Origin of the sequence: Mycobacterium attenuatum (genome assembly GCF_900566085.1) — a bacterium.
Taxonomy (GTDB): domain Bacteria; phylum Actinomycetota; class Actinomycetes; order Mycobacteriales; family Mycobacteriaceae; genus Mycobacterium; species Mycobacterium attenuatum.
Genome location: NZ_UPHT01000086.1, coordinates 1 through 57671, shown reverse-complemented (window position 1 = coordinate 57671; position 57671 = coordinate 1). Strand labels below are relative to the sequence as shown.

Annotated in this window: 46 protein-coding genes, 1 pseudogene and 3 riboswitches (1 of these 50 running past the window's edge); of the genes and pseudogenes, 19 read left to right on the top strand and 28 right to left on the bottom strand. The window is 65.8% G+C overall.

The genetic code is table 11. The features are described from left to right. The 5 genes from EET13_RS32315 to modA all read right to left on the bottom strand — a co-directional run. Positions 1-1693 carry the 5' portion of a serine/threonine-protein kinase gene (locus tag EET13_RS32315; protein ID WP_122442946.1) on the bottom strand. 212 nt of this gene lie to the left of the window's left edge, so only the first 1693 of its 1905 coding nucleotides appear in the window; it begins with the start codon at positions 1691-1693; its stop codon lies beyond the left edge, outside the window. Between the two features lie 50 nt (positions 1694-1743). Then, complete coding sequence (locus EET13_RS32310) at positions 1744-3564, bottom strand: serine/threonine protein kinase (protein ID WP_122442945.1); 1821 nt, start codon at positions 3562-3564, stop codon at positions 1744-1746. Positions 3565-3673: 109 nt separating this feature from the next. Further along, on the bottom strand, positions 3674-5593 hold the full coding sequence (locus EET13_RS14490) for a serine/threonine-protein kinase (protein WP_122442954.1): 1920 nt from the start codon (positions 5591-5593) through the stop codon (positions 3674-3676). An 88-nt stretch (positions 5594-5681) separates the two neighbouring features. Further along, positions 5682-6482 (bottom strand): ABC transporter permease, encoded by an 801-nt coding sequence (locus EET13_RS14485; protein WP_122442944.1) that lies wholly within the window; start codon positions 6480-6482, stop codon positions 5682-5684. Positions 6483-6491: 9 nt separating this feature from the next. Further along, entirely contained in the window at positions 6492-7268 is a 777-nt protein-coding gene (gene modA / locus EET13_RS14480) for a molybdate ABC transporter substrate-binding protein (protein ID WP_122442943.1), read from the bottom strand. A gap of 233 nt (positions 7269-7501) precedes the next feature. Between modA and EET13_RS14475 the strand changes: the two genes are divergently transcribed. From EET13_RS14475 to EET13_RS14465, 3 genes are all read left to right on the top strand, one after another. Further along, entirely contained in the window at positions 7502-8179 is a 678-nt protein-coding gene (locus tag EET13_RS14475) for an SDR family oxidoreductase (protein ID WP_122442942.1), read from the top strand. A gap of 40 nt (positions 8180-8219) precedes the next feature. Further along, positions 8220-9143, top strand: coding sequence for an LLM class F420-dependent oxidoreductase (locus tag EET13_RS14470; protein ID WP_122442941.1), 924 nt, complete (start codon positions 8220-8222; stop codon positions 9141-9143). 112 nt (positions 9144-9255) lie between these two features. Beyond that, on the top strand, positions 9256-10641 hold the full coding sequence (locus EET13_RS14465) for an NAD(P)/FAD-dependent oxidoreductase (RefSeq protein WP_122442940.1): 1386 nt from the start codon (positions 9256-9258) through the stop codon (positions 10639-10641). On the opposite strand, the gene EET13_RS14460 is transcribed toward EET13_RS14465, so the two are convergent. Genes EET13_RS14460 through EET13_RS14435 form a run of 6 tightly spaced genes read right to left on the bottom strand, consistent with a single transcriptional unit; the run spans position 10547 to position 14962 of the window. After that, positions 10547-11281 (bottom strand): urease accessory protein UreD, encoded by a 735-nt coding sequence (locus tag EET13_RS14460; RefSeq protein WP_122442939.1) that lies wholly within the window; start codon positions 11279-11281, stop codon positions 10547-10549. The two genes, EET13_RS14465 and EET13_RS14460, sit on opposite strands and share 95 nt — an antisense overlap. Next, positions 11271-11942, bottom strand: coding sequence for an urease accessory protein UreG (gene ureG, locus EET13_RS14455; RefSeq protein ID WP_122442938.1), 672 nt, complete (start codon positions 11940-11942; stop codon positions 11271-11273). Before ureG ends, EET13_RS14460 begins: the two co-directional genes overlap by 11 nt. Positions 11943-11952: 10 nt before the next feature. Then, entirely contained in the window at positions 11953-12588 is a 636-nt protein-coding gene (locus EET13_RS14450) for an urease accessory protein UreF (RefSeq protein ID WP_122442937.1), read from the bottom strand. A 42-nt stretch (positions 12589-12630) separates the two neighbouring features. Further along, positions 12631-14352, bottom strand: coding sequence for an urease subunit alpha (locus EET13_RS14445; RefSeq protein WP_122442936.1), 1722 nt, complete (start codon positions 14350-14352; stop codon positions 12631-12633). Then, the gene (locus EET13_RS14440) at positions 14352-14663 is read right to left on the bottom strand and encodes an urease subunit beta (protein WP_122442935.1); all 312 of its coding nucleotides are present in this window, start codon (positions 14661-14663) and stop codon (positions 14352-14354) included. The genes EET13_RS14445 and EET13_RS14440 overlap by 1 nt, the downstream gene beginning before the upstream one ends. Then, positions 14660-14962, bottom strand: coding sequence for an urease subunit gamma (locus tag EET13_RS14435; RefSeq protein WP_122442953.1), 303 nt, complete (start codon positions 14960-14962; stop codon positions 14660-14662). Before EET13_RS14435 ends, EET13_RS14440 begins: the two co-directional genes overlap by 4 nt. 113 nt (positions 14963-15075) lie before the next feature. Then, positions 15076-15138, top strand: a riboswitch (guanidine-III (ykkC-III) riboswitch). A gap of 117 nt (positions 15139-15255) precedes the next feature. Between EET13_RS14435 and EET13_RS14430 the strand changes: the two genes are divergently transcribed. From EET13_RS14430 to EET13_RS14415, 4 genes are all read left to right on the top strand, one after another. Beyond that, positions 15256-16419, top strand: a complete 1164-nt coding sequence (locus tag EET13_RS14430) for an agmatinase family protein (RefSeq protein WP_122442934.1) — start codon at positions 15256-15258, stop codon at positions 16417-16419. 776 nt (positions 16420-17195) lie between these two features. After that, positions 17196-18581, top strand: coding sequence for a PPE family protein (locus EET13_RS32305; RefSeq protein ID WP_122442952.1), 1386 nt, complete (start codon positions 17196-17198; stop codon positions 18579-18581). Positions 18582-18589: 8 nt separating this feature from the next. Continuing rightward, positions 18590-19981: a PPE family protein gene (locus EET13_RS14420; RefSeq protein WP_122442951.1), complete on the top strand. Its 1392-nt coding sequence runs from the start codon at positions 18590-18592 to the stop codon at positions 19979-19981. 85 nt (positions 19982-20066) lie between these two features. Next, the gene (locus tag EET13_RS14415; protein ID WP_244603906.1) at positions 20067-21725 is read left to right on the top strand and encodes an APC family permease; all 1659 of its coding nucleotides are present in this window, start codon (positions 20067-20069) and stop codon (positions 21723-21725) included. 40 nt (positions 21726-21765) lie between these two features. Here the strand turns inward: EET13_RS14415 and EET13_RS14410 are convergent, their stop codons facing one another. Then, the gene (locus tag EET13_RS14410) at positions 21766-22209 is read right to left on the bottom strand and encodes a PaaI family thioesterase (protein WP_122442933.1); all 444 of its coding nucleotides are present in this window, start codon (positions 22207-22209) and stop codon (positions 21766-21768) included. Positions 22210-22540: 331 nt separating this feature from the next. Between EET13_RS14410 and EET13_RS14405 the strand changes: the two genes are divergently transcribed. From EET13_RS14405 to EET13_RS14370, 8 genes and pseudogenes are all read left to right on the top strand, one after another. Then, the gene (locus EET13_RS14405; protein WP_122442932.1) at positions 22541-22906 is read left to right on the top strand and encodes a BlaI/MecI/CopY family transcriptional regulator; all 366 of its coding nucleotides are present in this window, start codon (positions 22541-22543) and stop codon (positions 22904-22906) included. A gap of 65 nt (positions 22907-22971) precedes the next feature. Next, positions 22972-23922, top strand: coding sequence for a M56 family metallopeptidase (locus EET13_RS14400; RefSeq protein WP_122442931.1), 951 nt, complete (start codon positions 22972-22974; stop codon positions 23920-23922). Between the two features lie 159 nt (positions 23923-24081). Beyond that, complete coding sequence (gene gndA / locus EET13_RS14395; RefSeq protein ID WP_122442930.1) at positions 24082-25533, top strand: NADP-dependent phosphogluconate dehydrogenase; 1452 nt, start codon at positions 24082-24084, stop codon at positions 25531-25533. A 33-nt stretch (positions 25534-25566) separates the two neighbouring features. Next, complete coding sequence (locus EET13_RS14390) at positions 25567-27003, top strand: GuaB1 family IMP dehydrogenase-related protein (RefSeq protein ID WP_122442929.1); 1437 nt, start codon at positions 25567-25569, stop codon at positions 27001-27003. Between the two features lie 199 nt (positions 27004-27202). Further along, a complete protein-coding gene (locus tag EET13_RS14385; protein ID WP_122442949.1) occupies positions 27203-28585 on the top strand; it encodes a hemolysin family protein in 1383 nt (460 codons plus the stop codon). Then, the gene (locus tag EET13_RS14380; RefSeq protein ID WP_122442928.1) at positions 28582-29631 is read left to right on the top strand and encodes a hemolysin family protein; all 1050 of its coding nucleotides are present in this window, start codon (positions 28582-28584) and stop codon (positions 29629-29631) included. The genes EET13_RS14385 and EET13_RS14380 overlap by 4 nt, the downstream gene beginning before the upstream one ends. A gap of 282 nt (positions 29632-29913) precedes the next feature. Further along, a pseudogene (locus tag EET13_RS14375) lies at positions 29914-32137 on the top strand (malate synthase G); the annotation flags it as partial. A 65-nt stretch (positions 32138-32202) separates the two neighbouring features. Next, a complete protein-coding gene (locus EET13_RS14370) occupies positions 32203-34341 on the top strand; it encodes a substrate-binding domain-containing protein (RefSeq protein WP_122442926.1) in 2139 nt (712 codons plus the stop codon). Here EET13_RS14370 and EET13_RS14365 read toward each other — a convergent pair. Next, positions 34333-35205, bottom strand: coding sequence for an alpha/beta fold hydrolase (locus EET13_RS14365; RefSeq protein WP_122442925.1), 873 nt, complete (start codon positions 35203-35205; stop codon positions 34333-34335). The genes EET13_RS14370 and EET13_RS14365 overlap by 9 nt on opposite strands. 38 nt (positions 35206-35243) lie before the next feature. Between EET13_RS14365 and EET13_RS14360 the strand changes: the two genes are divergently transcribed. Next, entirely contained in the window at positions 35244-36104 is an 861-nt protein-coding gene (locus EET13_RS14360) for a haloalkane dehalogenase (protein WP_122442924.1), read from the top strand. Positions 36105-36108: 4 nt separating this feature from the next. Here the strand turns inward: EET13_RS14360 and gcvP are convergent, their stop codons facing one another. From gcvP to EET13_RS14300, 12 genes are all read right to left on the bottom strand, one after another. Then, positions 36109-38970 carry an aminomethyl-transferring glycine dehydrogenase gene (gcvP, locus tag EET13_RS14355; protein ID WP_122442923.1) on the bottom strand — a complete coding sequence of 954 codons (2862 nt, stop codon included), beginning with the start codon at positions 38968-38970 and terminating at the stop codon, positions 36109-36111. Positions 38971-39000: 30 nt separating this feature from the next. Beyond that, positions 39001-39122, bottom strand: a riboswitch (glycine riboswitch). Further along, positions 39123-39220: riboswitch (glycine riboswitch) on the bottom strand. A 75-nt stretch (positions 39221-39295) separates the two neighbouring features. Beyond that, positions 39296-39922 carry a MerR family transcriptional regulator gene (locus tag EET13_RS14350; RefSeq protein ID WP_211186432.1) on the bottom strand — a complete coding sequence of 209 codons (627 nt, stop codon included), beginning with the start codon at positions 39920-39922 and terminating at the stop codon, positions 39296-39298. Positions 39923-40278: 356 nt separating this feature from the next. Then, a complete protein-coding gene (locus EET13_RS14345; protein ID WP_122442921.1) occupies positions 40279-40773 on the bottom strand; it encodes a bifunctional nuclease family protein in 495 nt (164 codons plus the stop codon). A 72-nt stretch (positions 40774-40845) separates the two neighbouring features. Beyond that, on the bottom strand, positions 40846-41601 hold the full coding sequence (gene ftsR / locus EET13_RS14340) for a transcriptional regulator FtsR (protein WP_122442920.1): 756 nt from the start codon (positions 41599-41601) through the stop codon (positions 40846-40848). Continuing rightward, positions 41598-42077 carry a glycogen accumulation regulator GarA gene (garA, locus tag EET13_RS14335; protein WP_371687230.1) on the bottom strand — a complete coding sequence of 160 codons (480 nt, stop codon included), beginning with the start codon at positions 42075-42077 and terminating at the stop codon, positions 41598-41600. The genes ftsR and garA overlap by 4 nt, the downstream gene beginning before the upstream one ends. A 372-nt stretch (positions 42078-42449) precedes the next feature. Beyond that, positions 42450-42848, bottom strand: coding sequence for a glycine cleavage system protein GcvH (gene gcvH, locus EET13_RS14330; RefSeq protein WP_122442919.1), 399 nt, complete (start codon positions 42846-42848; stop codon positions 42450-42452). Positions 42849-42871: 23 nt separating this feature from the next. Then, positions 42872-43753, bottom strand: coding sequence for a DUF881 domain-containing protein (locus EET13_RS14325; protein ID WP_122442918.1), 882 nt, complete (start codon positions 43751-43753; stop codon positions 42872-42874). Between the two features lie 28 nt (positions 43754-43781). Continuing rightward, on the bottom strand, positions 43782-44114 hold the full coding sequence (locus tag EET13_RS14320) for a small basic family protein (protein ID WP_122442948.1): 333 nt from the start codon (positions 44112-44114) through the stop codon (positions 43782-43784). 61 nt (positions 44115-44175) lie between these two features. After that, complete coding sequence (locus EET13_RS14315) at positions 44176-45099, bottom strand: DUF881 domain-containing protein (RefSeq protein ID WP_122442917.1); 924 nt, start codon at positions 45097-45099, stop codon at positions 44176-44178. Further along, positions 45092-45721 carry a CDP-alcohol phosphatidyltransferase family protein gene (locus EET13_RS14310; RefSeq protein ID WP_122442916.1) on the bottom strand — a complete coding sequence of 210 codons (630 nt, stop codon included), beginning with the start codon at positions 45719-45721 and terminating at the stop codon, positions 45092-45094. Before EET13_RS14310 ends, EET13_RS14315 begins: the two co-directional genes overlap by 8 nt. 139 nt (positions 45722-45860) lie before the next feature. After that, positions 45861-48185 carry an accessory Sec system translocase SecA2 gene (gene secA2 / locus EET13_RS14305; RefSeq protein ID WP_122442915.1) on the bottom strand — a complete coding sequence of 775 codons (2325 nt, stop codon included), beginning with the start codon at positions 48183-48185 and terminating at the stop codon, positions 45861-45863. An 88-nt stretch (positions 48186-48273) separates the two neighbouring features. Next, complete coding sequence (locus EET13_RS14300; RefSeq protein ID WP_122442914.1) at positions 48274-49917, bottom strand: acetolactate synthase; 1644 nt, start codon at positions 49915-49917, stop codon at positions 48274-48276. A 103-nt stretch (positions 49918-50020) separates the two neighbouring features. Between EET13_RS14300 and bacA the strand changes: the two genes are divergently transcribed. Further along, positions 50021-51940, top strand: coding sequence for a vitamin B12 ABC transporter pemease/ATP-binding protein BacA (gene bacA / locus EET13_RS14295; protein WP_122442913.1), 1920 nt, complete (start codon positions 50021-50023; stop codon positions 51938-51940). A gap of 544 nt (positions 51941-52484) precedes the next feature. Beyond that, positions 52485-53048, top strand: coding sequence for a PE family protein (locus EET13_RS32300; RefSeq protein WP_122442912.1), 564 nt, complete (start codon positions 52485-52487; stop codon positions 53046-53048). Between the two features lie 94 nt (positions 53049-53142). Here the strand turns inward: EET13_RS32300 and EET13_RS14285 are convergent, their stop codons facing one another. From EET13_RS14285 to EET13_RS14275, 3 genes are all read right to left on the bottom strand, one after another. After that, positions 53143-54606, bottom strand: coding sequence for an FAD-binding protein (locus tag EET13_RS14285; RefSeq protein WP_122442911.1), 1464 nt, complete (start codon positions 54604-54606; stop codon positions 53143-53145). Next, positions 54603-55103 (bottom strand): VOC family protein, encoded by a 501-nt coding sequence (locus EET13_RS14280; protein ID WP_122442947.1) that lies wholly within the window; start codon positions 55101-55103, stop codon positions 54603-54605. Before EET13_RS14280 ends, EET13_RS14285 begins: the two co-directional genes overlap by 4 nt. Before the next feature lie 125 nt (positions 55104-55228). Then, on the bottom strand, positions 55229-55915 hold the full coding sequence (locus tag EET13_RS14275) for a TetR/AcrR family transcriptional regulator (protein ID WP_122442910.1): 687 nt from the start codon (positions 55913-55915) through the stop codon (positions 55229-55231). Positions 55916-56178: 263 nt separating this feature from the next. Between EET13_RS14275 and EET13_RS14270 the strand changes: the two genes are divergently transcribed. Next, positions 56179-57540, top strand: coding sequence for a Mu transposase domain-containing protein (locus EET13_RS14270; RefSeq protein ID WP_036398549.1), 1362 nt, complete (start codon positions 56179-56181; stop codon positions 57538-57540). The last annotated feature ends 131 nt before the right edge of the window (positions 57541-57671 follow it).

The window sequence follows — 57671 nt, the reverse complement described above, 5'->3', positions numbered from 1 at the left end:
ATACCAGCGGTGTGTCGCTGGTTGGTGAGTAGAAGTAGCTCATGCATTGATCGCCGCTGCGCAGGCAGCTGGTGGTGACGTCTTCGTCTGCCTGCTGTTGCGGGAGGGTGCTGCTGAAGTCTCGCGTGATGTGGTAGCGGCCGTGCAGCGCTTCGGCGGGAGATGGCACTCGCGCCGGCAGCGCGGCCGGGTCGGGAAGGCTGTCGACGTCGACGTCGCCGGTGCGGGTGAACGTCACGGTTCGCTTCTCAGCGCAGGAATTGCTTGCAGCACCGCGATATTCGCCGGTGAAGGTGCCGCCGGGACCGGGCTGCAGCGTGAACACTTCCCACATTCGTGAGGCCGAATCTCGGCACTTTACTGATCCGATCGCAACGGCCACCCAGCGGCCGTCGATTTCGTCGAACACCATGGTCGACGCGAGCTTGATCTCGCCGTTGAGGCGGGATGCGGTGGCGACGCAACCGGCGGACCCGCATACCGAGCGCGCGGCATAGGTGGCCGTCGTCTGCTTCGCGCCGTCGGCGGGGGCCTCGGCGAGTTTGGTGGCCGGACCGAACTGGACCTTGTATACACCGGTGAAGGGCCCGGTGTTGGGCGCTGGAGGTGTCGCTTTGCCCGGCGCAGCGGCGCTGGGGGGCACACCGGTACTTTCTCGGTGCCCAGTGCGCTGGACGGCCACGAAAACGCCACCGGCGATCAGCATTGCTACGCCCGCCAGGGCACCGATCAGGACGTCGCGGCGCCGCGGTGCCCGCTGCCCGCCTGGTTTAGCGGTCGAAGCCGGATCCGGCACAGTTGCACCGATCGCAGGTTGGGTGTCCGGGAAATCCACAGGGGCGTCAGAAAAGTCCGCACTCAGCTGCCGGCCCAGGTGCGCAGCGAATTCTGCACAGCTGTCGAATCGGTCGGCGGGCTTTTTGGCCATGGCCCTGGCGAAAACTGAATCGAGGCCGGCCAACCCCGGGCGCAAGCCAGCGATTGACGGCGGTGGCGCGCTGATGTGTTTGGTGATCACCACCGCAGCGTTGGAGTTCCCGTACGGCTGGGCGCCGGTGAGCAGGTGAAACGCCGTGCAGGCCAAGGCATATTGGTCGGTACGGCCGTCGATGGCATCGCCGGTCAACTGCTCGGGTGCCGCGTAGGCCGCGGTGCCGACGGTCATGTCCGTCGCGGTCAGACGAGTCGCGTCGTCGATCTTGCGCGCGATGCCGAAGTCGGCCAGAAATACCCGCTGTGGCTGCTCGTCGGGTTCGGTCAGCAAGATGTTGGCCGGTTTGACGTCACGGTGCAGCAGCCCACGATGATGCGCATAGTCCAGGGCCGAGGCGACCGCGGTGATAATCGGCACCGCCTCGGCGAGTGGCATTCCGTCGGGATAGTCCTCGCGCAGCAACCGGCCCAAATCGGTCCCGGCGACGAAATCCATTGAAATCCAAAAATGGCCTTCATGTTCGCCGCGATCATGGATGCCCACGATGTGCGGATGAGACAAACCGGCCGCCAGGTCGGCCTCACGCAAAAACCGCGCCCGATATTCGGCATCGGCAGTCAATTCCACCGGCAATACCTTGAGCGCATCCTCGCGTGGCAACCGCGGATGCCTTGCCAGATATACCTGGCCCATCCCGCCCGCGCCCAGCAGCCGAAGGATCGTGTATCCGGCGAACACCTGACCAACCTCGAGCGGCATGGCCACATGGTAAATCGTGTCCGCTACGCGGAACCGACAATCCGCGTTCGTCAATCCCCCGCGCGAGTGAATGTTTCATCGAAATCCGCGTCGACGGCGCAGGAGCCGCTCTGCTGCTGGTGACCGTGCCCGGTCAGCAGCCTGATGGGATCCTGTAATGGTTGCGGCAGCGGATACTGTGCGGTGATTTTCACGTGGGAGAGGTCATCGGAGGCGGCACACCTGACGTCATCGTCGATGTCCAAGGTCCACTTGTCGCCGCTGAACACCAGCGGTAGGCCACCTACAGTCCCATGGAAATAACTGATGCACCGATCGCCGGTGCGTAGACAGTAGGTTTGGACGCCGAGGTATGACTGACGTTGCGGCGTAACGTCTTTGAAGGTGCGCGTGACGTGGTAGCTGCCATGCAGGGCCTCGGCCGGCGACGGCACCCGCGGCCGTTGGCCGGCGGGGTCGGGCACAGCGGCGACGTCGTCTCCGGTGCGGGTGAACGTCACCGTGCGTTTGTCGGCACACACGTTGCGGGCAGTAGCGGTGTATTCCCCGACGAGAGTGCCGTCGGCGTGCCGTTGCAGCGTGAACACCTGCCAGAATTCGGCGGTGGCGCCTCGGCACTCACCCGAGGCGAGGGCCACCGCCACCCAGCGTCCACCAATTTCGTCGAACACCAGTGTCGGTGCCGTCACGGACGCACCGCCCAGGCGCGTCGCCGTCGCCACGCACGTAGCGGAGCGGCACACCGAGCGGAGCCCGTACGTCGCGCTTAATGCGGTCGTCACGGTGGGGTCCGGGGCGTCGTCGGGCCCCGCGATCGCGCCGAAGTCGGTCCGGTAGATGCCGTTGAGGGGACCCGCGATGGCGGCAGGAGCTCGATCCCGGACGAGCGTGATGACTCCAAGGACGCCGGCCGCGATCAGCACGGCGACGCTCACCAGCGCGGCCATCAGAACGCCCGGTCGCCGCCCGACCCGCGCCAGGATCGGCGTTCTCGATGCGACAGCGTGAACACCCGGACTGTCCGTGGCGGTCCCGTCGAGGTGCTTGTCGATCTGATCGGCGAACTCTACGCAGCTGTTGAACCGGTCGCACGGCTGCTTGGCCAACGCGGCGGTGAACACCGGATCCAGCCCGGCCAACTCCGGGTGGTACGTACCGATGGACGGCGGCGCCGCGCTGACGTGTTGACCGATCACCACCGCGAGGTTGGGACCACCGTACGGCGGCACCCCGGCCAGCAAGTGAAATGCAGTGCAGGCCAACGCATATTGATCAGCACGGCCGTCGAGGGGTTCGCCCATCAGCTGTTCGGGCGCCGCATAGGCCACAGTGCCCACCGCCATGTTGGTGCGAGTCAAGCCGGCCGCGTCGTCGATGCGTCGCGCGATACCAAAGTCGGCCAGAAAGACCCGCCGTGGCTGCCCGTCGGGTTCGGTCAACAAGATGTTGGCCGGCTTGACATCTCGATGCAACAACCCGCGATGATGCGCGTAATCCAGAGCCGAGGCGACCGCGGTGATGATCGGCAGTGCCGCCTCGACGGGCATCCCGCCCGAAAACTGCTCACGCAACAGCCGGCCCGCGTCGGTGCCCGCCACATATTCCATGGAAATCCAGAGGTGGCCCTCGTATTCACCGCGGTCGTGAATCGCCACGGTGTGCGGGTGAGACAAACCGGCCGCCAAGTCGGCCTCCCGCATGAACCTAGCCCGATACTCCGGGTCGTTCGTCAGATCCGCGGGCAGCACCTTGAGCGCATCCTCGCGCGGCAACCGCGGATGTTTTGCCAGATACACCTGGCCCATTCCGCCCGCGCCGAGCACGCGAAGAATGGTGTATCCCGCGAACACCTCGCCGGCCTTAAGCGACATGGCCAAATGGTAGATAAGTCAACGAGGTTGAACCGTCGATGGGTGTCGGTCGCAGGTGATGACGACCACGTTGCTCACCGGCATTCGCGCAACAGCCCGGCGTATGGCGCTATTCGCCAGTGCGAGTGAATGTTTCGTCGAAATCCACATTGGCGGCGCAAGACCCGGTCTGTTCCTGGTTACCGTGCCCGGTCAGGGTGGTAATGGGATCTTGTGGTGGTTGGGGCAGCGGATACTGCCCGGTTTTTTTCAAGTGCATCGCGGTGTTTCGGCCCGGGCACACCGTGTCGGACTCGGTGTCCAGTGTCCAGTTGCCGTCACCGAATACCAGCGGTTCCACCGCACCCGACGGTGCGTGGAAAAAGCTCATGCACCGGTCGCCGGTACGCAGACAGCGGGTTGTGACCGCATAGTCCGTCTGTTGCGTGATACCGCGGCCCCGGAAGGTCCGTTGTTCGTGGTAGCTGCCGCGCAGCGCCTCGGCCGGGGACACCGCCCGCGGCGGCAAGGTGGCCGGGTCGGGCAGACTGTTGAGGTCGACGTCCCCGGTGCGGGTGAACGTCACGGTGTGCTTGCCCACGCAATCATTGCTGGTCATGGCGGTGAATTCGCCGGTGAAGCCGCCCCCGGGGCCCGGCTGCAGCGTGAACACCTCCCAGATCTCGGCGGGAGCTCCTTGGCACTTGTCCGAGCCGATGGCTACGCCCAGCCACTGCCCGTCGATCTGGTCGAACACCATTGCGGGCGCGAACGTGGTTTCGCCGCCCAGATGCGACGCGGTTGCCACACACCCCGCCGGCCCGCACACCGAACGGACCGCGTAGCTGTCGCTAGACGGCGGGCCACTGGGGCCCGGACCATCGGCGAACGTCGTCCCCTTACCGAAGTCGGCCCGGTAGAGGCCGGTGAACGGACCCGTGTTGGGTGCCGCGGACGGGGTACCGGTCGTCCCAGGGGACGCAGTGCCGGCCGGCTTGTCAGACCGGGTGAGTTTGACCGCCGCGAAAACACCTCCGGCGATCAGCAACAGGATGCTCACCAGGGCGCCCACCAAGAGACCCCGGCGTTGGCTCAATCGCTTGCGGTTGGTTGACGCGCGCGGATAGGCGGGCACGGTGCGGTCGATCGCGGGCTGGGTGTCTTGAGTGTCGGGTCGTAGCGGAATCTCATCGGCGTAGGCGAAATCCGGGCTCAGTTGCCGGCTCAGTTGGACGGCGAACTCCGCACAGCTGCCAAACCGGTCGGCAGGATTTTTGGCCATCGCTTTGGCGAATACCCAATCCAGCGCGGCCAATTCGGGGTGGTAGGCACTGATTGCAGGCGATGACGCGCTGATGTGTTGGCTGATCACCACCGCCGGGTTGGCGTCGCCATACGGTGGCACGCCTGCCAGTAGGTTGAACGCGGTGCAGGCCAACGCATATTGATCGGCGCGCCCGTCGACCGGATCGCCTTTCAGTTGCTCGGGCGCAATGTAGGCCACGGTGCCCACCGTGACGTCGGTCGCGGTCAGGCCCGTCGCGTCGTCGACGCGCCGGGCAAGGCCGAAATCAGCAAGAAAAACCCGGCTCGCCTGTCCCCCATCGGGTTCGGTCAGCAAGATGTTTGCCGGTTTGACATCGCGGTGAAATAGCCCACGATGGTGGGCATAGTCGAGCGCCGAGCCGACCGCAGTGATGATCGGTGCCGCCGCATCGAGCGGCATTCCGCCCGGGTACTGCTGGCGCAGCAGTTGAGCAACATCGGTGCCCGCTACATATTCCATTGAGATCCACAGGCGGCCCTCGCATTCGCCGCGGTCATGAATCCTGACGATATTCGGATGATGCAAACTGGCGGCCAGGTCAGCCTCGCGCTCAAATCGTGCGCGGTACTCGGGATCGCCGGTCAATTCTGCCGGCAGTATTTTCACCGCTTCCTCGCGCGGTAACCGCGGATGCGCCGCCACATACACTTGGCCCATTCCGCCCGTACCCAGCGCCCGCAGGATCGTGTATCCGGCGAAGACCTGACCCACCTCTACCGACATGGCCAAATCGTAGATGTCGTGATTACGCCGCACACCCGTTTCGGAATTGCCGAAATCGCTCGCATTCGCCAAGTCCGGTCACGGTTGTTCAGGACTTTCCGGCGGTTTGTCCAGTCAGCCGTCGAGTGCCCAGACCGAGCACGACCAGTCCCGCCACCGCCACCAGAAGAAGCGACAACGCCACCGCGGCGTCCGGATCGTTCACCCGCTGCAGATAAATCTCCAGTGGCAGGGTGCGGGTGACCCCCTCGCGGGAGCCGGCAAATGTCAACGTGGCCCCGAACTCCCCCAGCGACCGGGCGAACGCCAGCACCGCTCCCGACACCATGCCCGGCAGCAGCAGCGGCAGCGTCACCCGCCACCAGATCGTGCTTGGTCGAGCCCCCAGTGTGGCCGCCACGACCTCGTAGTCGGCTCCCGCCGTGCGCGCCGCCCCTTCCAGCGATATCACCAGGAACGGCAGCGAGACGAAGGTCTGCGCCAGCACCACGGCCGTCGTGGTGAACGCGATGCTGATGCCGGCGGCCTCCAGGTAGTGCCCGATCAGCCCCAGCCGGCCGAACGCGTAGAGCAGCGCGATGCCCCCTACCACCGGCGGCAGCACGAGCGGCAGCAGGATCAGCGGTCGCAGCAGCCGCACCAGCCGTGCCCGGCTGCGGGCCAACACCAGTGCCATCGGCACCCCCAGCAGAAGGCACAGCACGGTGCTCGCCGCTGCCGTTTTGAGGCTGAGTACCAGGGCGGTCCGGGACGTGGTGCTCGTGATCAGTGACCAGAAGTGCGACCAATCGACCTTGATCGCAATGGCAATCAGCGGCAATGCCACGAACCCGGTTCCCGCGGCGGCGGGGACGTAGACCCAGCGGGGCAGATCGGCAGGCCGGCGCACAACAGCTCGTCAGGGCTTGGCAAACCCCGACCGATCCAGGATCTGCCGTCCTGGCTCGGTCGTCACCAATGTCACGAACTTCCGCGCCAGCTCAGGCTGAGGCGTCCTCCTCAGCACCGCGATGGGATAGACATTCACCGCGCCACCAGCCTCAGGAAACGTCACGGTCGTCACTTTGTTCCCGGCGTTCATGGCGTCGGTGACATAGACCAACCCGGCATCGGCCTGTCGGGTCGCGACCTTGTTGACCACATCGGTCACGCTGAGTTCTTCGCTAACCGGCCGCAGCTGGATCCCGGTGCTGTTCTCGATGCGATGGGTGGCCGACCCGCAGGGCACCGGTTGTTGGCAGATCACCACGCTGAGCCCGGACCGGGCCAGGTCGGCGAATGATCCGACCCGCTGTGGATTTCCCGGCGCCGTGATGATGACCAGCGTGTTCGACGCAAAGTTGGCGGGATCTGCGGCCACTAACCCGGCCTTGGCTACGGTGTTCATCTGAGCGGTGTCCGCCGAGGCGAACACGTCGGCCGTCGCGCCCTGGGTCAGCTGAGTTGCCAGCTCGGAGGAGCCCGCGAAATCGAAGTCGACTCGAACGCCGGGATTGTCTTTCATGAACTGCTCGCCGATTTGGGTGAATGCGGGCTTCAGCGACGCGGCCGCGAACACCACGATCGATCGGGTACCCGACGGCGCTGCGGCCGAACCGCATGCCGGCACAGTTGCGACCAGCCCGCAGACCAGCAGCCTCGATATCAAGTCGACCAGCGTCGCGAACCGGCGCATTAGACAAACCTAGCAGCCGGAACCCGTCGGCCACGGTCCCCCAGAAGCCCCCCCGAGCAGTTCTCAACAGTTATGCAATTCCTCCGCGCGTCGTGGTGCCGCAGAGTTTCGCCGCATAGCTACTGTCCAGTAACATATACCGGGATTGACGCCATAACACGCCGAGATCCCAGGCAAGCTCCTACGGCGGTGAACTTCCAGGGTCTGGGTTCAATGGTGAACACGAGGAGGTCATGGCAGTGGAGGTGCTGGTCACCGGCGGCGACACAGATCTGGGACGTACGGTTGCCGAGGGTTTTCGCGACGACGGTCACAAGGTGACGCTGGTCGGTGCCCGACGCGGCGACTTGGAGGTTGTCGCCAAGGAACTCGACGTTGACGCCATTGCCTGCGATACCACCAACCCGGCGAGTCTCAGCGAAGTCCGCAGTTTGTTCCCTCATCACCTGGACACCATCGTCAACGTTCCGGCGCCGACCTGGGATGCCGGTGACCCACGCACCTATTCGCTGTCCGATACCGCCAGCGCGTGGCGCAACGCCCTCGATGCGACCGTGATCTCGGCGGTGCTGACCGTGCAATGTGTGGGTGATCATTTGCGCTCCGGTGGTTCCATCATCGGGATCGTGGCGGAAAACCCGCCGGCCGGCAGTGTCGACGCAGCGGTCAAGGCCGCTCTGTCCAACTGGGTCGCGGGGCAGGCAGAGGTTTACGGCACCCGAGGCATCACGGTCAACGCGGTTGCCTGCGGCCGTGGCATCCAGCCGGGCTACGAGGGTCTATCCCGCAGCCCCGCTCCGGTCGCGGCCGAAATCGCTCGCCTGGCGCTGTTTTTGACCACCCCTGCAGCACGCCACATCACCGGCCAGACGCTGCACGTGAGCCACGGCGCGCTGGCTCACTTCGCCTGAGGTTGTCGGGTAACGCAGGCCGATCGCTACGGTAGATGCCGTGGCTATCAGGCTCGGCTTCCAGATCCCTAGCTTTTCCTACGGTACCGGCGTCGAAAAGCTGTTCCCGTCGGTCATCGCCCAGGCGCGCGAGGCCGAAGCCGCCGGCTACGACTCCCTGTTCCTGATGGACCACTTCTATCAGCTGCCCATGCTCGGCACGCCCGACCAGCCAATGCTGGAGGCATACACGGCCCTGGGCGCGCTGGCCACCGCCACCGAGCGGCTGCAACTGGGCACGCTGGTGACCGGCAACACCTACCGCAACCCGGCCTTGCTCGGCAAGATCATCACGACGCTGGACGTGATCAGTGCCGGCCGGGGGATTCTCGGCCTCGGCGCCGGCTGGTTTGAACTCGAGCACCGCCAGCTCGGATTCGAGTTCGGCACCTTCACCGACCGATTTGAGCGGCTCGAAGAGTCGTTGCAGATTCTCGATCCGATGATCAAGGGTGAGCGCCCGACCCTCTCGGGAAAGTGGTATACGACCGAATCGGCCGTGGCCGAGCCGCGTTACCGTGACCGCATCCCGATCCTGATCGGCGGTGGCGGGGAAAAGAAGACGTTCGCGATCGCCGCGCGCTATGCCGACCATCTCAACATCGTCGCGGCGCTTGACGAATTGCCCCGCAAGATGGATGCGGTCGCGGCTCGCTGCGAGGAAGCCGGCCGAGACCCCGACACGCTGGAGACCAGCCTGATGTTGACCGTGGTGATCGACGAGAAGGCCAAGCCGGATCAGCTGCCCGCGGAGACCGGCCGACGCATGGTGATCGGCAGCCCGGCGCAGATCGCCGATCAGGTCCAGGCCAAGGTGCTCGACACCGGCGTCGACGGGGTCATCATCAATCTGTCCGCCCACGGTTTCAGCCCCGGTTTGATCACCACAGCTGCCGAAGCGCTGCGCCCGCTGGTCGGTCTATAGCCGGTGTGGTTGATTACACACGTACGCGCTTGGGTATTTAGGGGTCGGCTTGACTACCGTAGTAGCTAACTGCGGTTTGCCGGTCAAGGAGACCCCTCAGGAGTAGCGGAACATGAGCACCCAGCCCGATCCCACAGCTGAAGCACGTCATCGGCATCGGGTCGTGATCATCGGATCCGGGTTCGGCGGCCTCAATGCGGCAAAGAAGCTCAAGCGCGCCGACGTCGACATCAAGCTGATCGCCCGCACCACTCACCACCTCTTCCAACCACTGCTCTATCAAGTCGCGACGGGCATCGTGTCCGAAGGCGACATCGCCCCGCCGACTCGGGTCGTGCTGCGCCGGCAGCGTAACGTCCAGGTGCTGCTGGGCGACGTCACACACATCGATCTGGCCGGGCAATTCGTCGTATCCGACTTGCTCGGCCACACCTACGAAACCCCGTACGACAGCCTGATCGTCGCCGCCGGGGCCGGCCAGTCCTACTTCGGTAACGACCATTTCGCCGAATTCGCACCGGGCATGAAATCCATCGATGATGCGCTCGAGGTGCGAGGACGGATTTTGAGCGCCTTCGAACAGGCCGAACGGTCCCGCGATCCGGAACGACGGGCCAAGCTGCTGACGTTCACCGTGATCGGCGCCGGCCCCACCGGTGTCGAAATGGCCGGGCAGATAGCTGAATTGGCCAGCCACACGTTGAAGGGCTCGTTCCGCCACATCGATTCGACCAGGGCGCGGGTGATCCTGCTCGACGCCGCCCCCGCGGTGTTGCCGCCATTCGGCGAAAAGCTCGGTCAGCGAGCAGCGGCCCGGCTGGAAAAGATGGGCGTGGAGATCCAGCTGGGTGCCATGGTCACCGACGTCGACCGCAACGGCATCACCGTCAAAGACTCCGACGGCACCATCCGGCGCATCGAGTCGCAGTGCAAGGTGTGGTCCGCCGGGGTTTCGGCTAGTGCGCTGGGCCACGATCTCGCCGAGCAGTCGGCGGTCGAACTCGACCGCGCCGGCCGGGTCAAGGTGCTACCGGACCTGACGATCCCCGGGCACCCGAACGTGTTCGTCATCGGCGACATGGCAGCGGTCGAGGGTGTTCCCGGGGTGGCGCAGGGCGCCATCCAGGGTGCCAAGTACGCCGCCGGCACGATCAAAGCCGAGCTCGCCGGGGCCGATCCGACTCAGCGTGAACCCTTCCAGTACTTCGACAAGGGGTCCATGGCCACGGTGTCGCGGTTTTCCGCGGTGGCCAAGGTCGGCCCGGTGGAGTTCAGCGGCCTCATCGCCTGGTTCGCCTGGTTGGTCTTGCACTTGGTCTACCTGGTCGGCTTCAAGACCAAGGTCAGCACGCTGCTGTCTTGGACCGTGACCTTCCTGAGCACTCGGCGAGGTCAGCTGACCATCACCGAGCAACAGGCCTTCGCGCGCACCCGGCTTGAGCAGTTGGCCGTTCTGGCGGCTGAGGCGCACCGCCCGGCGGCTCGGCGGGCAAGCTGACCGGTAACCGGTCACCTTGCCAAGTACTTAACGTGCCACCGCCGGCCAACGTCAGGACCGTCGACCCGCTGGGCATGCCGTCACTGAATAATGTTGCGGGATAACACAGCTCGTTGATCGCGGCCCGAGGCGCCGCGATCGGGTCATCAGCCAGCGATCCAGCGCCCAGTTCCACCCGGTGTCGCAGCATCGGAAGGCCGTTCCGGTCGGCGCGCAGCGAGCCCGTCCAAAACCCTTCGTCTTCGCCGTATCGTCCGATCTGGATCCGCTCACGGAAGCGGACTTCGGCGCCGTCGCACATTTGCAGAGCAACGGTCGACAGGTGCCGAGCCGCGGCGGCGACGACCGTTGGCTCCAGATCCACATCCAGGGCGCCGGCCACCTCGATGTCCCAATGAGCTTGTGATGTCGGTGTTTCGGCGCCGGGCAACGCAACCGTGCCGGCCGCACTGCGCAGCCGCAGCCGCGCATCCTTTTCGACGATCACCCGGATCTCGACGATGTCGCCCCCGAGTGGATTTGCGGCCGCCGACACCAGATAGACGGTGTCGGACGCGGTGCAACGAGCCGTGATTCCACCACGGGATCGAATGCGCGGCAACCGGTTCGGGGCTGCGACCAACAGGACCTCAGAGTGCATCAGCCGCTGCCAGTTGCCCGCGAACCCAGGCCAGCACCGCGGTCGCGGCCGGGTCCTGGGTCAACGATTGCAGCACCGTCGGCCGCCCGTCGCGCACCGCGTCGGCATCGCGGGACATGACTTGCAGGTCGGCGCCCACGAGCGGGGCCAGGTCAGTCTTATTGACTACCAACAGATCCGAGTAGGTCACACCCGGCCCGCCCTTGCGCGGCACCTTGTCGCCGCCGGCCACGTCGACAACGAAAATCTGCACATCCACCAGTCCCGAAGAAAAGGTGGCGGTGAGGTTGTCACCCCCGGATTCGACCAGGATCAGGTCGAGCGGGTCGTGAGCGGCAATCAAGTCGTCGATTGCATCCAGATTCGCGGTGATGTCGTCGCGAATCGCGGTGTGCGGGCAGCCTCCGGTTTGCACGGCCGCAATCCGGTCGTCCGGCAGCACCGCGTGCCTGCGCAAGAAGTCGGCGTCCTCAGTGGTGTAGATGTCATTGGTTAGCACGGCCAGGGACAACTCGTCGCGTAACTGCCGGCACAGCGCCGCGACGAGTGCGGTCTTGCCGGAGCCGACCGGGCCACCGATGCCGATGCGTAATGGCTCCCCCGGTCGACGAACCCGCCGTGGCCGGTGGCTGTGGACGTGTGAGTGGGAATGTGTTGGCACAGTTTACCTTTCAGGAGGCGAACAACGGCCGCTCGCGTTCGGAATGACGTTGGGCCAGCGTGTCGAGTAGCGGATCGGACAAGTCGGCCAGTCCGGCCGTCGCTTCTGCGGCGGTGTGTTCGCATAACTGCGACAGCCGGAAAGTCAGGACTGCGACGTCGGCGGGATCGAGCGCCAACAGGCGTTGGGCGGCGGTTGCCGAACCGGTCATGGTGGTGTAGACGATGTGCAGCGCGCTGTGCTCAGGGGTCAGCCCACTGACCGCCCCGATGCGGCCCGCCGCCACCGCCAGATGCGGCCGCAGGCCGAGGTCGTCCCAGCCCGCTTCGGGCCAGACCGCTCGGGCCAACCGAGCCAGCCCACGGCCCTGGCTGCGTGAAGCCTGCCTGGCCGCGGGAGCCGGTGTGCGGGCGTCGGTTTCGCGGTCGGCGTCGGTGGGCTCCAGTTCGCCCCGGTGCACGGCCGCCGCGATCGACGCCGTGACCAGACCGGGGCTGCGAATCCGTCGGGTCAGAAACGCTTGCAGGGTGCCCAGATCGGTTACCAGGCCGCTGGTGATGGCCTCTTCGATGCCACCAGAGTGCACATGAGCACCGGTGGGAAGCCGCGAGTCGGCCAGGGCGAGGAGCACAGCAAGCGAGGTCACCGGAGGGTCACTGGATGGTCACTGGATGGTCACTAGAGGCCACTAGAATAAGAAATACCGTTGCGCCATGGGAAGTTCCGTGGCGGGCTGCTCCTGCCACACCTGCCCGTCGATACGCACGGTGAAGGTGTCGGGATCGATTTCGATGCTGGGCAGCGCGTCGTTGAGGGGCAAGTCGGTCTTGCCGACGGCGCGGACATCAGCTACCGGAACCAGCCGCCGGTTGACGGCGAGTCGATCGACCAATCCCGCATCGATCGACGCCGGTGCCACGAAGTGCACGGAAGTGACCGCGGCCGCAGCCGGGGCGGCGCCGAACATCGGTCGGGGCAGCACTGGTTGGGGCGTCGGTATCGACGCGTTGGCGTCGCCCATCGCCGCCCAGGCGATCGCGCCACCCTTGAGCACCACGTCCGGGCGTACTCCGAAAAATGCCGGCTCCCACAGCACCAGATCTGCCAGCTTACCCACCTCGATCGAGCCGACCTCGTGGTCCATGCCGTGTGCAACGGCCGGACAGATGGTGTATTTGGCGACGTAGCGGCGTGCCCGGTTGTTGTCGGCGTGGTGATCGCCGGGTAGTGCGCCACGGCGGCGCTTCATCACGTGGGCGGTTTGCCAGGTGCGCAGTACCACTTCGCCGATGCGGCCCATCGCCTGGGAGTCGCTGCCGATCATCGAGATCGCGCCGATGTCGTGCAGCAGGTCCTCGGCGGCCATGGTGGAGGGGCGGATTCGGCTTTCGGCGAAGGCCAGATCTTCGGGCACCGAGGGATTGAGGTGATGGCAGACCATCAGCATGTCCAGGTGTTCGTCGAGGGTGTTGATGGTGTGCGGGCGGGTTGGATTGGTGGAGCTGGGCAGCACATTCGGCTGTCCGGCGACTTTCATGATGTCGGGTGCGTGGCCGCCGCCGGCGCCTTCGGTGTGGTAGGTGTGGATCGAGCGTGCGGCAATGGCGGCGAGGGTGTTTTCGACGAATCCCATCTCGTTGAGGGTGTCGGTGTGCAGCGCCACCTGCACCCCGGCGGCGTCGGCAACGGTCAGGCAGGTGTCGATTGCCGCGGGGGTGGATCCCCAGTCCTCGTGAAGTTTGAAACCCGATGCACCCGCACGCAATTGCTCCCACAACCCCTCGTGGCTGACGGTGTTTCCCTTGCCGAGCAAGGCGAAGTTCACGGGCCAGCAATCCAGTGATTCCAGCATCCGGGCCAAGTGCCATGCTCCGGGGGTCACGGTGGTGGCTTTGGTGCCTTCGGCGGGGCCGGTGCCCCCGCCGATGATGGTCGTGATGCCGGCGCCTAGCGCCTCGGGTATCAGCTGCGGGCAGATCAAGTGCACATGGCAGTCGATGGCGCCGGCGGTGAGAATGCGCCCGTTGCCGCCGATGACCTCGGTGGAGGGTCCCACGACCAGATCCGGGTGCACGCCCGACATGGTGTCGGGATTACCGGCCTTGCCGATCGCGGCGATGCGGCCGTCACGAATCCCGATGTCGGCCTTAATGATTCCCCAATGGTCGATGATTACCGCTCCGGTGATGACGGTGTCGGGCGCGCCGGCGGCCCGGGTGGCGCGGCCCTGGCCCATCGACTCGCGCAACACCTTGCCGCCGCCGAACACTGCTTCGTCGCCGGCCAGTCCTGGCCCGCCGCAGCGGTCTTCGGTGATTTCGACCAGCAGGTCGGTGTCGGCCAGTCTGATCCGGTCGCCGGTGGTGGGACCGTACAGCTGGGCGTAGCGTTCCCGGGTCAGCCGCAGCATCAGGTGTCGAGCCTTCCCGGGGGATCCAGTGTCAGCCCGTGGACCTCTCGTCGCCCGCGCAGTGGAACCAGTCGGACAGTCCGGGAGACGCCCGGTTCGAAGCGGACCGCGGTGGCTGCCGGGATGTCCAACCGGTAACCATGGGCTGCGGCGCGGTCGAATGACAGCGCCGCATTAGCCTGCCGCAGATGGACATGACTGCCGACCTGGACGGGGCGGTCGCCGGTGTTGACGATCTGGATCTCTAGCCGCTGGGCGCCCGCGTTGATGTCGATGTCGCCGCTGCCGTAAAGGATTTCGCCGGGAATCATGCGATCGGGTGATGAACGGTGACCAACTTGGTGCCGTCGGGGAATGTTGCTTCCACTTGTACGTCCTTGATCATCTCCGGTACTCCCTCCATCACGTCGTCGCGGCTCAGCACCTCGCATCCACTTGCCATCAGCTCGGCGACGGTGCGACCGTCGCGTGCGCCTTCCAGGATGTGGTCGGTGATCACTGCGACGGCTTCGGGGTGATTGAGGCGCACCCCGCGGCCCCTCCGCCGGCGGGCCAGCTCCGCGGCGTAGGACAACAGAAGTCGCTCTTGTTCATGCGGCGTCAGACGCATGGCCTGAAATCCTGCCACGAGCACCGCGCTGCCGTGCGGGCAAGCCACATTCACAGCTGTCTTTCAGCTTGAAGTGCAATGCCGCGGCCGACCAGGTAGGTACCGTGAAGGCCGGCGCGCCGAAAGGGCCGCCCGGACGAGTTCGCCGTACCCGGAAAGCGACAAGACGGTGAGTGCGGGAAATGTGGCACACCGGCACATCCGAACGGTTCTGTGGACTCGGCCTTCGTGCGTCGCCGGCCATTGGCGCATCCTCCCGCCTTGAGTTGCTTTTGGACGAGAGGACACCGTGAATGACAAATCCGTTCGCCGGCCAAGCCGACATCCCCAACCGGGAGGGTCAGTGGGCACAGCAGGCAGAAGCCGAGTTGCCTACCCGGCGCCACCGCGAAGAGATCGACCGCTGCATCGCCCATGGCCTCGAAGCCGCCCCTACGATCAACGACCGGACACTGTCGACCTTCGCCCGTGGTGAACTCCCCCATTTCGCCGGGGAACGCGGAACATTCCTCAAGGCGCCATTCCTAGAGGACGTGAACGACGTCGCCGACGCCGAGGTGGCCGTCTTCGGGGCGCCGCTTGATGCCGGCACCACCTACCGCCCGGGCACCCGGTTCGGGCCGATGGGAATCCGCCGCTCGACCAACCTGTTCGGCACGTACTGCTACGAATTGGGCGTGGACCTGCGCGAACAGCTCAACATCGTCGACATCGGTGACGTGGTCACCATTCCCGCCAACATCGAGAAGTCGTTCGACCAGATCAGCCAGGCCATGGCCCATGTGGTGTCCAACGGTGTGTTCCCGGTGGTTCTCGGAGGCGACCACTCGATTGGCTTCCCGACCGTGCGGGGCCTGGCCCCGTATTTGGACGGCAACGTGGGCATCATCCATTTCGACCGCCACGTCGACACCCAGGAAACCGATCTGGACGAGCGGATGCACACCACGCCGTGGTTCCACGCCACCAACATCAAGAACGCGCCGGCCACCAACCTGGTGCAGATCGGCATCGGTGGCTGGCAGGCGCCGCGCGCCGGCGTCCAGGTGGGCCGCCAGCGCGGCAGCACCGTCATCACCGTCGGCGACGTCGAACGCGTCGGGATCGAAAAGGTCGCCGAGATCGCGCTCGAAACGGCGTGGAAGGACGCCAAGGCGGTGTATCTGTCGTTCGACATCGACGTCATCGATGCCGGATTCGTACCCGGCACCGGCTGGCCCGAGCCCGGCGGGCTACTGCCGCGCGAGGCTCTCAACCTGATCCGGCTGATCTCCGAACCCGGGCTCAACGGCATCGAGGTGGTGGAGTGCTCACCGCCCTACGACTGGGCCGAGCAGACCGCGCTGATGAGCAGCCGGGTCATTCTGGACAGCCTGGCTGTCATGGTGCGGGCCGGGAAACTGGGCAAGAAGCCGGCTGCCCTTGAGCGTCATGCATGGGGGCCCTTCGCCGATTGACTCAGCCTCGCAGGATCAGCCGATGAACGTCTACTGCCGAGTCCGTCTCGCGCGCACCTCCCTGCGCGCGAGACGCGGGTGCGCGACAACCCGTTCGCCACCGCGCTGCTGACGCCTCGAGAAGAGTTGCCGCTCGGTGCCGCTGGACCAGTGTCGCCCGGCCGGCTGGAGATAACTCCTCGCTACCGCCCGCAATCCCCTGGATTGCTGATTAAGTTTGCTCATTTTATTGCTGGCAAATCAGCTATGGTGTGTGACTCCGTTCCGGACCCATCTGGTTGCGTCGCGCTCCCGCCCTTCGAATCAAGCGAGCGCAGGCTTCTTGGCCGTACCCCTCCGCCGAGGTGTGGGTAGTCGATCCGCCGCGGCGATCAAGATGCATTAGTCAGTCGTAAGTGCCTCCAGTTCAATTACTTTCGCTCGCACCGCGCTAGTTCGCCCCGAAGTTCTGTCGTTTCGTTTTGGGAATGGCTTCGTCGAGACCCGCCATCGCGGGTCCCGATGTTGGAGGCGGGTCGCCGCACGGGATGGAGGTCGGCTTCACGTGATCAATCCGAAGTTGACAGCAAATTATCAACGATTAACCAGAGTGGTTGCAGAGACACGCTTCATCATTACCCCCGGCCCGGCGAGTTGGACCGAATTGGACGCCGTGGGGGCCGCCATTCGTGCGCCAACTACGGCGCGCGAAACCGAGCACCGACCCGGCATCCGAAAAGTCTTGCGGCCGCGAATGGTTGGTCTGGTGCCGGGTCAGGTGTGAGGGGGCTGTGGCGTTGGATTTTTCGGTGTTGCCTCCGGAGGTCAACTCCGGTCGGATGTATGCGGGGCCGGGGTCGGGGCCGTTGGTGGCAGCTGCCGTGGCCTGGGACGGGTTGGCGGCGGAGCTCAATTCGACGGCAGCGTCGTATCGCGCAGTGGTGTCGGAGCTGACGGATGGGCCGTGGGTAGGGCCGTCGTCGAGGTCCATGGTTGCCGCGATGGCGCCGTACATGTCCTGGATGGCCGTTACAGCCGCGCAGGCGCAGCAGACTGCGGGTCAGCTCAAATCGGCGATAGCGGCCTACGAAGCCGCGTTCACGGCCACCGTGCCGCCCCCGGAGATCGAGGTGAATCGGGCGCTGCTGGCGGCGCTGGTAGCCACCAACATTCTCGGGCAGAACACCCCCGCGATCATGGCCGCCGAGGCGCAATACACGGAGATGTGGGCTCAGGACGCAGCCGCGATGTACGGCTACGCCGGCGCCTCGGCGGCGGCCACCACGGTGACACCCTTCAACCAACCCCCCGCCACCACCAACCCTGGCGGTACGGCCACGCAGGCCGCCACCGTCGCCCAGGCTACCGCCATCGCCGGTCCGAGCGCCCAGTCTCCGTTGTCCCAGCTGGCGGCGGTGCCCAACGCGCTGCAAGACCTCGCGTTGGGTGGTGCATCGTTCGATCCGGTCGCGCTGCTCGAGAACTTCCTCGGTACGGAGCTGGGCACCGACGTCAATACGTTCGCCATGAATGTGGGGAACTGGACTCTGGTCCTCAGCGGGTTCTTGTTCACGGCTTCGGGCATCACGCCGCTGTTGGGTGGCCTCTATGGGCTCGCGCTGCCGGCGGAAGCGGCGGCAGCGGCCGAAGTGGCCCCCGACGCGGGGCTCGGGGCGTTATTGGGTTCCTACGATCCGGCGACGAGCGGGTCACTCGCGGCGTGCCCGGGCGGCGCCGGGGTATCGGCGGGCTTGGGCGATGCGGCATCTGTCGGCAAGCTGTCGGTGCCGAAGTCCTGGACCGCGTCCCCGGCTGTCCGGCTGGCCACCGCTGCATCGCCCACCGCCGGCCTCGACGGCTTACTTCAGGCCGAGCAAGCCGGACCGGGAGGCTACTACGGCGGTATTCCGCCGGTGGGCAGTGTGGTCAACGCGCCACGAGGCGACCAGAGCCGCCCCCGAGCCGGCTCGCGCAGCAAGGCACTGCCGCCGTGGGCTGCTGAGCACGGCACCGACGAGCAGCTTCCGTCCCGGTCGGCGCCGGCCCAACGGAGTCTGGCCAACGTCGCCAGCACGCTGAGCGAGCGGGAACGCGATGAGCTCGACCAGTTACGCAAGGCGATCGCCGAAGTGGCGATGGAGCGTGATGCGGCAGCCCGCCTGATCAAGGAGGCGATCTTGTGATCAGCCTCATGGATTTTGCCGGGCTGCCCCCCGAGGTCAATTCGGCCCGGATGTATGCCGGGCCCGGTGCGACGTCGCTGATGACGGCCGCCGGAACCTGGCAGGCGTTGGCGGCGGAGTTGACGACGGCCGCAAGTTCGTATCAGGCCGTGGTCGCCGAGCTGACGGGTGGGCTGTGGCTGGGTCCGTCATCGGCGGCGATGGCCGCGGCAGTGGCGCCGCATGTGTTGTGGATGAACACCACCGCCGCCCGGGCGCAGCAGACGGCAAGCCAGCTGGGATCGGCGGCGGCAGCCTACGAGGCGGCAGTTGCGGCCACGGTGCCCCCGCCGGCGATCGAGGTCAACCGGGCGTTGTTGGCGTCGCTGGTGGCCACCAACATTCTGGGGCAGAACGCTCCGGCCATCGCGGCCACCGAGGCGCAGTACTCAGAAATGTGGGCACAGGACGCCGCGGCAATGTACGGCTATGCCGGTGCCGCAGCGGCCGCAACCAGGTTGACGCCGTTCACCGCGCCGAAGCAGGACACCAACCCGACCGGTACCGCCGCTCAATCCACGGCGGTCACCCAGGCCGCCGCCTCGGCGACCGGAGCCAGCAGCCAAACAGCGTTTTCGAGCGTCCCGGACATGCTGCAAAGCCTGTCGTCGGGAACCTTTCCCGGATCGAATCTGCTGTTGGATTTTTTCAACAGCTATCCGATCCAAACGTTCAACTCGTTGAGCGCCTCGACTGTGGGATACCAGATCCTGTCCGAGGGACTGAACTTCGACGCGTCCGGGCTTTGTCTGACCCTGGCGCCGGCGATCGCTGTGGCCTGGAATCCGTTGATCGATTCGCTGACCGCAACGACGGCATCCGACGTTGCTCCCGTTGCCGGAGACGGACTGGCGGCTGGGCTGGGCTCCACGCTCGTGGATTCGTACGGCTCGGGGGCCGGTGCCGGAGCGTCGGCGGGCCTGGGCCAGGCGGCATCGGTCGGCAAGCTTTCGGTGCCGCAGACATGGGCCGGGTCCCCGGCTATCCGGCTCGCCGCCAGCGCGTTGCCGGTCGTGGGTCTCGACGGAGTGCCCCAAGCCGTGGCGGCGTCGTCCGGCGGCTTCTACGGGATGCCCCCGATGGGCCCGGTGGCCAGCGTGGTCAACGCACCGCGCGGCGATCAGACGCGTCCTCGGGCCGGTTCACGCCACCGGGTGATCCCGGCCCTCGGCGAGTCGGGCATGCGCGAGGACCCCGCGGCCCGGTGGGTCGCCCCGAGCACCGGTGCCCACGAGGACGCCGCGGCCTGCGAGCGCGATGAGCTCAACCAACTGCGCAAAGCGCTGGCCGACGTGTCCCGGCAGCGCGATGTGCTCAAGCGCACAGCCGCGGCGTTGATCAAGGAGGCGAAGGATAACTAGCACACCTGTCGCTTGGCCGATCCCAGTGACAGGAACCGCAGCAGCACAACCGGTTTGGCATTTCGATGATGGGGAGTCCGAGCAGATGTTTTTTACTAAGCCACTGGCTGGGGAGCGAAGTTTCGACAGCGATCTGGCCCTCGATGTAGGCACTCGCGGCACCGGTGGCGCGCACCATGGCGCGGACGACACGAAGGTCCAGGCGCATGTCGTCGACGTGGGTGCCGGGGCCGCGCCGGAAGACGAGGACCTCGCCCAGCTCAAGGCACTGGGGTTCCAGTCGGAGTTCCGCCGAGACATGAGCCCGTGGGCCAATTTCTCACTCGGCTTCACCTATCTGTCGCCGGTGGTCGGCATCTACACGGTGTTCGCGTTCGCGCTGGCCACCGCCGGCCCGCCGATGATCTGGAGTCTGCTGATCGTCGGCGCCGGGCAGATGCTGGTCGCGCTGGTGTTCAGCGAAGTGGTGGCCCAATTCCCGGTGGCCGGTGGTGTCTATCCCTGGGCGCGACGGTTGTGGGGCCGCAAATGGGCTTGGATGACCGGCTGGGTCTACATGTTCTGCCTGTTGGCGCTCATCGCGGACGCGGCTTTCGGCGCCGGCCCGTATGTGGCGACCATGTTTGGCTTCGCGCCGACCGTTGAAGCCAAGATCTATTGCGGACTGGCCGTGCTGGCGGTGGCGACCCTGATCAACCTGACCGGGACCAAGATTCTGGGTTACTTCGCCATCTTTGGTTTCTCCGCCGAGCTCATCGGCGCCCTGGTGGTCGGCGTGTGGCTCTTGGTCATGCACCGCCACCACGGGCTCGGGGTGCTCCTTCACAGCTTCGGCGCCGAAGGCGACCACAGCTTCCTCTACGCGTTTCTGGCCGCCGGCCTCATCGGTCTCTACCAATTCTTCGGGTTCGAGGCGTGTGGCGACGTTGCCGAGGAGGTTCGCAATCCCGGCATACAGATACCGAAGGCGATGCGGCGCACCATCTACATCGGCGGGGCCGCGTCAACGTTCGTCTGCCTGAGCCTGATCCTGTCGGTCACCGACTTCGGCGCGGTGATCCGCGGGGAGGACACCAATCCGATCTCGACCGTTCTCGCCAGCGCCTTCGGCGACATCGGGTCGCGGATCGTGCTCGGTATCGTGTTGATCTCGTTCGTCTCGTGCGCCTTGAGCCTGCAGGCCGCGGCCAGCCGCCTAATCTATTCCTACGGCCGCGACGGCATGATCGTCGGCTCGCGGCTCCTGGCGCGATTCGATCACAAGCGACACGTGCCGCCGTACGCCCTGCTGGCTGCCGTCATCGTCCCGGCGTCGCTGATCATCGGCTCGGTCGTCTCCGAACACCCGCTCAACAAACTCATCAGCTTCGGCACCGTCGGGGTCTACCTCGGGTTCCAGATGGTCGTGCTGGCCGCGCTGCGCGCCAGGTTGAAGGGCTGGGCGCCGTCCGGCAAATACCGGTTGGGCAGTTGGGGAATGCCCGTCAACATCGGTGCACTGTTCTACGGCGTCGCGGCGATCACCAACGTGTGCTGGCCGCGGACACCCGAGGCGCCCTGGTACGACAACTACGTGGTGTTGCTGATGTCGGGGGTAATCATCAGTCTCGGCATCGCGTACATGGTTTTCAGCCGGGCCTACGCCAACAGCGACGCGCCACACGCCGACGCCATTCCGCGGCGCGCCCAGGTCGATCCGGCCGTCGCAGAGGGGCCGGCAACCCCCGCGGTGCGCAATCAATAGGCGGCCCGCGCCGGACCAGACGTGGTCGCAGACGTTGGTCTCAGGACTGGGGCGGCGGCTCCAGATTCTGCAGCCGCACGTGTCCCCGGGCCACCACCCGATCGGCCTCGTCGGTGATGACGACCAGCCACAGCTGCTGACGCCGACCGCGGTGCAGCGGTTCAGCGGTGCCGTAGACCATGCCCGACTTGATGGCATGCAGAAAGTCGGTGTTGTTGTTGACCCCGACCACCCCTCCGCCGCCTCGACTAGCGAGCCAGGTGAACGCCGCCACGCTGGCCATGCTCTCAATCATCGAGCAGTACACGCCGCCGTGCACGATGCCCATCGGCTGCAACAGCTCGGGTTTGACTTGGAGCTGCGCACGTGCGCCGTCGGGGCTGAGTTCGGTGAACTGCAGACCCAGTTGACTGTCGAACGGGGCCGTGAACCGCGTCGGCGCGGTGGCCGCAGTGTCCGGGTCCGAATCCGATGCCACGTTCATGTGTCTACACCATCGACATCGGCCGGTTCCCGCAGGTCCGCTGGGGCGCATCGGCTACGACGAATTGTCCCTCGCTCAACAGCGGGCGAGCCCCGTGCTGATGCACGGGGCTCGCCGATCGAGTAGACCGGGGGTCACTGCAGCCCTCAGGACTCCGGCACGGTCATGACTTGCTCGACCACATTTAGGATAGGCAAGGCTGCCCTAATTCCGCAAGCGCTAATGTCCAATCGGCGATTACCGACAACTCGCATGCTTTGGGCCGGCTGGATACGACGGCCGGTAGTAAACCGGAGTACGCTGGTTGCAACGCTCAGGGAGAGAACGAACTATGGCCAAGCTGACGCGGCTGGGGGATCTGGAACGCGCCGTGATGGACCACCTGTGGTCCACGCCGGAACCTCAGACTGTTCGCCAAGTCCACGCAGCGTTGTCGGCGCGACGCGACCTTGCTTACACCACCGTCATGACGGTGTTGCAACGGTTGGCAAAGAAGAACCTTGTCTCGCAGATCCGGGACGACCGGGCCCACCGCTACGCCCCCGTGCACGGTCGTGACGAGTTGGTCGCCGGCCTGATGGTCGATGCGTTGGCCCAGGCCGAGGACTCGGGCAGCCGCCAGGCCGCCCTGGTGCATTTCGTGGAGCGCGTCGGTGCGGACGAGGCCGACGCACTTCGTCGCGCCCTTGCCGAATAGGAAACGAGCCACCGCATTCCGCCATCTGCTGGCGCTTCGGCGGAGGACTGAGAGAGACTAGCAGCGTGTCCGCGCTGGCCTTCACCATCCTCGCGGTGCTGCTGGCTGGCCCGACACCAGCCTTGTTGGCACGAGCGACGTGGCCGCTGCGCGCCCCGCGCGCCGCAATGGTGCTCTGGCAAGCGATAGCCCTGGCCGCGGCGCTTTCTGCGTTCAGTGCGGGCATCGCCATCGCCAGCCGCTTGCTCATGCCCGGCGCAGACGGGCGGCCTACGGCCGGGGTCCTCGACGCCCGGATCCGGCTCGGTTGGCCGTTGTGGGCGGCATATGTCACCGTATTGGCGCTCACGGTGCTGGTCGGGGCACGGTTGGTGGTTGCCGTAGTGCGGGTGGCCGTGGCCACTCGGCGGCGTCGGGCTCATCACCGCATGGTGGTCGACCTCGTCGGGGTCGGGCACGGTGCGGCGCTGGCCCAGCCGTGCGCCAGAACCCGCGATCTGCGTGTGCTGAACGTGGCGCAGCCGCTTGCCTACTGCCTGCCCGGTGTCCGCAGTCGCGTGGTGGTCAGCGAGGGGACGCTGACCACGCTGACGCACACGGAAGTCGCTGCAATCCTGACCCACGAGCGTGCGCATCTGCGGGCTCGTCACGACCTGGTCCTGGAAGCCTTCACTGCCGTGCATGCGGCGTTTCCGCGGCTGGTCCGCAGTGCCAACGCGCTGCGTGCCGTGCAGCTCCTGGTGGAACTGCTCGCCGACGACGCCGCGGTGCGCGCGGCGGGGCGGGCTGCGCTGGCCCGCGCCCTGGTCGCCTGCGCCTGTTCCGCAGCGCCGTCGGGCGCCCTGGCTGCGGGAGGTCCCAGCACGGTGGTGCGAGTGCGGCGGCTGGCCGGGCGCGGCAACAGCCGGGCACTATCCGTGGCCGCCTATTTGGCCGCGGCCGCGGTGCTGGTGGTGCCCACCGTCGCGCTGGCGGTCCCGTGGCTCACCGAGCTGCAGCGGCTGTTCAGCGTCTGAGGCAGAGCCAATCACCGTGGAAGACCGCCACGCCACTGTGCCACAGTGTGTCGGACCAGCCTTGCCGGACAGCTTCGGCAGGGTCCCAACCTAGATTCGCCACCTGGATTCGCCCACCCGGATTCGCCGACCTAGAGTCACCCGACCGAAAGGCAGGACATGAGTTCGTCGGAATCGAGCACCGCTACCGCCCAGATCGGGGTCACCGGCCTGGCGGTGATGGGTTCGAACATCGCCCGTAACTTCGCGCGGCACGGCTACACCGTGGCGTTGCATAACCGGTCTATCGCCAAGACCGATGCGCTGCTGAAAGAGCACGGATCGGAGGGAAAGTTCGTGCGCAGTGAAACCATCCCGGAGTTCTTGGGCGCACTGCAAACACCCCGTCGGGTGCTGATCATGGTCAAGGCCGGTGATCCCACCGACGCCGTCATCAACGAACTCGCCGACGCCATGGAACCCGGCGACATCATCATCGATGGCGGCAATGCGCTCTACACCGACACGATTCGGCGTGAAACGGCGATGCGGGAGCGCGGCTTGCATTTTGTCGGCGCCGGGATCTCGGGCGGCGAGGAGGGCGCGCTGAACGGGCCGTCGATCATGCCGGGCGGGCCCGTAGAGTCGTATGAGTCGCTGGGCCCGCTGCTCGAGGAGATCTCCGCGCACGTCGACGGGGTGCCGTGCTGCACCCATATCGGCCCGGACGGCTCCGGACACTTCGTCAAGATGGTGCACAACGGCATCGAGTATTCCGACATGCAGCTGATTGGCGAGGCTTACCAGCTGCTGCGCGACGGGCTGGGCCTGAGCGCACCGCAGATCGCCGACGTGTTCACCGAGTGGAACAAGGGTGACCTGGACAGCTATCTGGTCGAGATCACTGCTGAAGTGTTGCGCCAGCAGGACGCCAAGACCGGAAAACCGCTCGTCGACGTGATCCTCGATCAAGCCGAGCAGAAAGGCACCGGACGCTGGACAGTCAAGTCCGCCCTGGATCTGGGGGTGCCCGTGACCGGTATCGCGGAGGCGGTGTTCGCCCGTGCGCTGTCGGGATCGGTCGAGCAGCGTGCCGCCGTCCGTGGGCTGGCCTCCGGACGGCTCGGCGACAAACCTGCCGATCCCGACACGTTCACCGAGAACGTCCGCCGGGCCTTGTACGCCTCCAAGATCGTGGCCTACGCGCAGGGTTTCAACCAGATCCAGGCCGGCAGCGCCGAATACGGCTGGAACATCTCCCCCGGCGACCTGGCCACCATCTGGCGGGGCGGCTGCATCATCCGGGCGAAATTCCTCAACCGCATCAAGGAAGCGTTCGACGCTGAACCCGACCTGGCCAGCTTGCTCGTCGCGCCGTATTTCCGCAGCGCGGTCGAGTCGGCTATCGACAGTTGGCGGCGCGTGGTGTCCACCGCGGTGCAGCTGGGTATTCCCACGCCCGGGTTCTCGTCGGCCCTGTCGTACTACGACGCGCTGCGCACCGAGCGGCTGCCTGCCGCACTCACCCAAGCCCAGCGCGACTTCTTCGGCGCACACACCTACGGGCGGATCGACGGACCGGGCAAGTTCCATACCCTGTGGGGTGCAGACCGCACCGAAGTGCCGGCGTAGCCGGGCGGAAGGGACTCAACCAAAAGGCGAGCCATGAGGTTTCTGGACGGGCACCGACCCGGATACGACCTGACGTACGACGACGTCTTCATCATGCCGAGCCGCTCGGAGGTGGCGTCGCGGTTCGACGTGGATCTGTCCACCGCCGACGGTTCCGGAACGACGATTCCCGTGGTGGTCGCCAACATGACGGCGGTGGCCGGGCGGCGGATGGCCGAAACCGTGGCGCGCCGCGGCGGCATTGTGATCCTGCCGCAGGACCTGCCAATCCCGGCGGTGCAACAGACCGTGCACTTCGTCAAGAGCCGCGACCTGGTGCTGGACACGCCGGTGACGCTGGCGGCCGACGACTCGGTGTCGGACGCGATGGCGTTGATTCACAAGCGCGCACACGGAGTCGCCGTGGTCGTCTTCGAAGGCCGCCCTATCGGACTGGTGAGCGAATCCTCCTGCCTGGGCGTGGACCGCTTCACCCGGGTACGCGACATCGCCGCATCAGACTTCGTGGCCGTCCCGGTGGGCACCGAGCCACGCAAGATTTTCGACCAGCTGGAGCACGCTCACATCGGGGTCGCGGTGCTCACCAGCGCCGACGGAACATTGGCGGGGGTGCTGACTCGCACCGGGGCCATCCGCGCCGGCATCTACACGCCCGCCACCGACAGCCAGGGCCGGTTACGGATCGGCGCCGCCATCGGCATCACCGGCGACGTGGCCGCAAAGGCACGTGCCCTCGCGGAAGCGGGTGTCGACGTGCTGGTGATCGATACCGCACATGGGCACCAGGTCAAGGCCCTGGACGCGATCAGGGCCGTATCGTCACTGGACTTGGGTGTGCCGCTGGCAGCGGGCAACGTGGTGTCGGCCGAGGGCACCCGCGATCTGCTGGACGCCGGGGCGAGCATTGTCAAGGTAGGCGTCGGCCCGGGTGCCATGTGCACCACTCGGATGATGACCGGCGTCGGTCGCCCGCAGTTCTCCGCCGTGGTCGAATGCGCTGCTGCTGCAAGGGAACTCGGTGGCCACGCGTGGGCCGACGGCGGTATCCGCCATCCCCGCGACGTCGCGCTGGCGCTGGCGGCCGGTGCGTCGAACGTGATGATCGGATCGTGGTTTGCCGGCACCTACGAGTCTCCGGGTGACCTGATGCGAGACCGCGACGACCAACCGTACAAGGAGAGCTACGGCATGGCGTCCAAACGGGCGGTTGTTGCCCGGACCACCACCGACAGCGCGTTCGATCGTGCCCGAAAGGCGCTGTTCGACGAAGGAATATCGACGTCGCGGATGGGGCTTGACCCCGATCGCGGCGGTGTGGAAGACCTGATCGACCACATCACCTCCGGCGTGCGCAGCACCTGCACCTATGTCGGTGCCGCCAACCTGGCGGGATTGCACGAGCGCGCCGTGATCGGCGTGCAATCGGCGGCGGGCTTCGTCGAAGGCCATCCGCTGCCCACCGGCTGGTGAGCGCCACCACCGGCGGCGAGGACCGATTGGTGCCGGATGGCTTCGATACGATGTTGACTTCAGTCCGGCAGCGTCGCGCTGCAGGATCGAGCGAAAGGGATGACGTGCCGCAGGCACCCATCGAAGCCGTTGGCTTCGGGGGCGGTCCGTGCCCGATGGCGGTATGGGCTGCTGCGACTTCACCACCACTGGACCGCCCATGATGTTCGCCGGCACCGTCGTGAGCATCGTCGCCATCTTGGTGCTCACCTTCGGCACCGCGGTGTTCGTCGCGGCGGAATTCTCGCTGACCGCGCTGGATCGCAGCACCGTCGATGCGAACGCCCGCGGTGGCGGTACCCGCGACCGGTTCATCCAGCGCGCGCATCGCCGGCTGTCATTCCAGCTGTCCGGTGCGCAGTTGGGTATCTCGATCACCACGCTAGTGACGGGTTATCTGACCGAACCCCTGGTAGCCGACCTTCCGCATCCGGCGCTGACCGCGGTCGGAATATCCGACCGGATGTCCGACGCGGTCACCGCGTTTTTAGCGTTGGTGCTGGTGACGTCGCTGTCGATGGTGTTCGGCGAACTGGTCCCCAAGTACCTGGCGGTAGCCCGGCCGCTGCGCACCGCACGCGCCGTCGTGCTGCCTCAATGGTTGTTCTCGGTGCTGTTCACGCCGGCGATCCGGCTGACCAACGGAACAGCCAACTGGATCATGCGTCAACTCGGGATCGAGCCGGCCGAGGAACTGCGCTCGGCTCGCACGCCGCAGGAGCTGGTGTCGCTGGTGCGTGCCTCGGCCCGCCGCGGCTCGCTGGACGACGCCACCGCCTCGCTGATGCGGCGGTCACTGCAGTTCGGCGCCCTGACGGCCGAGGAGCTGATGACGCCGCGATCGAAAATCGTGGCGTTGCAGACCGACGACACCATTGCCGACATGGTCGAGGCCGTCGCGGCGTCCGGATTCTCGCGTTTCCCGGTCGTTCGCGGTGATCTGGACGAGACGGTGGGCATCGTGCACGTCAAGCAGGCGTTCGAAGTCGCGTCTGCCCATCGCCCCCATACCCGGCTGACCACGGTCGCCCAGCCGGTCGCGGTGGTGCCGTCCACGCTGGATGGCGACGCGGTGATGGCCGAGATCCGTGCCAACCCGTTGCAGACCGTCATGGTCGTCGACGAATACGGCGGCACCGCGGGCATGGTCACCCTCGAGGACCTGATCGAAGAGATCGTCGGCGATGTCCGTGATGAGCACGACGACGCGACACCCGATGTGATCGCGGCCGGTACGGGATGGCGGGTGTCGGGTCTGCTTCGCATCGACGAGGTGGCGATCGCCACCGGCTATCGCGCGCCGGAGGGGCCCTACGAGACGATAGGTGGGCTGGTGCTGCGCGAGCTCGGACATATTCCGGTGGCCGGCGAAACGGTCGACCTTCCCGCGTGGGATGTGGACCGACTGCCGGATGAGTCGGTGTGCTGGCGGGCCAAGGTGGTGCAGATGGACGGCCGCCGGATCGACTTGCTCGAGCTGACCGAACTGCGCGGTCATCCGGGTGGGCACCGCGAGCGCGGCGCACGGCGGGGCGACCGATGAACCCCATGCTGGCGGCGGCGTTGGCGGTCCTGCTGATCGGCGCCAACGCGTTTTTTGTCGGCGCGGAGTTCGCGCTGATCTCGGCCCGCCGGGACCGCCTGGAAGCGTTGGCCGAACAGGGCCGCACGAGCGCGGTCATCGTCATCCGGGCCGGCGAACGGCTCCCGTCGATGCTGGCGGGCGCCCAACTTGGCGTCACGGTGTCGTCGCTGCTACTCGGGCGCATTGGCGAGCCGGCGATGGCCGAACTGCTACAGACAACGTTCGGGCTGACCGGAATGCACCCGCGGCTGCTGCACACGCTGTCGTTCGTGGTTGCGCTGGCCATTGTGGTGACGCTGCACGTGCTACTCGGCGAGATGGTGCCGAAGAACATCGCTCTGGCCGGCCCGGAACGCACGGCGATGTTGCTGGTCCCTCTGTACCTGCCCTACGTGCGTGCCGCGGGACCGATCATCGTCCTTTACAACAAGGCCGCCAATGCGATTCTGCGCACGCTCGGCGTGGAGCCCAAGGATGAACTCGATATCACAGTTTCCACGGTGGAGCTCTCGGAGATGATCGCCGAATCGGTATCCGAGGGTTTGCTGGACCCCGAGGAGCACACCAGGCTGACGCGCGCGCTGCGGATCCGCAGCCGCATCGTCGCCGACGTCGCTGTTCCGGTACCCGACATTCGCTCTGTGCCGGTGGCAGCGGCGGGATCGGGCCCGACGGTCGGCGCGGTCGAGCTGGCGCTGGCGCAGACCGGCTTCTCGCGGTTCCCGGTGGTGGATCGCGGCACCTTCATCGGGTACGTGCACATCAAAGACGTGTTGGCACTGGGCGACGACGCCGACACCGTGATCACCGTGGACATGGTGCGCGCGCTCCCACAGGTTCCCATGAGGCTGCCGCTGGCCGATGCCTTGTCGCGGATGCGTCGCAGCAACAGTCACCTGGCTTTGGTAACTTCCGACGACGGGGCCGTGGTTGGGATGGTGGCGCTCGAGGATTTGGTGGAAGACCTGGTCGGCACCATGCACGACCAGCGAAACCCGGACTGACCAGCCGGGCCGCCCCATACGGCGGCGGGGGTCCCTGATGATCGGGCCGGGTCGCCTGCCGGTCTTGAGCAGCGCGGACAATGAGTTGCCGGAGCCCGGTCGGCGGTGCTGCTGGCCGTGCGCGGATCCGGCTTTGGGCGCGCCGTGACCTGCTCTTGGGGTTGGCCGGATAGTCTCGTCGAGCTACTGATCGGTAGGCTGAGGGCCGTAGCCAGTGACAAGCCAGTGGGGCCCGAGTACAGGCAAGTACCGCCGAGTGCCGGCCAATTTTGGAGGAGAACAATGACAGACCGCGTGTCGGCGGGGAACCTGCGCGTCGCTCGAGTGCTCTACGACTTCGTGAACAACGAGGCCCTGCCCGGCACCGATCTCGATCCCGACAGCTTCTGGGCCGGCGTCGACAAGGTGGTCACCGACCTCACTCCCCAGAACCAGGAATTGCTCAGGATCAGAGACGAGCTGCAGGCCCAGATCGACAAGTGGCATCGGCATCGCGTGATCGAACCGCTGGACCCCGAGGCATACCGGCAGTTCCTCACCGACATCGGATATCTGCTGCCCGAACCCGAAGACTTCACCATCACCACCTCAGGCGTCGACGACGAGATCACCACGACGGCCGGCCCGCAACTGGTGGTGCCCGTACTCAACGCGCGCTTTGCGCTGAATGCAGCCAATGCCCGGTGGGGCTCGCTGTATGACGCGTTGTACGGCACCGACGTCATCCCGGAAAGCGATGGGGCCGAAAAAGGCACCAGCTACAACAAGATACGTGGCGACAAGGTGATCGCCTACGCGCGCAAGTTTCTCGACGACAGCGTGCCGCTGGCCGCGGGCTCGTACGCCGATGCCACGGGCTTCAGGGTGGAAGACGGCCAATTGGTGGTTTCCCTGTCGGACTCCTCATCAGGACTGGCCGACCCCGGCCAGCTCGCTGGCTATACCGGCGCGGCCGAGGCCCCGAATTCAGTGCTGTTGGTCAACCACGGCCTGCACATCGAGATCCTGATCGACCCGCAATCGCCGATCGGCGCCACCGACCGCGCGGGCGTCAAGGACGTGGTCCTGGAATCGGCGGTGACCACGATCATGGACTTCGAGGATTCGGTGGCCGCTGTCGACGCTGACGACAAAGTGCTCGGGTACCGCAACTGGCTCGGCCTCAACAAGGGTGACCTGGCCGAAGAGGTCACCAAGGACAGCAAGACCTTCACCCGTGTGCTCAACGAGGACCGCACCTACACCACCCCCGACGGCGGTCAGCTGACGCTGCCCGGCCGCAGCCTGCTGTTCGTCCGCAATGTCGGGCACCTGATGACCAATGACGCGATCGTTGTCAGCGACGGCCATGGCGACAAGAAGGGTGACGAGAAAGAGGTGTTCGAAGGGATCATGGATGCCCTGCTCACGGGCCTGATCGCGATCCATGGGCTGCGAACCGGAGAAGGTAACGGCCCCTTGACCAACAGCCGCACCGGCTCCATCTACATCGTCAAGCCGAAGATGCACGGGCCGGCCGAGGTGGCCTTCACTTGTGAGCTGTTCAGCCGGGTGGAAGACGTGCTGGGGTTGCCGCAGGGCACCATGAAGGTCGGCATCATGGACGAGGAGCGGCGCACCACCGTGAACCTCAAGGCGTGTATCAAGGCCGCGGCCGACCGGGTCGTCTTCATCAACACCGGATTCCTGGACCGCACCGGCGACGAGATTCACACGTCGATGGAAGCCGGTCCGATGATCCGCAAAGGTGCGATGAAGAACACCACCTGGATCAAGGCCTATGAGGACGCCAACGTCGACATCGGACTGGCCGCCGGCTTCACCGGTAAAGCGCAGATCGGCAAGGGCATGTGGGCCATGACCGAGCTGATGGCCGACATGGTGGAGCAGAAGATCGCCCAGCCCAAGGCCGGCGCCACCACCGCGTGGGTGCCCTCCCCGACCGCGGCCACTCTGCACGCCATGCATTACCACCAAGTGGATGTGTTCGCCGTGCAGAAGGAATTGCGGGGCAAGACCCGCACCACCATCGAGCAGCTGCTGGCGATTCCGCTGGCCAAGGAGCTGGCGTGGGCGCCCGAGGAGATCCGTGAGGAGCTTGACAACAACTGCCAATCCATCCTCGGCTACGTGGTGCGCTGGATCGACCAGGGCGTGGGTTGCTCGAAGGTGCCCGACATCCACAACGTGGCCCTCATGGAAGACCGCGCCACCCTGCGAATCTCGAGTCAGCTGCTGGCCAACTGGTTGCGGCACGGCGTGATCACCAGTGAAGACGTGCGGGCCAGCCTGCAGCGGATGGCGCCATTGGTGGACAAGCAGAACGCCGGCGACCCGGCATACCATCCGATGGCGCCGGACTTCGATGACAGCATCGCGTTCTTGGCCGCGCAGGACCTGATTCTGTCCGGGGCGCAGCAGCCCAACGGTTACACCGAGCCGATCCTGCATCGGCGTCGTCGTGAGCTCAAGGCGCAGCGCCGGTGAGGAGCCGGACCCAGTGGATGGAGTCCGGGGCTCGTTCCTGCCTGATGTGGAGCAATCTTCGACGGAGAGGACGCTGAGACCGATATGGGTAGGCACAGTTTGCCCGACCCTGAGGATTCCGCTGATCAACCGCCTGACGAATACGCCGCGGAACAGCAAGATTGGGACGACCAGATAGCTGACCACCCGGGTGGTGGCAGACATTCAGAGGTTGGATATCCCTGGTCGACTGAGCCATCGGACGCCCATTTGCCCAGCGGCCAAGATTACCCGCTCGGCGGTTTCACGGATGAGGGCCACTACCCCGCCGGGATTGATGACGAGAGCCCTTCCGACGCGGACGACTATGCCGCTGGCTACTCGGGGGACGATGCAGCTGACTACCCCGACTTCGGGTCCCACCCCGCGCTCGATGAGCCGCCGAGTCCCGAACCGTCGGCGACTCCCCCGCCGCCGTCATCGCGCACCGCCGGCCACCGGGGAGTGGGCAATTGGCGCGGCGGCCACCGCAGCGCTGACGGATGGCGTGGGGTGAGCATCGGCGTGATCGTGGCCCTGGTCGCGGTCGTGGTGGTGGTAGCCGGGGTGATCGTCTGGCGTTTCCTGGGTGACGCGTTGTATCACCGCTCGCGCACTGCCGCTGCGCGCTGTGTCGGAGGCAAAGACACCGTCGCCGTCATCGCCGACCCGACGATCGCCGAGCGGGTTAAGGAGTTCGCCGACAGCTACAACGCGTCGGCCGGCCCGATCGGGGACAAATGTGTGGCGGTGGCCGTCAAAGCCGCCGATTCCGACGCTGTCATCAACGGTTTCATCGGCCAATGGCCATCGGAACTCGGCGGCCGGCCAGGACTGTGGATCCCTGGCAGCTCCATCTCGGCGGCACGGCTGTCCGCGGCCACCGGTAAGCAAACCATCAGCGACAGCCGCTCGCTGGCCACCTCGCCGGTCCTGCTCGCCATCCGCCCCGAACTTCAGCAGCCGCTGTCCAACCAGAACTGGGCAGCGCTGCCCGAATTGCAGGCCAATCCGAACTCGATGGCCAGCTTGAACCTGCCGTCGTGGGGCTCGCTGCGCCTGGCGGTGCCCGTTGTCGGCAACGGGGACGCCGCATTGCTGGCCGGCGAGGCTATTGCAGTCGCGTCGGCGCCGGCGGGAGCACCGCCGACCGCCGGAAGCGGCGCGGTTCGCACGTTACTGGCAGCGCAGCCCAAGTTGGCCGACGGGTCCCTGGCCCAGGCGATGAACACGCTGGTCAAATCCGGCGACGCGGCAGCGGCGCCGGTGCACGCGGTGGTCACTACCGAGCAGCAGTTGTTCCAGCGTGCTCAGTCGCTGCCGGACGCTAAGAAGACGTTGAGCTCCTGGCTGCCGCCCGGACCGGTGGCAATGGCCGACTATCCAGCAGTGCTACTCAGCGGCTCTTGGCTGTCGCAGGAGCAGACTACCGCGGCCAGCGCATTCGCCCACTACCTGCAAAAGCCCGACCAATTGGCGAAGCTGGCCAAAGCCGGGTTCCGGGTCAACGGCGTCAAGCCGCCGAGCAGCCCGGTCACAGGTTTCGCGGCGCTGCCCGCCGCGCTGTCGATCGGTGATGATGGCATGCGGGCGACGCTGGCCGACACGATGTCCACACCGTCGATCGGCGTGGCCGCGACAATCATGCTTGACCAGTCGATGCCCATCGACGACGGCGGTAAGACCCGTCTGGCAAACGTTGTCGCAGCACTCGAAAGCCGATTGAAGGCACTGCCGCCCGCCGCGGTGATCGGCTTGTGGACATTCGACGGCCACGAGGGTCGCAACGAGGTGCCGACGGGGCCGCTCTCCGACCCCGTCAACGGCCAACCCCGCTCGGCGGCCTTGATGGCCGCGCTCGACAAGCAGTACTCGTCGGGCGGGGGTGCCGTGTCGTTCACCACACTGCGCATGATCTACCAGGAGGTCCAGGCCAACTTCCGTGCCGGCCAGGCCAATTCGATCCTGGTGATCACGGGGGGGCCGCACACCGACCAAACCCTCGACGGGCCGGGGCTGCAAGACTTCATCCGCACCAGCGCCGACCCCGCCAAACCGATCGCGGTCAACGTCATCGATTTCGGTGCTGACCCGGACCGCTCGACCTGGGAGGCGGTCGCCCAACTCAGCGGTGGCACTTACCAGAACCTGGCGACGTCGGCCGGCCCGGAGCTGGCGACCGCTATCAACCTCTTTCTAACCTGAGTCCACGAGCAGGGACAGCGCTGCTTCGGCATACGCCCGGGGATCCTCAAGTTGCGGATAGTGGCCCAAGCCGGGTAGTTCGACGACGGCAGCATGGGGGCGCAGGTCCCGTAACCCGTTGAGTACGTTCGTCGTTGCCACCGGATCGTCAAGTCCCCAGACAAATCCCAAAGGCTTGGGCCAGTCACGCACGGCGCCATGCCAGCGCGCCGCGTACCGCGTCCGCTCGTCGAGATAACTGATCAACAGGTGAGGTATCCGATGACCGCCGTGGTGGGTCAGCAACTCCCACTGGGCGTCGGCTTCCTCGGCCGACAACGGGTGCCGTGCGGAAAACAACCTGCCAAAACTAAGCTGGAAGCCACCGCGGGTGACCAATCGGGCCGCGACGGGACCCAGCGGGCTGCGCAAAACCTGCTGAATCGGCCGCAGGCTGGCCCGCTCCAGGATCACGCTGCCGTTGCTCAGCACTGCGCGCTGCACATCGAACGGCAGCCGGCCCTCCAAATCCCGGGCCAGCAGCTCGGTGGTCACCGACGTGCCCATATCGTGGGCCAGCACCACCACCGGGCCGGTGATGGTGCTGGCAACCACGGCCTGCGCCAGATCGGCCTGTTCCAGCAGGCTGTAGCCGTGCGGGCGAGGCTTGTCCGACAGACCGAAACCGAGAAAATCCAGTGTCACCCAGGCTTGGCCAGCCAGGTATGGAATGACCTCCCGGAAGTCGAATGAGCTGGACGGATAGCCGTGCAGCAGCAGGACGGTCGGCGCCTTGCCCGGTCCCGATCGAAGGAACACCTTGCCCGCGTCGGTGTGCAGCCAGCGGCCGCCGTCGCGCCATTCTCGAACACTCGGTGATGTCACCCTTCCGACATACCATCGTGAACGACCAAAGGAGCGTAATGAGCCGGCAGTTCACTCCCGATCCCCAGCTGTATCCGTTTCGCTCGCGCTGGTTCGACAGCTCGCATGGGCGGATGCACTACGTCGACGAGGGAGACGGGCCGCCGTTGCTGCTGTGTCACGGCAACCCGACCTGGAGCTTCCTGTACCGCAACATTATCGTGGCCCTGCGGGACCGGTTTCGTTGTGTCGCACCGGATTATCTCGGTTTCGGTCTGTCGGAACGCCCCGCGGCATTCGGGTACCGGATCGATGATCACGCGCGCGTGGTCGGCGACTTCGTCGACCACCTTGGTCTGGACGGTTACCTCACGATGGGTCAGGACTGGGGCGGTCCGATCGGGATGGCGGTAGCCGTGGACCGTGCCGAGCGAGTCCGCGGAATCGTGCTGGGCAACACTTGGTTCTGGCCGGCCGACACCCTGACGATGAAAATCTTCAGCAAGGTGATGTCCAGTCCACCGCTACAGTACGCGATTGTGCAGCGCAATTTCTTTGTGGAGCGACTGATTCCGGCCGGAACGGAGCATCGCCTCGGTCCCGCGGTCATGGAGCATTACCGGGCCGTGCAGGCCGGCCCCGCGGACCGGCTCGGTGTCGCCAGAATGCCCAAGGAGATCCTGGCCGCAGGGCCGCTATTGACCCGGCTGGCTCGCGACGTGCCCGGCAAACTCGGCGACAAACCGGCCCTGCTCGTTTGGGGCATGAAAGATTTCGCGTTCCGGCCCGGCCCATGCCTGCCGCGGATGCGTGCGACATTCCCCGATCATGTCCTCGTGGAGTTGCCGCGCGCCAAGCATTTCATCCAGGAAGACGCGCCGGAGGAAATCGCCGCGGCGATCATCGAGCGTTTCGGCTGACGGATCAAGCGAACGCTTCCACCGGCGGACACGAACAGACCAGGTTGCGGTCGCCGTAGGCGCCGTCGATGCGGCGCACCGGCGGCCAGACTTTGGGCCGGAACGCGGTACCGAGCGGGTAAGCGGCCTCTTCCCGGGTATACGGGTGATTCCACTCGGCAACCAGCAGGCATTCGGCGGTATGCGGAGCGCCCCGCAACGGATTGTCATCGACGGGCCATTGCCCGGCCCCGACTCGGTCGATCTCAGCGCGGATGCTGATCATGGCTTCGCAGAATGCGTCGACCTCGGCCAGGCTCTCACTCTCGGTCGGTTCCACCATCAGCGTTCCGGCCACCGGGAAGCTCATTGTCGGCGCGTGAAAACCATAGTCTGCCAGCCGTTTTGCGACGTCGTCGACGGTGACGCCCGTGGCCTTGGTAATGCCGCGCAGGTCCAGGATGCACTCGTGGGCGACCATGCCGTTGTCGCCGGTGTAGAGCACCGGAAAATACTCGTCGAGACGCCGCGCGATGTAGTTGGCCGACGCGATGGCGTTCAGCGATGCGGCCCGCAGACCCTCGGCCCCCATCATCCGGATGTAGGCCCAGGTGATCGGCAAAATGGACGCCGACCCATAGGGCGCCGACGACACCGGATGTCCCTGCGGAAGCTCCATGGCATACGGGTGACCGGGCAGGAACGGGGCCAGATGCGAGCGCGCCGCAACCGGCCCGACCCCCGGACCGCCGCCGCCGTGCGGAATACAGAACGTCTTGTGCAGATTCAGGTGGCTGACGTCGCCGCCGAACTTGCCGGGCCGGGCCAGGCCAACCAGGGCGTTGAGATTCGCCCCGTCGACATATACCTGGCCGCCGGCGTCGTGCACCGCCGCACAGATGTCGGCGATGTCGTGCTCGTAGACACCGTGGGTGGACGGGTAGGTGATCATCAAGGCCGCCAGCCGGTCGGCATGGTCGCTCACTTTGGCCCGCAGATCGTCGAGGTCGACGTCACCGTTATCGTGACAGCCCACCACGACGACCTTCATTCCCGCCAGCGCGGCCGACGCGGCGTTGGTGCCGTGCGCGCTGGACGGGATCAGGCAGATGTCGCGGTGTGATTCGCCCCGGCTGGCGTGGTAGTCGTGAATCGCCAGCAGACCGGCGTACTCGCCCTGCGAGCCTGCGTTGGGTTGCAGCGAGACCGCGTCGTAGCCGGTGATTGCGATCAGCCAGCCCTCCAGATCGGCGATCAGCCGGCGTAACCCGGGCGTGTCCGATGCTGGCGCAAACGGATGCAGGCGCCCGAACTCCGGCCAGGTGATCGACTCCATCTCGGCGGCGGCATTGAGTTTCATGGTGCATGAGCCCAGCGGAATCATGCTGCGGTCCAACGCAATATCCTTATCCGCGAGCGTGCGCAGGTAACGCATCATCGTCGTTTCGGTGTGGTATTGCGTGAACGCCGAATGTGTCAGGAACGCCGATGTTCGGGTCGCGATATCGGAGCGCACCGGTTCGATGGCCGGCCTGCTGGCCGACACGGTCGAAGCGCTGCCGAACGCCTGCAGAACCGCCGCAACATGAGCGTCGGTGGTGGTTTCGTCGCAGGCCACCGACACGTGGTCAGCATCTACCCGCCACACGTTGATGCCGCTGGATTTGGTCGCGGCCAGCACCTCGTCCGCGCGTCCCGGCACACGGGCCAGCACGGTGTCGAAAAACCGGTCGTGCACCAGCGCATCGCCTAGGGCACCGCCGATGATTTCGGCGTGGGCATGCACCCGCCGCGCGATGGCGGTCAGCCCCTCGGCGCCGTGATAGCTGGCGTACATCGCGGCCATCACCGCCAGCAGCACCTGCGCGGTGCAGATATTGCTGGTCGCCTTGTCCCGGCGGATGTGCTGCTCGCGGGTCTGCAACGCCAGCCGATAGGCCCGATTACCGTCACTGTCGACGGACACCCCCACTAGCCGGCCGGGCAATTGACGGGCGTGCTTGGCGTGCACCGACAGATACCCCGCATGCGGGCCGCCGAATCCCATTGGCACGCCGAAACGTTGAGTGGTTCCGAAGGCGACGTCGGCGCCGATCTCACCGGGCGGGGTGATCAGCGTCAGCGCCAGCAGGTCGGCGCCGACGGCCACCAGCGCGCCATGGTCGTGGGCCTGCTCAACTAAAGCGGTCCAGTCGGTGATCCGGCCGCTGGCCCCGGGCAGCTGGGTGATGACGCCGAAGAACTCACCGTCGGTCGGCGCTTCTGGAAGACCGTTGCGCAGATCGGCAGTGACGATCTCGATGCCCAACGGCTTGGCACGGGTGGCCAACACCGCCGCGGTTTGCGGGAACACATCGACATCGACGACCAGCAGGTTCGACCGGCTGCGGGTGGCACGGTGCATCAGTGTCATGGCTTCGGCGGCCGCGGTGCCCTCGTCGAGCATCGACGCGTTGGCCACCTCGAGGCCGGTGAGGTCGGTGACCATCGTCTGGAAATTGAGCAGCGCTTCCAGGCGACCCTGACTGATCTCGGGCTGGTACGGCGTATAGGCGGTGTACCAGGCCGGGTTTTCCATGATGTTGCGCAGCAGCACGGGCGGGGTGAACGTGTCGTAGTAACCCTGTCCGATCATCGACACTGCGACGGTGTTGGCGTCAGCCAGTGCCCGCAGCTCAACCAGCGCCTCGGCCTCGCTGGCTGCCAGTGGCAGTCGGTCTAGGCCCGGGGCGGTGCCGGCATCGGTCAGAGTGTCGAGGATGCCCGCGGGAACCGCTTTGGCTGCCAACTTGTCGAGTGTGTCGACACCGATGATCGACAGCATGGTCGTGACGGCGTCGTGGTCCAGTCCTATGTGGCGGTCGGCGAACGTTGAGTGGTCAGACACGGTGACTCCTGAAGGGCAAGGGGCTAGCGGCCCTCTCCCTCTGTCTTCACCCGTGCACCAGGCGCCTGAGAGATTCGGCGCTACCGGTCAGGGCGCCTTTCCCCATCGGCGGGCGAGGACCCGAGGGTCGTCACCGCTTTCCAGAGGCATCGTTGTCCGGCGCGGTCCGGGTGCCTGAGAGGTTGACGGAGAGGTGTTGCTCCTTCGGCGTCCGTAGCTGGCGGCCACGGAACTCTCCCGCGCGAGAGCGATGCGAAGCCTAGTTTACCCGGCCCGTCGATCACCGCCGCGTCAGCGCACACCGGGAGTGAACGTACTCTCGCAGTTAACCGATCTTGCGATCGCGCTGCTTGCGGCGCGAAGCGAGCTCGTCTTCCGGGGCGGCAATCGACTCGCCCCCGTCGGCGCGCTCACCATGGAATTCGGCGATGACGCCAGTTAGCTCTCGCATCGCGCCCGAGACCGCGATGCCGAACACGCCCTGGCCGCCTTGGAGAAGGTCGACGACTTCCTCAGCCGAGGTGCATTCGTACACCGTTGTACCGTCGGAGAACAACGTGATGTTGGCCAGATCTTGGACACCGCGCTGACGCAGGTGGTCGACGGCAACCCGGATGTTGTGCAGCGAGATGCCGGTGTCGAGCAACCGCTTGACGATCTTGAGAACGAGAATGTCCTTGAACGAGTAGAGCCGCTGGCTGCCCGAACCCGCCGCACTGCGGATCGAGGGAACAACCAGCGATGTGCGCGCCCAATAGTCGAGTTGGCGGTAGGTAATGCCGGCGATTTGACACGCGCTCGGTCCGCGGTAGCCGACCAGCTCGTCGGGCACCGAATCGTCGGGGAACAGCCCCGGCTGAACGGGTTCGGTCGCGCCGCCGTGGGAACCCGGGGCCGTGGTGGTCGCGTGGTCTGCAAGATCCAGCTGTTCTTGACGTGGCTGTTCGCCCACGGTGCTTCCTCTCGCCGATCGCGCTGTTGTCACTAGCTGCGTCATTGGCTGCTTCGGCAACCATGTTTGCTCAGGTCCGAGTGCTTGTGAGCATACGCTGTTGGACTGTTTCGGTGCGCCAGTTGAATCATCAAGTCGTCATCAAAGTATGGCGGTTGGCTGTCTCGCAGCGCGCCATCCGCCAGGCGTGTCGAGCCCCCGTTACGTGAGATGAGACCCGTCCGTGACGTAGCTGACTCAACCAGCAGGTGGCCGGTGCCATGGATTGTCGGCGATACATCCGGACGGCCGTGGCATACCCGCCTTCTCGGCAGGTGGCCCAACGCGTCGCCGCAGCGACCGACAAGCATCGCAAGCTAGGTCGCCTTGAAGTCGTCGGGTGACACGCTGTCGAGGAACTCTTTGAACTTCTCTACCTCGTCCTCACGGACCGCACTACTGGCTTCCTCGTCGCTCTCGTCGGGGATCAGCAGCCCGGCCTGGGCCAGCACGGCCTCCTCGACGTAGATCGGGACCCCGACCCGCAGTGCGATCGCCACCGAGTCGGACGGACGAGCCGAAACCTTGATATCGCGATCGAAGATCAGATCGGCGTAAAACGTGCCTTCGTGCAGATCGACGATACGCACTTCCTTGAGTGAATGCCCAAGTGCGGCAATGACATCGCGGATCAGGTCATGCGTCAGCGGCCGGGGTGGCTCCACTCCTTGCTGCTCGAGCGCAATGGCGGCCGCCTCAGACTGGCCGATCCAGATCGGCAGGTAGCGGTCACCGTTGGCCTCGCGCAGTAGCAGCACCGGCTGATTTTGCGGTTGCTCGACGCGAATGCCGACAACACGAACTTCACCCATCTGTGTCTGCCCTCCGCACTTGCCGACTATCTGACTCAGCGCGACGCCAAGCTGTCAGAGAAAGTCTAATCCTCAGCGATGCAGAACGTCGCGTACCGCGGACTTGATCAACGAGGTGTGCAAAGTGATGGCGAGGGCGGCGACCTCTCGGGCCAAGTCGTCGGCGCGGTCACGGGCTCCAGCCTTGTCCGCCTTGACCAACGGGCCCGCGATCTGCGCGATCAGGTCCGACTGACGATCGGCCGCGGAGCGAAACGCACGCAGGTGCCTCGGCTCCACTCCGTATTCAGCGAGTGCGTGCGCACATTGCAGGATGACCACGGCGTGCTCGTCGAAGAAGCCGCCCGGGCCGGTCTTGATCACTCCGGCTTTCAGCAGAGCCGTCAGCAGGTCGTCGTCAACCCCGGAGCGCTGCAGGAGATCGTCGCGGCCGAGCCGAATGCGCGGCGGTGACACCGCCGCGGCGGCCGATCCAGCGTCGGAGCCCGCGCCGGCGGCACCGTTGTCGGCTACCGAGACCAAACGCGGTGTGCCATAAGGGGATCCGAACGGTGGTAGCTCGCCATCGGGCTGAGCGTCCAACTGCGCCCTGATCACCTTCAGCGGCAGATAATGATCGCGCTGAGCGGTCAGGATGAAGCGCAGCCGTGCACAGTCATACGCGGTGAACCTTCGGTAACCCGATGCGGCGCGCTGCGGCGTCACCAGCCCCTCGGCCTCCAGAAAGCGAATCTTGGAGATCGTGACGTCGGGAAAATCCGGTCGCAGCAGCTCCAAGACTGCGCCGATCGACATCCCGGCCAGCGCGGGGCTATCGGGTGCGCTCACCGGCTTCCGGCGCCCCCGTCGTCGTCACCTTGCTTGGGCCCGGTCAAGAAGACCAAGCGGAACTTTCCGATCTGAACTTCGTCGCCGTTTGCCAACACAGCCGAATCGACCGGTTCACGGTTGACGTAAGTGCCGTTGAGGCTGCCGACGTCGACGACGCTGAACTCGTTGCCTTCCAACCGGAATTCGGCGTGGCGACGACTCACCGTCACGTCATCGAGAAAGATGTCGCTGTCGGGATGCCGGCCGGCGGATGTGATGGGCTGGTCGAGAAGAAAGCGCGACCCCGCATTGGGTCCCCGTTTGACGACCAGCAACGCCGAGCCCGCCGGGAGGCCTTCTACCCCTGATACCGCGCTCTCGGTTCCCGCCTGTGCGGGAGCGTCCAGTTCGCTGAGGAAGTCGGCGCGGAAGACGGAGGTCGTCTCCACGGTGACTTCGTCAGATGTCTGGTCCTGCTCTCGTTCTGCGTCCATGTCCGTCACCCGCTGCTCCTCACTGGCCGCTGTGGCGTTGTCTGACCGGGCCGATCGGCCGGTGCCTCCCTTGGATTTACCGCCTGCATTACCTTTGTTGCTTTTCGTAGTGCTTTTCGTAGTGCTTTTCGTAGTGCTTCTCGTGACTTGTAACGCCGTCTGACGCTGATGTCTCGACCGTACCCCGCGTATGTCGGCCTCGCGGCGGCGACGTGCTCACCACTGCAGGATCGTAAGCCCGACACCGTGCCTTCTCCTAGAACTTCCGGAGCCTTCTCCTAGAACTTCCGGGGCCTTGGGTTAGGCCTTCTGTTGGGCCCCTTGCTCCGTCCGCATTCCGGGCGCAAACACTGGCACGGACCTTAGCAACCGTCATTCCGAAACGGTGCCGCGGTAGGCCTCGGCATCGAGGAGGGCCGCCAAGGCTGATTCCACGGCAGCCGGGCTGTCGACCTGGAGGTCCAATAGCCAGCCGTCGCCGTACGGGTCTGAGTTCACCAATTGCGGCGTGCCTTCCAGCTCGCTGTTGACCGCGGCGACCTTGCCGGATACCGGCGCGTAGAGGTCCGACACCGATTTCGTCGACTCCACCTCGCCGAAGGATTCTCCCGCGGTCACCTCATCCCCAACCGCGGGCAATTGAACGAAGACGACGTCGCCCAGCGCGGACTGCGCGAAGTCGGTGATCCCGACCCGCACGGTGTCATCCGCGGTGCGGCGGACCCACTCGTGTTCGGCGGTGTAGTGCAGATCGGGTGGGATATCGCTCACGGTATTCCTGTTCTGGTCGGCGCTTATTTGACGGGCTGAGCGTATTGGTGCGGTTTCGGTTGTCGCAAGGCGGTCACATCCACTCGGTCGGACTGTTGCACCGACATGCGTCCGCCGACGCGTTTGATGCTGTCCACCGCACCGCCGGGAATGTTCATCGCCGCGGCCAGCGTCGGCGGATCGCCAATCGCCAGAACCGAATAGGGCGGAGACAGCGCTTTGGTATCGATAGTCAGCGCGCCGGGCGAACCGACGACCCAGGTATCAACTCCGACCCGCACCGACTGGTGCGCGTCGCTGATCTGGATCGCCTCGGCTCCGGCAGCACGCAGCTCGTTGATCACGTCGAGCATCGCGTCCGGGGCCACTCCCGGACCGGGATCGTCGATACGCACCGTGACACCGGGCCCGGTCGCGCCCACCGCGCCCACCAGGATCGACAGCGCGGCCAATCTGGCCTGCGCGCTTTCGATGGCGGCTTGGTCGTTGTTGCCCGAGGCCTGCAATGCGTTGAGAGTGTTCTGCAGGTCGGCCACCTCCGTGTTGAGGGTGGCCTCGCGTTGCCGCAACGAATCGAGCAGGACCAACAGATCTGCGGGGCGAGCCGTGTCCAGCGAATCACCGGACTCAGTCTGGCGGACCTGAGTGACGATGGCGACACCCAGCACCAGGCACAACACAATTGCCAACGCGCCGAACAACATTCGCGAGCGGGTACCGCGCACCATCGCGGATAGTCCGGTCCGGCGCACCGGCCCGATCTCAGGGCGCGGACGGTCGGCGGGAAGTTCATGGCGGCCGCGCCGCGCAGCTTCATGGGCGTTCCGGTCGGCCTTGGAATGACCGCGCCCGGTTGTGATGCCACAGCTTTCGTCTTCGGTCTGGTCGGGAAGATCCTGGCTCACGTTGACCTCATCACCGTCACGACCACCGTCATGCTCCGAACAGCCGGCGCCGCAGCGCAGCGGTATTTCCGAAGATGCGGATTCCCAGCACCACGATGATCGCCGTGGACAACTGGGTGCCGACGCCCAGTTGATCGCCCACATAGACAATCAGCCCGGCGACCAAGACATTGAACACGAACGACACCACGAAGACCTTCGGGTCGAAGATCCGCTCGAGGTAGGCGCGCAACCCGCCGAACACGGCGTCGAGCGCGGCGACCACCGCGATTGGCAGGTATGGCTGGATCACCTCGGGCACGCTGGGGTGGAAGACCAGTCCCAGCACGATGCCAACGGCAAGGGCTGCGATACCGATCATGCCCGCCGCAGTCCCGTCCACGTCGTTGCAAGAGCAGCCACTTTCACCAAAAGTTCTCTCACTAGGGCCCAATCTGCTTGGCGAACTTGACGTCCCGGCTAGCGCCGGCCGGCAGCGCCAGACCGTCGGCGGCGTTCACGCTGACGCCGACGCCGTAGGAGACTTCCAGCAGCCGAAGGCGACGCAGACCGGGACTGCGGTCGAAGACATCTTGCATTGCATGTGGCGGTCCAACCGCAAGGATCGTGTAGGGGCTGCTGGTGGGGTTGTTGTCGACGAGGATCGCCCCGCCGGCCTGCCGAATGGTCACATTCGGCCCGATCCGGGCGCCGTCGACCGAGACGGCCTCCGCGCCACTGGCCCACAGGGAGTTGACGACCAGCTGCAGATCGCGGTCCAAAATGATTTGCTGGCTTCCGCTGACCCGCTGTTTGGAGGCATCGGAGAGGTTGGGTCCCACCCCCGGGTCGGTCACTGTCACGGTCAAACCCGGGCCAATCACCGGTGTGCTGGCCGCCGCCAGGTTCAGCGCGTCGAGACGCGTGAGCAGCCGCTGTCCCTCGGCGTCGTCGGCCAGCGCTAGCCGTTGCACGTCATCGACTTTCGCCGAGAGTGCGCTGCGCCGTTGGGCCAACCTGGACGCGGCGGCCTGAGTTGACCGCACATTTGCGACAAGCAGCTGCTGGGCCGCCCGCACGCCGGGCTCGACCGAGCGGGCCTGTGCCACCGCGGCCGCGAATACCGCTGCGACCAGCGTCGCGGCCAGCGCCTGCCACAGCCAACCGAACACGCGGGCACGCCCCTGTTGCGATGCACCGGAGCGCTCGCGTTTGGCGGCGGCCGCAGCGTAACCGGGGTCGAGATGTTCGGACAGCAGCGCGCGAAGCAGCGACGGAACCGGGTTGCGTTTGGGCCGGGAAGCCGCGTGTGCGCTGTAGCCGGCGTTGGGGTCATAACCGCCCAACAGCCGGTCAACGTCAGCCATGCCCGCCCGCTTTCCTGACGACCGGTTGAGATGCCCGATGCCTGAGCTTGGGCATCCGTCGGACCACCATCGACATCTGCACTACATACAGCACAAACGCCCACAGGTACGCATACATACCCCAGATCAGAAATGCCCAGCCGCAGGCCCCGAGTACCCGGCTCCACAGAGCGTTCCACTGCCCCAGCAACAGCACCGGAAATCCGGCCATCAGGGCGAAAGTTGCCGCCTTGCCGATGTAGGTGACCGGCAGGGCTGATAGTCCGCGGCTAAACAGCAGAGGCAATGTCGCGGCCAGGGCGGCGTCACGCGCCAGCAAGGTGATCACAAACCACCACGGCACGATCCCGCTCAGCGCCAACACGACGGGGACGGTCACCATGTAAAGCCGGTCGACGGCCGGGTCCAGGAGCACGCCCAGCCGCGACGACTGGTTGAGCAGCCGGGCGATCTTGCCGTCCGCCCAATCCGACGCGCCGCTGAACATCAAGATCGCCACCGCCCAGCCATGGATGTGCGCGACCAGCATGACGTAGACGAACATCGGAATCAGCGCCAGGCGGATGACGCTCAGCACGTTAGGTACCGTCAGCACCCGACTGTGGGTGAGTACCGGCTCCATGAGCCGTGACCTTAGCCCGGCGACGATACGGTCCGCACGGCGGACCGGGGAGGAGGCGGGCGGTTGGGCTTAGCCCGGCGACTTCCCCGGCGAGGATCTTTTGCCGTGGCGTTACGGGCCGCGGCTCCCGCCCAGTCGCTCAGCGGAATACGCCGGGCAGGCTCAGCGTCGACAGCGTGTCATCGGACAGAGGGTTGTCGTTGACCATGTAGGTCCACGTCGACGTCGGCCGAGCCAGCTTGGACAGATCCAGCCCCTGCTCCTCCTCCAGCACGTTGGCCGTTTCGAATGTCTGTTGTGCGGCCTCGATCGCGTCGGCGGCCAGCGACGCGAACGCGTCAACCGCCAACCGGTGGAATTCGTCGAGCGGATTCTGCCGGCCCAAGGCCCGCAAGTGGATGCTCTCGCGGATGTCGGCCAGATAGGCCAGATGATCTGCCCAGCCACGGTCCAGGTGATACAGCATGATCAGTCGGCAGATCTTCTCCAGCCGTTCCTCGGAGAGATCTTCAGCCAGCTCCTCGTACCTCTCGGGCGCCAGCTCAGCCAGTTCCTCACGCGCGGTTGGGTTGCGCAGCAACGTATTTCGCCGGTCGACGATGATGGCGCGCTGTTGTGCGATCAGCTGGTTGTAGCGCCAGGTGTTCGCGTGCACGTCCAGCATCCGGCCCTCGGCGACCCGTTGGGCGTGGTCCAGCAACCCGGCCGCCCTGGGGCTGACGATCCTTCCGTCCTCGTCGGTCTCCATGGGCAGCTTGTTGTGGTCGAGGTTGGCCGCGACCACGTCGTCTTCCCAACTCGAAAAGAACACCGACGAGCCGGGATCACCCTGGCGGCCGGCGCGGCCACGCAGCTGGTTGTCGAGGCGTTCCGTGTGATGGCGGCCCGTGCCGACCACGTGCAGCCCGCCCAGTTCGGCGACCCGGTCATGGTCGGCTTCGTCGGAGCCGCCGAGGCGGATGTCGGTGCCGCGTCCTGCCATCTGTGTGGACACGGTGACCGCACCGAATTTGCCGGCCTCGGCGATCACCTGCGCCTCTTCGGCGTCGTTTTTCGCGTTGAGCACCACCGCGGGCACGTCGCGCCGCAGCAGCCTTTCGTGCAGCTCTTCGGATTCAGCAACGTCGCGCGTGCCGACCAGTACCGGTTGCCCGGTCTCGTGAACCTCGGCGATATGCGCGACGATCGCATCGTTCTTGGCCGCTGCGGTGATGTACACCCGGTCGGTCTCGTCCTCGCGGATGTTGGGAGTATTCGGCGGTATCGGCGACACACCGAGTTTGTAGAACTGGCGCAGCTGCTCGCCGGCCGCCAGGGCGGTCCCGGTCATGCCGCACACGGTGGCGTAACGGTTGATCAGTGCCTGCACGGTGATGGTGTCGAGCACTTCACCGGTCTCGGTCGTCTCGATGCCCTCCTTGGCCTCGACGGCGGCCTGTAGTCCGTCCGGCCAGCGCTGCAATTGGGCGATGCGCCCGCGCGAGGCATTGATCAGGTGGACCGCGCCCTCTCGGACGATGTAGTGCACGTCGCGCTGCAGCAGCACATGCGCGTGCAGCGCGACGTTGACCTCGGTCAGCGTGGTGCCGACATGTTCCTCGGAGTACAAGTCGATGCCACCGAGCGCCTTCTCGACTTTGCGAGCGCCGGTCTCGGTCAGATGGACGTTGCGGCTGTCGGCATCGGTCTCGTAGTCGGTGCCGGGGGTCAGCTCGGCGACCAGACGAATGATTTCCAGCCGCGGTGTCTCACGATGGGTGGTGCCGGCCAGAACCAGGGGCACCAACGCCTCGTCGACGAGCACGGAGTCCGCCTCGTCGATCAGGGCCACGTCCGGGTTGGGTGATACCAGGTCCTCCACGTCGGTGACCAACTGATCGCGCAGCACGTCGAACCCGATCTCGTTGACCGAGGCATAGGTGACGTCGCAGCCATATGCCGCCTTGCGGTCCTCGCTGGTCGACTCCGCGGTGATCCATCCGACCGTGATCCCCAACGCCTCCAACAGCGGGCCCATCCACTCCGCGTCGCGGTGGGCCAGGTAGTCGTTGATGGTCACGACGTGGACATGGCGGCCGGCCAGTGCATAGCCGGCGGCCGCGATCGCGCCGGCAAGCGTCTTGCCCTCACCGGTCGCCATTTCGATCACGTCGCCGGCAAGCATGCGCAGTGCACCCAGCAGTTGCACATCGAACGGGCGCAGGCCGGTCGCACGCTCGGCTGCCTCCCGGGCGATGGCCAAGAACTGCGGGATGTCGCCAGAGTCCGCGAGATCGTCGAGGTTGAGCAGCCCCGCCGCGCGGCGCAGCTTCTCGTCGGTCAGGTCGGCGGCTTCTTTGTCGTACTCGGCCGAAGCGGTCACCTGGTCGAGGGACCGGTTTCGATTCTTTTCGGTACTGGCGCCGAGAAGTCGCCAGAATCGGCTGCTCAGGCGGCCAGGCTCAGCGCGTGTGGTCTTTGGCACACGTCAACGGTACGTGACCCCGTGACCGGTGCGGGCGAACGTGGCACCAGCGACACGTAGCCGCTTCGGCAGAGCGCAACCGGGCACGTCAGGCCAGGTTCGATCGCCTCGGGTAGGCGATAGCGGGGTCGGTCAGCACGTTGACGACCGACGGCAGACCACTCGCGAAGGCCCGCTGCAGCGCCGGGCGAAGGTCCGCCGGCGCCGAAACCAGCTCGCCGTGGGCGCCCAGGGCGCGCGCCACCTCGTCGTAGCGGGTTCCCGGGCGCAGCTCGGCCACCACTGAGTAGCCGTACAACGCCTCCATTGGATGCTTTTCCAAACCCCAGATGCCGTTATTGCCGACGACCGACACCACCGGCACATTGTGGCGAACCAGGGTGTCCCACTCCATACCGCTGAACCCGAAAGCGCCGTCACCTTGCAGCAACACCACCTGGCGTTGCGGCCAGGCAAGCTTCGCGGCCAAGGCATAACCGGGCCCTGAACCCAGGCAACCGAAGGGACCGCTGTCCAGCCAGCACCCCGGCTGATAGCTGTCGATCATCCGCCCGGCGTAGGACCCGAAATCACCGGCGTCGATCACCACGATGGCGTCGCGGTCCAACAGCGGCGCCACCTCGGCGTACACCCGCATCGGATGCAGCGGGACGCGTTCTTCGGCGAGCTCGACGTGCTCCGCCTCGCGCGCCGCCGTCTCGGCGGTCCGTAGCTCGTCGATCCAGTCCCGGTGGTCGGCGGCGCCTGTTCCGGTCAGCGCCGACAGGATCGCGGTCAGATCCCCGTACAGGCCTGCCGCAATGGGGCGGGGATGACTGCGCTCCGGTTTGGCGCGGTCGGCGACGACGAGCTGGGTTTGTGCTCCGAACACCCCGCCGAATCCCAGCCGGAAATCCATGGGCACCCCGACAATCAGTGCAATGTCGGCCTGCCCCAGGGCTTTTGACCGTGCCCGGGAAAAAGCCAGCGGGTGGTCGGCGGGCACAACGCCCCGGGCCATCCCATTCATCAGCACCGGAATCCGACGTTCCTCGGCCAGCCGCAGTAGCGCAGTCTCCGCGCGTCCCCACCAAACGTTGGTGCCCGCCATGATGACCGGACGCTCCGCCGCCGACAACAGGCCGGCGGCCCGGTCCAGGGCGACACCGTCGGGATTTGCGGTCGCGGGTGCGTCCGTCCGTGCGCCGGGACGACCGTCGTCCTCGGACATGGAAAATACGTGGTCCATCGGAAAATCGACGAAAGCCACCCCGGACGGGGCTCCGACCGCAGCCTGCAGGGCTTGGTCGACCAGCCTGCCCGCGTCACCCGCTGATTGAGCGGTCGCGGCAAAACGAGTCAGCGGTGCGACAAAAGGAACGTGGTCGATCTCTTGCAGGGAGCCCATCCCCCACCGCGCGGCGGGCGCCCGGCCACCGAGCACCACCAGCGGCGACTGGTTCTGTTGGGCGGCAGCCATCGCGCTCATGCCGTTGGTGACGCCCGGACCCGCGGTCAGGGCGGCCACCCCGGGCACCCGTGTCACCTTGGACCAGCCCTCGGCGGCGAAGGCGGCACTTTGCTCGTGGCGGGTGTCGATCAGCCGGATACCCTCCTCGCGGCAGCCGTCGTAGACGGAAAACAGGTGTCCGCCGGAAAGCGTGAAAACCGTGTCGATACCGCTGGCTTTGAGCCGGCGCGCGATCAGCCGTCCCGCATGCATCATCGGGGCGGGGGCGGCGTCGGTGCTCATATCCGTCATATTTCGAAAGCCTATCTGCATCCTTCCGGTACCTTCGCCGAAGGATTTCTGTTCAGCAGCCGCCTGAACACCTCGACCGTGAGGAGCATCTACCTTGGGCCCGAAGCCGTTTACGCCCTCCATCGACTGGTCCAGGGCAACTATGGATTCGTTGTATTGGGTCGGCAAAGCCTGGGCGATCAGCGCTGTCTGCGTCCTGGTTGTGTTGGTTCTGTTGCGCTTTCTGACGCCCTGGGGACGCCAGTACTGGCGGATCACCCGTGAGTACTTCGTCGGGCCCCAGAGCATTCCGGTATGGCTGATGCTTGGTGTGCTGTTGTTCTCGGTGGTGTTGGCGGTGCGGCTGAATGTTCTATTCAGCTATCAGGGCAACGACATGTACACGGCTCTGCAGAAAGCATTCCAAGGCGCCGCCGCAGGGGACGAGGTAGTGAAAAGCTCCGGTGTACATGGGTTTTGGATGTCGATCGGGGTTTTCAGCATCATGGCCGTGATTCATGTGGTTCGGGTGATGGCCGACATCTATCTGACCCAGCGCTTCATCATCGCCTGGCGGGTGTGGCTGACCGACCACCTCACCAGAGACTGGCTCGACGGCAGGGCGTACTACCGGGATCTGTTTATCGACGAGACGATCGACAACCCGGATCAGCGCATCCAGCAAGACATCGACATCTTCACCGCCGGCGTGGGCGGCAGCCCAAATTCACCCTCCAACGGCACGGGTAGCACGCTGCTTTTCGGTGCCGTGCAATCGATTATCTCAGTGATCTCTTTCACCGCGATCCTGTGGAACCTTTCCGGAACCCTGAATCTATGGGGTGTCTCGTTCCCGCGGGCAATGTTCTGGACGGTTCTTGTCTATGTGCTCGTCGCAACGGTCATTTCCTTCGTCATCGGGCGTCCGCTGATCTGGCTCAGCTTCCGCAACGAAAAGCTCAATGCCGCTTTCCGATACGCGCTGGTGCGGCTGCGCGACGCGGCCGAGGCAGTGGGCTTCTACCGCGGTGAGCGGGTCGAGGGCGCGCAATTGGAGCAACGGTTCAGGCCAGTGATCGACAACTACCGTCGGTACGTACGCCGCAGCATCGCCTTCAACGGGTGGAACCTGTCGGTGAGTCAGACAATTGTTCCGCTGCCGTGGGTGATCCAGGCGCCTCGATTGTTCGCCGGGCAAATCGAATTCGGTGACGTGAGCCAGACGGCCACCGCGTTCGGCAATATTCACGACTCGTTGTCGTTCTTTCGAAACAACTACGACGCGTTCGCCTCCTTCCGCGCGGCGATCATCCGTTTGTACGGGCTGGTTGACGCCAACGAGAAGGGCCGCGCGCTGCCTGCGGTGCTAACCCGGCCGAGCGACGACGAGTCCGTTGAGCTCAACGAGGTCGAAGTTCGCACCCCCGCCGGCGATCGGTTGATCGATCCGCTCGACGTCCGGCTCGACCGCGGCGATTCGCTGGTGATCACCGGGCGTTCCGGGTCCGGCAAGACGTCTCTGCTGCGCAGCCTGGCAGAACTATGGCCCTTCGCCTCGGGGACGCTGCGCCGTCCCGACGGCGACAACGAAACGATGTTCTTGTCCCAGCTGCCGTATGTGCCACTGGGCACCCTGCGCGACGTGGTGTGCTATCCCAATCCACCTTTCGCCATCTCGGACAACGTAGTTCGCGACACGCTGACCAAGGTGGCCCTCGCGCCGCTGTGCGACCGACTCGAAGAAGAACGAGACTGGGCCAAGGTGCTCTCCCCCGGCGAACAACAGCGCGTTGCCTTCGCCCGTATTTTGCTCACCAAACCCAAAGCCGTGTTCCTCGACGAAAGCACATCGGCGCTCGACACGGGCCTGGAATTCGCGCTGTACGAACTGCTGCGCAACGAGCTGCCCGACTGCATCATCGTCAGCGTCAGCCACCGGCCCGCGCTGGAGCGCCTGCACGACCAGCAGCTCGAGTTGCTGGGCGGCGGGCCATGGCGGCTGAGCCCGGTGACGAAGGAGCCGGTAAGGACGTAGAGCCGGCTCGGATCCAGTCACCGCCCTCGTGGCGTCCGGACCGTGTAGGTACCCGTTGCGAAACACGTTGCGCGCGTTCCGGATTGACATCGCTTGGCATCGTCCGGCGGACGCAGTCGCTGCAAGTGCCTACTGCGACCGTGTTCTTGCCGCAACCTCGGCGTGGCAGTGGCCGATCTCGATAGTCAAATCTGACTACCGAGACGCGATGCAAATGCCTCGTTGTGGTCATGACGCGGGGCACCGCGCACCCGTAGCGTCGCGGCATCAGGCCTGACAACTGAAGAGGAACAGGCGCATCAATCGAGCCTGACAGCCACGATCGTTGGATGACCCTCCGGTGCGGGCGGTCACTGTCCGCGGACATGCCCGTAGCGGCCCGTTGTGGCAATTCGGGACGCCACCTACGTCCGCCGGGCGCAGATGAGTCGTATCGGCGGCCACCCACCGGTGCACCGCCCGCGGCGCTGGCCGGGCACGGCGGTCTCGACGTCGCTGGCTCGCGGTCCGGCTCGTGGTCTCGTTGCTGGTTTGGAGGTGTCACATGTCGTTCGTGACGGCGACCCCGCGTGCCTCGACAGCGATCGCCACCCTATTTTCGGAGTACGGACGGGCATATCAACAGCTCAGCGCCCAGGTGTCGGTGTTTCACGATCAATTCGTGCTGGCCCTCAACGCCGCAGCGGGCTCTCGTGCGGTCGCCGAGGGCGCCAACGTCAACCCACTTCAGGCGTTGCTAGACCTCGTAAACGCGCCAACGATCGCCTTGGTGGGCCGGCCGCCGATCGGCAACGGGGCCAACGGCGCTCCGGAAACCGGTGCAAAAGGTGGCAACGGTGAGATCCTGATCGGCAACGGCGGCGCCGGCGGCTCAGGTACCGGTAACAGTGGGCACGGCGGGGATGGTGGGCTGCTGTTCGGCGACGGCGGTGCCGGCGGTGACGGTCTCGGAAACACCGGGACAGCAGGCGGCCAAGGCGGCCGCGCCTTTCTGTTCGGCAACGGCGGGGGCGGCGGCAACGCGGGTTTGGGGATTACCAAGGGCCGTGTCGGTGCTGGCGGTACCGGCGGACTGTTGGGTCTGAACGGGTTGGACGGGTTGCTCTAGCCGGGCCGCGTGCGCTCCGGCGCCCTCACTCAACGCACCTAGGCGCCCCCGGCCCGCCGGGCCGCGTGCGCTCCGGCGCCCTCACTCAACGCACCTAGGCGCCCCCGGCCCGCCGGGCCGCGTGCGCTCCGGCGCGGCGGCCGAAGAACGAGCCCTCGCCCAGCTGCGTCCCACTGGCGTAGCCCTTGCCGTCCTGGGCGATGTTGGATGCGCACGCTCCCGCCGCATACAACCCGGGTATCACCGAGCCGTCTTCACGCAACACCTCGCCGTCTACCGATGTGGCCAAGCCGCCGAGGGTGAAGCCGGCATACATCGCCTTACCCAATGACATGTCGAATGCTCCCCACGGCCCTTTGTCTTGTGGCGCAAGGAATTCCGGCTGCTTGTGAAAGTCGGGGTCCGCACCGCGCGCGGCGTAGGTGTTATAGCGGTCCAGCGTCGCCACCAGGTTGCCCTGGGGGATGCCCAGCGCGGCCTCCATCTCGGCGACCGATTCCCAGCCGTCGATCAACGGGACCAACGGCATCGTGGGCCGTTGCAGGTGCGCTTCGTCGACGATCAGATACGCGGCGCTGTCGGGCTGGTCCATGACGAACCCCGCGGTCCGGGAGTGGTAGGAATCCTCGGCGACAAACCGCTGGCCGAGATTGTTGACGATCACACCAGTGAGCAGGATTGACGGCGGGTACGGCGGAGCCGTGATGAAAATCTGTTCCATATGTTCGGTGGCGCCGCCGGCCGATACACCCAACCTGATGCCCAAGCCGTCGTCGTAAGTGTTGCCGAGCACGAATGGCTTCTCGGCCAGCTTCGGGGTATAGGTGGCTACCATGTCTGGGTTCATCACGAATCCTCCCGCGGCGATAATCACCGATTTCGCCTTGATCGCACCGGTGTCAGCAAACCGCTTCCACATCACCCCGGTTACGGTGCCGGATCGGTCCACGATCAGCCCGGTGGCACCGGTTTCGTAGCGGCTTTGCACCCCAAGGTTCGCGGCTCGCTTGACCAGCAGGTCGATCACCATGCTGGCGCCGCCGGTGTCGCCGGGTACCGGCACCTTATGGCCGCGCGGCGCGGGAACCGCCATCTCGAAGAAAGGCCAGACCTTCTCGTTGCCGGTGAACATCAGTCCCTCGGTGTTGGGCTGGATTACGGCCTTGCCGGGAAAGTAGCTGCGTTCGAACTGAAAACCCAGGCTTTCCAGCCAGTTGAAATGCTCGACACTGCCGTCACAGTAAGCCCGGATCTTGTCGTGATCAGGCTGCCGCGACACCGCGACCAGGTACTTGTACATCTCGTCGGGCGAGTCAGCATGACCGGTCGCTTGCTGGACCGCGGTCCCGCCGCCCAGATAGAAATGCCCGCCAGCAAGCGACGTGGTGCCGCCCGCGACGGCGGCTCGCTCGAGCACCACCACCCGTGCACCCGCCGCGGCCGCCGTCACCGCCGCGCATCCGCCGGCGATGCCGAAACCGATCACCACCACATCGACGTCATCCGACCACACCGCCACCGAGTCCGCGCTAATCGTTGCTGGTATGTCGGTGCTCACCGCTGCTCCCGTTTGATGTAGTCGTAGAACGCCCTGATCTCCGGTGAGAAATATGCGATCTCCACAAACGGCACCCCTGCCTCCGGCGCCGCCAGATAGGCGAAGTGAATCCCGCCGGGCATCACGCCCCGCTGCACCACAGTGGCGCCGTTCTCGGCCGCCTCAACAAGTGCTGCCTCCAGCCGTTCGGGGCTCTCGGCTTCCATGCAAATGTGGTGCAGGCCCGGACCGGACTCGCGCAAGAAGTCACTATAGATATTCTCCCCGCGGACTGGCGAGATGAGCTCTAACTGCATGTCGCCGAGGTAGCTCAGCGAGATGCTCGCGACGAAGTCGGCAGGTTGGCCGTGATAGCTGCAAGTATCGGGAGCAAAGTGCACATCGGGTATCCGCACCCACCTCCGAGCACCCAATAGGCCGGTGAGGGCTTTTTCGGTGGCGTCTAGGTCCGTGATCACCCACGCGATCTGTGTCGGCGAGGGAACGGAAAAGTTCATCGTCTCGCAGAATAGCTCAGCCTGGTGGCGCCTGAAAGAGTTCGTAAGGCCTTTGCCATCACCGCCGACTGCCGGCCCCAACGAGACTGCTGAACACGTTCTAATTCGAGGGCGTCACCATGTCGTCAATGCTGCGCCAAGATGTCGACCAGTAGCCGTATCTGACCGTCGAAAACCTGACGGGGCTCGGTCAGCGTGTCGGCGCCGTACTGTCCGAACACCTCCAAACTGATCGCCCCGACCACACCAGCCCACAGCAAGAAGCACTTCGCGACCACGCGATCATCGCCTGGAAAGTCGAACTCCCGTCGAAGCCGCTCGAAGTCCCATGACATAGGCTGGGACGCAACGTTATTCGTCAAAATAATGTCGCCGGTGGCAATGGCCGCGGCGATTGCGTCGAACAACGCCCTGACGACGCGAGTACCGACGCCGACGGTACGTTCCGGTGGCGCGTGATACCCGGGGACGGGGCTGCCGTACAGCAGCGCCCACTGCGCCGGGTGTGCGACGGCCCAAACACGGACCGCATGCGCGATCGCGATGACATCGTCGCTCCACGAGTCGAGTCCGGCCTCGGCGCGAGCGCGGTCCACCGCGTCGGCCAGATCGGAGTATGCGTCGACGAGAAGCAACGTCAACAGCTCGTCGCGGTTGACGACGTATCGGTAAACGGCTGAGGAAACCATGCCCAGGTCGCGGGCAACCGCACGCAGTGACAATCCGGCTGCGCCATGATCGGCCAGGTGCCGCCGGCCCAGCTCGATGATCTTGGCCTCGATCTGCTCCCGTGAGTCCTGGCGTTTGCCCATGCCGCAAGTCTGGCATAACCGAGATCACCGCTCTTGCTTTTGTGTCAGCGCTATGGCAGCGTGTTTGGTAACGAGAGCAGCGCTCTCAAAAATCTAGCGCTGGAAGGAAGTGCCATGGCGACCCGCTGACCGCGCTCACTGAAATTCCCCACTGACGCTCATCGAAATTCCCCACCCGTGTGGCTCCGCCGAGAAGGGCGGGCCTCCCTCGAAGCCGCTGGTGTCTGACGCCAGTTGCTCCACCGAAGGAGGCCCGCTTTCTCATGCTCACATGGGAGGACGATGTGGAAGTACATGCCCTACGCAAACGTGGTTGGACGATCTCGGCGATCGCCCGCCACACCGGCTTCGACCGCAAGACGGTCCGCAAGTATCTGGCCGGTGGCGGCACACCCGGGGTCCGCGCCCGCCCCGGCCCGGACCCGTTCGATCCGTTCGTCGACTACGTCACCGCGAGGCTGACCGAGGACCCGCACCTGTGGGCCCGCACCCTGTTCGACGAACTCGAGGACCTGGGGTTCGGGTTGTCCTATCAGAGCCTGACCCGCAACATCCGTGCCCGGGACCTGCGCCCGGTTTGTGAGGCCTGCCGGACTGCCACGCAGCGCCCGAACGCGGTGATCCCGCACCCGCCGGGTGAGGAAACCCAATGGGACTGGCTGGAATTGCCCGACCCACCGGCATCGTGGGGGTGGGGAAAGACAGCGCACCTGTTGGTCGGCTCACTGTCGCATTCCGGGATGTGGCGCGGCTATTTGGCGCCGAGTGAGGACCAGCCGCATCTGGTCGCCGGCCTGGACCGGGTGACCCGTGGCCTGGGTGGACTGACCCGGGTGTGGCGCTTCGATCGGATGGCCACGGTGTGCGACCCCGGCTCAGGTCGGGTGAGCGCGTCGTTCGCCGGGGTGGCCAAGCACTACGGCGTGGCGGTGGCGATCTGCCCGGCCCGGCGCGGTAACCGCAAGGGCGTGGTGGAGAAGGTCAACCACACCGCCGCGCAACGCTGGTGGCGCACCCTGGCCGACGATATGACCGTCGAGGCGGCCCAGGTGAGTCTGGATCGCTTCACGCGGGTCCGTGGTGACACCCGGCTGCGGGCCACGGCCGACGGCCGGTCCTCAGTCGCCGTGGTGGCCAAAACAGAGCCACTGCAACCGGCGCCGGCGACGCCGTATCCGGTGATCGTCGCCGAGGCTCGCACCGCCTCGCGTCAAGCGATGGTGTCTTACCGCGGCAACCGCTATTCGGTGCCGCCGGAACTGGCGGCGGCCCAGGTCGTGGTGTCGCATCCGGTCGGGGGTGAGTTCTGCGATATCGCCACTACGAGCGGGATCGTGATCGCGCGCCACCGGATGGCCGCCGACGGGCTCGGGGTGATGGTGCGCGACAGCGGGCATGTCATCGCCCTGGACGCCGCCGCGATGGCCACCGCAGCGACCGGACGCCCACACCGCCGCAAGGAACGCATCCCACCGGGCCCGGCGGCCAAAGCCGCTGCCGCGCAACTGCTTCAACTCAAGCAGCCATCCATCACCGCCATTGAAACGTCAACTCCGTCAACCGATTCCACCGTCATCGACTTGTCCGCTTACGAGCGGGCCGCCCAGAACAGGACCATCCAATGACCCCCACCCCCCGCACCCCCAAGACCACCCCCACGACCACCGTCGAGGAGTCACCGTCAGCAGCCGCGAGCTGCTGATAGCGGCTCGCGGCTGCTGACGGTGACTCCTCGACGGTGGTCGTGGTGGTGGTC

What these genes read in the sequence shown, in the direction of transcription:
- EET13_RS32310 (WP_122442945.1), bottom strand. Translation starts at nt 3,564, where the DNA reads ATGTCGCTTAAGGCCGGCGAGGTGTTCGCGGGATACACCATTCTTCGC.
- EET13_RS14490 (WP_122442954.1), bottom strand. Translation starts at nt 5,593, where the DNA reads ATGTCGGTAGAGGTGGGTCAGGTCTTCGCCGGATACACGATCCTGCGG.
- modA (WP_122442943.1), bottom strand. Translation starts at nt 7,268, where the DNA reads ATGCGCCGGTTCGCGACGCTGGTCGACTTGATATCGAGGCTGCTGGTC.
- EET13_RS14475 (WP_122442942.1), top strand. Translation starts at nt 7,502, where the DNA reads ATGGCAGTGGAGGTGCTGGTCACCGGCGGCGACACAGATCTGGGACGT.
- EET13_RS14465 (WP_122442940.1), top strand. Translation starts at nt 9,256, where the DNA reads ATGAGCACCCAGCCCGATCCCACAGCTGAAGCACGTCATCGGCATCGG.
- EET13_RS14460 (WP_122442939.1), bottom strand. Translation starts at nt 11,281, where the DNA reads ATGCACTCTGAGGTCCTGTTGGTCGCAGCCCCGAACCGGTTGCCGCGC.
- EET13_RS14445 (WP_122442936.1), bottom strand. Translation starts at nt 14,352, where the DNA reads ATGCTGCGGCTGACCCGGGAACGCTACGCCCAGCTGTACGGTCCCACC.
- EET13_RS14440 (WP_122442935.1), bottom strand. Translation starts at nt 14,663, where the DNA reads ATGATTCCCGGCGAAATCCTTTACGGCAGCGGCGACATCGACATCAAC.
- EET13_RS14435 (WP_122442953.1), bottom strand. Translation starts at nt 14,962, where the DNA reads ATGCGTCTGACGCCGCATGAACAAGAGCGACTTCTGTTGTCCTACGCC.
- EET13_RS14430 (WP_122442934.1), top strand. Translation starts at nt 15,256, where the DNA reads ATGACAAATCCGTTCGCCGGCCAAGCCGACATCCCCAACCGGGAGGGT.
- EET13_RS14420 (WP_122442951.1), top strand. Translation starts at nt 18,590, where the DNA reads ATGGATTTTGCCGGGCTGCCCCCCGAGGTCAATTCGGCCCGGATGTAT.
- EET13_RS14415 (WP_244603906.1), top strand. Translation starts at nt 20,067, where the DNA reads ATGTTTTTTACTAAGCCACTGGCTGGGGAGCGAAGTTTCGACAGCGAT.
- EET13_RS14410 (WP_122442933.1), bottom strand. Translation starts at nt 22,209, where the DNA reads ATGAACGTGGCATCGGATTCGGACCCGGACACTGCGGCCACCGCGCCG.
- EET13_RS14405 (WP_122442932.1), top strand. Translation starts at nt 22,541, where the DNA reads ATGGCCAAGCTGACGCGGCTGGGGGATCTGGAACGCGCCGTGATGGAC.
- gndA (WP_122442930.1), top strand. Translation starts at nt 24,082, where the DNA reads ATGAGTTCGTCGGAATCGAGCACCGCTACCGCCCAGATCGGGGTCACC.
- EET13_RS14390 (WP_122442929.1), top strand. Translation starts at nt 25,567, where the DNA reads ATGAGGTTTCTGGACGGGCACCGACCCGGATACGACCTGACGTACGAC.
- EET13_RS14385 (WP_122442949.1), top strand. Translation starts at nt 27,203, where the DNA reads ATGATGTTCGCCGGCACCGTCGTGAGCATCGTCGCCATCTTGGTGCTC.
- EET13_RS14380 (WP_122442928.1), top strand. Translation starts at nt 28,582, where the DNA reads ATGAACCCCATGCTGGCGGCGGCGTTGGCGGTCCTGCTGATCGGCGCC.
- EET13_RS14370 (WP_122442926.1), top strand. Translation starts at nt 32,203, where the DNA reads ATGGGTAGGCACAGTTTGCCCGACCCTGAGGATTCCGCTGATCAACCG.
- EET13_RS14360 (WP_122442924.1), top strand. Translation starts at nt 35,244, where the DNA reads ATGAGCCGGCAGTTCACTCCCGATCCCCAGCTGTATCCGTTTCGCTCG.
- EET13_RS14345 (WP_122442921.1), bottom strand. Translation starts at nt 40,773, where the DNA reads ATGGGTGAAGTTCGTGTTGTCGGCATTCGCGTCGAGCAACCGCAAAAT.
- garA (WP_371687230.1), bottom strand. Translation starts at nt 42,077, where the DNA reads ATGGACGCAGAACGAGAGCAGGACCAGACATCTGACGAAGTCACCGTG.
- EET13_RS14320 (WP_122442948.1), bottom strand. Translation starts at nt 44,114, where the DNA reads ATGATCGGTATCGCAGCCCTTGCCGTTGGCATCGTGCTGGGACTGGTC.
- EET13_RS14315 (WP_122442917.1), bottom strand. Translation starts at nt 45,099, where the DNA reads ATGGCTGACGTTGACCGGCTGTTGGGCGGTTATGACCCCAACGCCGGC.
- EET13_RS14310 (WP_122442916.1), bottom strand. Translation starts at nt 45,721, where the DNA reads ATGGAGCCGGTACTCACCCACAGTCGGGTGCTGACGGTACCTAACGTG.
- EET13_RS14300 (WP_122442914.1), bottom strand. Translation starts at nt 49,917, where the DNA reads ATGAGCACCGACGCCGCCCCCGCCCCGATGATGCATGCGGGACGGCTG.
- EET13_RS32300 (WP_122442912.1), top strand. Translation starts at nt 52,485, where the DNA reads ATGTCGTTCGTGACGGCGACCCCGCGTGCCTCGACAGCGATCGCCACC.
- EET13_RS14280 (WP_122442947.1), bottom strand. Translation starts at nt 55,103, where the DNA reads ATGAACTTTTCCGTTCCCTCGCCGACACAGATCGCGTGGGTGATCACG.
- EET13_RS14275 (WP_122442910.1), bottom strand. Translation starts at nt 55,915, where the DNA reads ATGGGCAAACGCCAGGACTCACGGGAGCAGATCGAGGCCAAGATCATC.
- EET13_RS14270 (WP_036398549.1), top strand. Translation starts at nt 56,179, where the DNA reads ATGCTCACATGGGAGGACGATGTGGAAGTACATGCCCTACGCAAACGT.